The 57,428-nt window shown below is 64.6% G+C and carries 52 protein-coding genes, 2 tRNA genes and 1 other RNA gene (1 of these 55 running past the window's edge); 42 read left to right on the top strand and 13 right to left on the bottom strand.

Annotated features, from left to right (window positions below; all coding sequences use genetic code 11):
* Both CFR80_RS08405 and CFR80_RS08400 read left to right on the top strand, forming a co-directional pair.
* Positions 1-120, top strand: the end of a protein-coding gene (locus CFR80_RS08405) for an NUDIX hydrolase (protein WP_010513049.1). Its footprint begins 387 nt before the window's first position; 120 of the gene's 507 nt are visible here — the last part of the coding sequence; its start codon lies off the left edge, out of view; its stop codon occupies positions 118-120.
* Positions 117-464: a response regulator gene (locus CFR80_RS08400; protein ID WP_010513047.1), complete on the top strand. Its 348-nt coding sequence runs from the start codon at positions 117-119 to the stop codon at positions 462-464. The genes CFR80_RS08405 and CFR80_RS08400 overlap by 4 nt, the downstream gene beginning before the upstream one ends.
* Before the next feature lie 184 nt (positions 465-648).
* Here the strand turns inward: CFR80_RS08400 and CFR80_RS08395 are convergent, their stop codons facing one another.
* Both CFR80_RS08395 and CFR80_RS08390 read right to left on the bottom strand, forming a co-directional pair.
* Positions 649-2,103 carry a glycosyltransferase family 39 protein gene (locus CFR80_RS08395; RefSeq protein WP_010513046.1) on the bottom strand — a complete coding sequence of 485 codons (1,455 nt, stop codon included), beginning with the start codon at positions 2,101-2,103 and terminating at the stop codon, positions 649-651.
* Positions 2,100-2,570 (bottom strand): Lrp/AsnC family transcriptional regulator, encoded by a 471-nt coding sequence (locus CFR80_RS08390; RefSeq protein WP_010513045.1) that lies wholly within the window; start codon positions 2,568-2,570, stop codon positions 2,100-2,102. Before CFR80_RS08390 ends, CFR80_RS08395 begins: the two co-directional genes overlap by 4 nt.
* Positions 2,571-2,710: 140 nt before the next feature.
* On the opposite strand from CFR80_RS08390, the gene trxB reads away from it, so the two are divergent.
* Both trxB and CFR80_RS08380 read left to right on the top strand, forming a co-directional pair.
* The gene (trxB, locus tag CFR80_RS08385) at positions 2,711-3,667 is read left to right on the top strand and encodes a thioredoxin-disulfide reductase (protein WP_010513044.1); all 957 of its coding nucleotides are present in this window, start codon (positions 2,711-2,713) and stop codon (positions 3,665-3,667) included.
* A 106-nt stretch (positions 3,668-3,773) separates the two neighbouring features.
* Positions 3,774-4,658 (top strand): LysR family transcriptional regulator, encoded by an 885-nt coding sequence (locus CFR80_RS08380; protein ID WP_014104779.1) that lies wholly within the window; start codon positions 3,774-3,776, stop codon positions 4,656-4,658.
* A gap of 94 nt (positions 4,659-4,752) precedes the next feature.
* Here CFR80_RS08380 and CFR80_RS08375 read toward each other — a convergent pair whose 3' ends face one another.
* From CFR80_RS08375 to CFR80_RS08360, 4 genes are all read right to left on the bottom strand, one after another.
* Positions 4,753-5,049, bottom strand: a complete 297-nt coding sequence (locus CFR80_RS08375) for an integration host factor subunit beta (protein WP_010513042.1) — start codon at positions 5,047-5,049, stop codon at positions 4,753-4,755.
* 26 nt (positions 5,050-5,075) lie between these two features.
* A complete protein-coding gene (sppA, locus tag CFR80_RS08370; protein WP_010513041.1) occupies positions 5,076-5,999 on the bottom strand; it encodes a signal peptide peptidase SppA in 924 nt (307 codons plus the stop codon).
* A 61-nt stretch (positions 6,000-6,060) separates the two neighbouring features.
* Complete coding sequence (locus tag CFR80_RS08365) at positions 6,061-6,537, bottom strand: MucR family transcriptional regulator (RefSeq protein WP_010513040.1); 477 nt, start codon at positions 6,535-6,537, stop codon at positions 6,061-6,063.
* Between the two features lie 181 nt (positions 6,538-6,718).
* Positions 6,719-7,165 carry an ArsR/SmtB family transcription factor gene (locus CFR80_RS08360; protein ID WP_258367749.1) on the bottom strand — a complete coding sequence of 149 codons (447 nt, stop codon included), beginning with the start codon at positions 7,163-7,165 and terminating at the stop codon, positions 6,719-6,721.
* A gap of 199 nt (positions 7,166-7,364) precedes the next feature.
* Here CFR80_RS08360 and CFR80_RS08355 point away from each other — a divergent pair, with 199 nt between their 5' ends.
* The 4 genes from CFR80_RS08355 to guaD all read left to right on the top strand — a co-directional run bounded on the left by CFR80_RS08355 (position 7,365) and on the right by guaD (position 13,133).
* Positions 7,365-8,156 (top strand): sulfite exporter TauE/SafE family protein, encoded by a 792-nt coding sequence (locus CFR80_RS08355; RefSeq protein ID WP_010513037.1) that lies wholly within the window; start codon positions 7,365-7,367, stop codon positions 8,154-8,156.
* A 45-nt stretch (positions 8,157-8,201) separates the two neighbouring features.
* Complete coding sequence (locus tag CFR80_RS08350; RefSeq protein WP_029329227.1) at positions 8,202-9,425, top strand: UdgX family uracil-DNA binding protein; 1,224 nt, start codon at positions 8,202-8,204, stop codon at positions 9,423-9,425.
* A 106-nt stretch (positions 9,426-9,531) separates the two neighbouring features.
* Positions 9,532-11,739, top strand: coding sequence for an FUSC family protein (locus CFR80_RS08345; protein WP_010513034.1), 2,208 nt, complete (start codon positions 9,532-9,534; stop codon positions 11,737-11,739).
* Between the two features lie 44 nt (positions 11,740-11,783).
* Positions 11,784-13,133 carry a guanine deaminase gene (gene guaD / locus CFR80_RS08340; RefSeq protein WP_010513033.1) on the top strand — a complete coding sequence of 450 codons (1,350 nt, stop codon included), beginning with the start codon at positions 11,784-11,786 and terminating at the stop codon, positions 13,131-13,133.
* A 20-nt stretch (positions 13,134-13,153) separates the two neighbouring features.
* Here the strand turns inward: guaD and CFR80_RS08335 are convergent.
* Positions 13,154-13,243 (bottom strand) — tRNA-Ser (locus CFR80_RS08335).
* Between the two features lie 247 nt (positions 13,244-13,490).
* Between CFR80_RS08335 and rplU the strand changes: the two genes are divergently transcribed.
* From rplU to proB, 4 genes are all read left to right on the top strand, one after another.
* The gene (rplU, locus tag CFR80_RS08330; RefSeq protein ID WP_010513032.1) at positions 13,491-13,805 is read left to right on the top strand and encodes a 50S ribosomal protein L21; all 315 of its coding nucleotides are present in this window, start codon (positions 13,491-13,493) and stop codon (positions 13,803-13,805) included.
* A gap of 63 nt (positions 13,806-13,868) precedes the next feature.
* Entirely contained in the window at positions 13,869-14,138 is a 270-nt protein-coding gene (gene rpmA / locus CFR80_RS08325; protein WP_010513031.1) for a 50S ribosomal protein L27, read from the top strand.
* Between the two features lie 153 nt (positions 14,139-14,291).
* The gene (gene obgE, locus CFR80_RS08320) at positions 14,292-15,329 is read left to right on the top strand and encodes a GTPase ObgE (RefSeq protein WP_010513030.1); all 1,038 of its coding nucleotides are present in this window, start codon (positions 14,292-14,294) and stop codon (positions 15,327-15,329) included.
* Entirely contained in the window at positions 15,326-16,477 is a 1,152-nt protein-coding gene (gene proB / locus CFR80_RS08315; protein WP_010513029.1) for a glutamate 5-kinase, read from the top strand. The genes obgE and proB overlap by 4 nt, the downstream gene beginning before the upstream one ends.
* Positions 16,478-16,592: 115 nt before the next feature.
* Here proB and CFR80_RS08310 read toward each other — a convergent pair whose 3' ends face one another.
* Complete coding sequence (locus CFR80_RS08310) at positions 16,593-17,345, bottom strand: hypothetical protein (RefSeq protein ID WP_010513028.1); 753 nt, start codon at positions 17,343-17,345, stop codon at positions 16,593-16,595.
* 66 nt (positions 17,346-17,411) lie between these two features.
* Positions 17,412-17,687: a DUF2312 domain-containing protein gene (locus CFR80_RS08305; protein WP_010513026.1), complete on the bottom strand. Its 276-nt coding sequence runs from the start codon at positions 17,685-17,687 to the stop codon at positions 17,412-17,414.
* 255 nt (positions 17,688-17,942) lie between these two features.
* On the opposite strand from CFR80_RS08305, the gene zwf reads away from it, so the two are divergent.
* A complete protein-coding gene (gene zwf / locus CFR80_RS08300) occupies positions 17,943-19,424 on the top strand; it encodes a glucose-6-phosphate dehydrogenase (RefSeq protein ID WP_010513025.1) in 1,482 nt (493 codons plus the stop codon).
* Between the two features lie 7 nt (positions 19,425-19,431).
* Entirely contained in the window at positions 19,432-19,887 is a 456-nt protein-coding gene (locus CFR80_RS08295; RefSeq protein WP_010513024.1) for a hypothetical protein, read from the top strand.
* Here the strand turns inward: CFR80_RS08295 and CFR80_RS08290 are convergent.
* On the bottom strand, positions 19,805-20,842 hold the full coding sequence (locus tag CFR80_RS08290) for an alpha/beta hydrolase (RefSeq protein ID WP_110507234.1): 1,038 nt from the start codon (positions 20,840-20,842) through the stop codon (positions 19,805-19,807). The genes CFR80_RS08295 and CFR80_RS08290 overlap by 83 nt on opposite strands.
* Positions 20,843-20,945: 103 nt before the next feature.
* Here CFR80_RS08290 and rnpB point away from each other — a divergent pair.
* The 25 genes from rnpB to CFR80_RS08165 all read left to right on the top strand — a co-directional run bounded on the left by rnpB (position 20,946) and on the right by CFR80_RS08165 (position 51,797).
* An RNA gene (gene rnpB, locus CFR80_RS08285) (RNase P RNA component class A) lies at positions 20,946-21,355 on the top strand.
* 330 nt (positions 21,356-21,685) lie between these two features.
* Positions 21,686-22,162 carry a division/cell wall cluster transcriptional repressor MraZ gene (gene mraZ, locus CFR80_RS08280; RefSeq protein ID WP_010513022.1) on the top strand — a complete coding sequence of 159 codons (477 nt, stop codon included), beginning with the start codon at positions 21,686-21,688 and terminating at the stop codon, positions 22,160-22,162.
* A complete protein-coding gene (gene rsmH, locus CFR80_RS08275; protein WP_010513021.1) occupies positions 22,159-23,163 on the top strand; it encodes a 16S rRNA (cytosine(1402)-N(4))-methyltransferase RsmH in 1,005 nt (334 codons plus the stop codon). The genes mraZ and rsmH overlap by 4 nt, the downstream gene beginning before the upstream one ends.
* Positions 23,160-23,951 carry a cell division protein FtsL gene (ftsL, locus tag CFR80_RS08270; RefSeq protein WP_010513020.1) on the top strand — a complete coding sequence of 264 codons (792 nt, stop codon included), beginning with the start codon at positions 23,160-23,162 and terminating at the stop codon, positions 23,949-23,951. The genes rsmH and ftsL overlap by 4 nt, the downstream gene beginning before the upstream one ends.
* 47 nt (positions 23,952-23,998) lie before the next feature.
* Positions 23,999-26,008: a peptidoglycan D,D-transpeptidase FtsI family protein gene (locus CFR80_RS08265; protein WP_010513019.1), complete on the top strand. Its 2,010-nt coding sequence runs from the start codon at positions 23,999-24,001 to the stop codon at positions 26,006-26,008.
* Between the two features lie 5 nt (positions 26,009-26,013).
* The gene (locus tag CFR80_RS08260; protein ID WP_010513018.1) at positions 26,014-27,483 is read left to right on the top strand and encodes a UDP-N-acetylmuramoyl-L-alanyl-D-glutamate--2,6-diaminopimelate ligase; all 1,470 of its coding nucleotides are present in this window, start codon (positions 26,014-26,016) and stop codon (positions 27,481-27,483) included.
* Positions 27,480-28,871, top strand: coding sequence for a UDP-N-acetylmuramoyl-tripeptide--D-alanyl-D-alanine ligase (locus tag CFR80_RS08255; RefSeq protein ID WP_010513016.1), 1,392 nt, complete (start codon positions 27,480-27,482; stop codon positions 28,869-28,871). Before CFR80_RS08260 ends, CFR80_RS08255 begins: the two co-directional genes overlap by 4 nt.
* A complete protein-coding gene (gene mraY, locus CFR80_RS08250; protein WP_010513015.1) occupies positions 28,871-29,962 on the top strand; it encodes a phospho-N-acetylmuramoyl-pentapeptide-transferase in 1,092 nt (363 codons plus the stop codon). The genes CFR80_RS08255 and mraY overlap by 1 nt, the downstream gene beginning before the upstream one ends.
* A complete protein-coding gene (murD, locus tag CFR80_RS08245) occupies positions 29,959-31,359 on the top strand; it encodes a UDP-N-acetylmuramoyl-L-alanine--D-glutamate ligase (protein ID WP_029329226.1) in 1,401 nt (466 codons plus the stop codon). Before mraY ends, murD begins: the two co-directional genes overlap by 4 nt.
* Positions 31,356-32,522, top strand: a complete 1,167-nt coding sequence (locus CFR80_RS08240; protein WP_010513013.1) for an FtsW/RodA/SpoVE family cell cycle protein — start codon at positions 31,356-31,358, stop codon at positions 32,520-32,522. Before murD ends, CFR80_RS08240 begins: the two co-directional genes overlap by 4 nt.
* A complete protein-coding gene (locus CFR80_RS08235) occupies positions 32,519-33,634 on the top strand; it encodes a UDP-N-acetylglucosamine--N-acetylmuramyl-(pentapeptide) pyrophosphoryl-undecaprenol N-acetylglucosamine transferase (RefSeq protein WP_010513012.1) in 1,116 nt (371 codons plus the stop codon). Before CFR80_RS08240 ends, CFR80_RS08235 begins: the two co-directional genes overlap by 4 nt.
* 32 nt (positions 33,635-33,666) lie before the next feature.
* Positions 33,667-35,115: a UDP-N-acetylmuramate--L-alanine ligase gene (gene murC, locus CFR80_RS08230; RefSeq protein ID WP_110507233.1), complete on the top strand. Its 1,449-nt coding sequence runs from the start codon at positions 33,667-33,669 to the stop codon at positions 35,113-35,115.
* Positions 35,112-36,080 (top strand): UDP-N-acetylmuramate dehydrogenase, encoded by a 969-nt coding sequence (gene murB / locus CFR80_RS08225; RefSeq protein ID WP_010513010.1) that lies wholly within the window; start codon positions 35,112-35,114, stop codon positions 36,078-36,080. The genes murC and murB overlap by 4 nt, the downstream gene beginning before the upstream one ends.
* On the top strand, positions 36,077-37,018 hold the full coding sequence (locus CFR80_RS08220; protein ID WP_010513009.1) for a D-alanine--D-alanine ligase: 942 nt from the start codon (positions 36,077-36,079) through the stop codon (positions 37,016-37,018). The genes murB and CFR80_RS08220 overlap by 4 nt, the downstream gene beginning before the upstream one ends.
* Positions 37,015-37,950, top strand: a complete 936-nt coding sequence (locus tag CFR80_RS08215; protein ID WP_010513007.1) for a cell division protein FtsQ/DivIB — start codon at positions 37,015-37,017, stop codon at positions 37,948-37,950. Before CFR80_RS08220 ends, CFR80_RS08215 begins: the two co-directional genes overlap by 4 nt.
* The gene (gene ftsA, locus CFR80_RS08210) at positions 37,947-39,350 is read left to right on the top strand and encodes a cell division protein FtsA (protein ID WP_010513006.1); all 1,404 of its coding nucleotides are present in this window, start codon (positions 37,947-37,949) and stop codon (positions 39,348-39,350) included. The genes CFR80_RS08215 and ftsA overlap by 4 nt, the downstream gene beginning before the upstream one ends.
* A gap of 77 nt (positions 39,351-39,427) precedes the next feature.
* Positions 39,428-40,921 (top strand): cell division protein FtsZ, encoded by a 1,494-nt coding sequence (ftsZ, locus tag CFR80_RS08205; protein WP_110507232.1) that lies wholly within the window; start codon positions 39,428-39,430, stop codon positions 40,919-40,921.
* A gap of 164 nt (positions 40,922-41,085) precedes the next feature.
* Positions 41,086-42,051 (top strand): UDP-3-O-acyl-N-acetylglucosamine deacetylase, encoded by a 966-nt coding sequence (lpxC, locus tag CFR80_RS08200; protein WP_010513004.1) that lies wholly within the window; start codon positions 41,086-41,088, stop codon positions 42,049-42,051.
* Positions 42,052-42,134: 83 nt separating this feature from the next.
* Positions 42,135-43,019, top strand: a complete 885-nt coding sequence (locus tag CFR80_RS08195; protein WP_010513003.1) for an outer membrane protein assembly factor BamD — start codon at positions 42,135-42,137, stop codon at positions 43,017-43,019.
* 39 nt (positions 43,020-43,058) lie between these two features.
* Entirely contained in the window at positions 43,059-44,780 is a 1,722-nt protein-coding gene (gene recN / locus CFR80_RS08190) for a DNA repair protein RecN (RefSeq protein WP_010513002.1), read from the top strand.
* Position 44,781: 1 nt separating this feature from the next.
* A complete protein-coding gene (gene ligA, locus CFR80_RS08185) occupies positions 44,782-46,929 on the top strand; it encodes an NAD-dependent DNA ligase LigA (RefSeq protein WP_110507231.1) in 2,148 nt (715 codons plus the stop codon).
* A gap of 168 nt (positions 46,930-47,097) precedes the next feature.
* Positions 47,098-48,219, top strand: coding sequence for a BMP family ABC transporter substrate-binding protein (locus CFR80_RS08180; RefSeq protein ID WP_010512999.1), 1,122 nt, complete (start codon positions 47,098-47,100; stop codon positions 48,217-48,219).
* Positions 48,212-49,798 carry an ABC transporter ATP-binding protein gene (locus CFR80_RS08175; RefSeq protein WP_010512998.1) on the top strand — a complete coding sequence of 529 codons (1,587 nt, stop codon included), beginning with the start codon at positions 48,212-48,214 and terminating at the stop codon, positions 49,796-49,798. The genes CFR80_RS08180 and CFR80_RS08175 overlap by 8 nt, the downstream gene beginning before the upstream one ends.
* On the top strand, positions 49,798-50,862 hold the full coding sequence (locus CFR80_RS08170) for an ABC transporter permease (RefSeq protein ID WP_010512997.1): 1,065 nt from the start codon (positions 49,798-49,800) through the stop codon (positions 50,860-50,862). The genes CFR80_RS08175 and CFR80_RS08170 overlap by 1 nt, the downstream gene beginning before the upstream one ends.
* Positions 50,859-51,797 carry an ABC transporter permease gene (locus CFR80_RS08165; RefSeq protein ID WP_010512996.1) on the top strand — a complete coding sequence of 313 codons (939 nt, stop codon included), beginning with the start codon at positions 50,859-50,861 and terminating at the stop codon, positions 51,795-51,797. The genes CFR80_RS08170 and CFR80_RS08165 overlap by 4 nt, the downstream gene beginning before the upstream one ends.
* A 460-nt stretch (positions 51,798-52,257) precedes the next feature.
* Here the strand turns inward: CFR80_RS08165 and CFR80_RS08160 are convergent, their stop codons facing one another.
* On the bottom strand, positions 52,258-52,707 hold the full coding sequence (locus CFR80_RS08160) for a hypothetical protein (protein ID WP_146221619.1): 450 nt from the start codon (positions 52,705-52,707) through the stop codon (positions 52,258-52,260).
* 41 nt (positions 52,708-52,748) lie between these two features.
* On the opposite strand from CFR80_RS08160, the gene CFR80_RS08155 reads away from it, so the two are divergent.
* Together CFR80_RS08155 and CFR80_RS08150 are read left to right on the top strand one after the other, a co-directional pair.
* Positions 52,749-53,057, top strand: coding sequence for a hypothetical protein (locus tag CFR80_RS08155; RefSeq protein WP_010512993.1), 309 nt, complete (start codon positions 52,749-52,751; stop codon positions 53,055-53,057).
* 124 nt (positions 53,058-53,181) lie between these two features.
* Positions 53,182-55,383, top strand: a complete 2,202-nt coding sequence (locus CFR80_RS08150; RefSeq protein WP_010512991.1) for a TonB-dependent siderophore receptor — start codon at positions 53,182-53,184, stop codon at positions 55,381-55,383.
* 73 nt (positions 55,384-55,456) lie between these two features.
* Here the strand turns inward: CFR80_RS08150 and CFR80_RS08145 are convergent, their stop codons facing one another.
* On the bottom strand, positions 55,457-56,560 hold the full coding sequence (locus CFR80_RS08145) for an ABC transporter substrate-binding protein (protein ID WP_110507230.1): 1,104 nt from the start codon (positions 56,558-56,560) through the stop codon (positions 55,457-55,459).
* A 142-nt stretch (positions 56,561-56,702) separates the two neighbouring features.
* On the opposite strand from CFR80_RS08145, the gene CFR80_RS08140 reads away from it, so the two are divergent.
* Positions 56,703-56,778: transfer RNA gene (locus tag CFR80_RS08140), tRNA-Asn, on the top strand.
* A 290-nt stretch (positions 56,779-57,068) separates the two neighbouring features.
* On the opposite strand, the gene CFR80_RS19780 is transcribed toward CFR80_RS08140, so the two are convergent.
* Positions 57,069-57,164, bottom strand: a complete 96-nt coding sequence (locus CFR80_RS19780; protein ID WP_010512989.1) for a helix-turn-helix domain-containing protein — start codon at positions 57,162-57,164, stop codon at positions 57,069-57,071.
* Positions 57,165-57,428 lie beyond the last annotated feature (264 nt).

The raw sequence follows: 57,428 nt of genomic DNA, 5'->3' as shown, positions 1-57,428 counted from the left end.
GGCCTGCTGGAACTGGGCGCGCTGGCCCTGTCCCCGCGTGGCATCGCCCCATGGCCGGTGGCAGCACAGGTACGCACCCCCGCCCCCCATTCCTCCCGGACCGAAAGCATCCCGTCATGACCCAGATTTCTGCCCTGATTGTCGAAGATGAGGCGACGATAGCGGAACTGGTCGCCACCATGCTGGATACGCAGGGGATCCGCGCCACCATAAGCCACGACGTGGCGGGGGCGATGCAGCGGATCGAGGATGGCGACTTCTCCCTCGTGCTGGTTGACCTGACGCTGCCCGATGGCAACCCGGACGGCTTCATCGCAACCGCCCAGAAGCGGGGATGCCATGTGATCGTGATGAGTGGCGATCCCGACCGGCTGGCTGGCTACGCGCCGCTGCCGCTGCTGGAAAAACCCTTCCGCATGAAAACATTGCTGGAACAGGTCCGTCAGGTTGCCCCGGCAGCCTGATATCCTGCGCCGACAGAAGGCAGCAGGAACAGCGTGCGAGGTTTCTATCCCGGCCAGCCTGAAACGCGCGCGACGCTGACGGGATGTTTCCCGGTTGCGCTGTTTCAAAAAGCGTCACCTTTAAAAAAAGGCCACACCCAAAAAACTTTTATTATTTATCAATAGTTTACTTTGAAACAGCCGGTTATGGCGTGGAAAGACGCACAATACTGTCGCGCTGCGCGGGCGACAGGTCGGCACGCAGGGTGACGCGGTACAGGTCAACGCGTTCGGCCACCCGTCCGCGCCGTCCGCGCACCAGCGTACCGACCGGCTGGACGGATGTGAACACATCGCGATCAAAACCACGGCGTGGGTTACAGACCATGATGCCCGCCCCCGAGACATCATGCGGCAGGTTGAACAGCGCCCAGCGCGGCTCCATCCCCACCACGACCCGACCGGGCACGACGCGCGCCAGTTCCGCTGCCGTGCCGTAATCACATGCGGCAATGAAATCACCCTGCCCCGCATGGTCTTCAACTCGGACGGCCAGATCCCGCCAGCCTGCCATCTGCCGCAATGCGACATCCGTATGGGCGGACAGCGGCAGCAGGCCGAACAAGGCCTGCATGTAAACCAGCGCGCCAATCACGATGCCACCTCCAGCCGCCCACCGCCCCCAGCGCCACGCCACCGTGGCCGCGCCCACCGCCAGCATGGGGTAGATCACCACCGGCCAGTTCGCCTGCACACGGTCGCCTATGGCATGCTGCACAAACACGCAGGCAGGCAGCAGCGTCATGCACGACAGCAGCGCAGCACCCGCATCCCGCCGCGCACGGCGCAGCAGGACAACCTGTCCCCATATGAAAAAGGCAGCGATGCCCGGCGTCATCAGCCCGAGCTGCCCCATCACCAGTTCGGTCAGGAACTGCAGCGCCCGCCCCGGATGCCAGTCTGCCGTGCGCCCGCCCTGCCGGGCAAAGCTGGCCCAGCCATGCCGCGCGTTCCACCATATTACAGGGGCAACGCACAAGGCCGACAGGACCGTCGCCCCCATAAGCCCCGGCACCTGCCGCAACAGCCATGCACGCCGGTTGACCGCCTGCATCACGAGCCACAGGGCAATACCGGCAATGGGCAGGACGGCGGTATATTTGCTGTCGCACGCCAGCCCGGCGGAAAGTCCCGCAACCAGCCACCAGCGCGCCCCGCCCCCCGCCACGACACGCCCCATGGCCCAGAGCAGCACGGACAGGAAGAACATCACCGGCGTGTCTGGTGTTATCACAACAGACTGAATTGCCAGTGCCAGAGTCGCCTGCAACATGACACAGGCACGTATGCCCCCTGCCCGCCCCGCATCGGGCAGCAGGTCACGCACGGCACGGAACACGAAGGCGGACACCCCCGCCCCTGCAAGGACACCCACCAGCCGGACACCAAGCGCGTCATCCCCGCCCAGTTTCATGCCCAGCCATATCCACGCCGCCACCATGGGCGGATGGTCCAGATACCCCGCGGCGGGCGCGAACGCCCACAGCCGGTAATACGCTTCGTCAGGGGAAAGTGGCAGGATACCGGCCACAGCCAGCCGCATACCGGCCAGCAGCACAAGCAGATACAGCCACCACCACGGGCTGTATCGCGCCGTCACACAGGCACGCCCGGGCGGTTCAGGCTGGTGCGGATGGTCTGCAGCGTCTGCACCCGCACCACGTGCGGGGCCTCGGTCAACTGGCGGGTCAGCAGGTTTTCATGTGTCGCGTCCCGCGCTACCAGCCGCACAAGGAAATCCCCCCCGCCACGGATCATGTGGCATTCGCGCACTTCCGGCCAGCCCGAGACCTGGCTTTCAAATGCCGAAAGCACCGCTTCCTTCTGGCTGTCCAGACCGATCAGCGCAAACAGCGTGATCGACCACCCCAGCCGGGTGCCATCCGTATCGGCATGGTAGCCGCGAATGACATGATCTTCCTCCAGCCGCCGCATGCGGCGCAGGCACGGCGGGGCGGATATGCCCACGCGCCGCGCCAGTTCCACATTCGTCATGCGTCCGTCCAGCTGAAGCTCGGCCACAATCCGACGGTCAATCGCATCCAGATCAGCCATCCGTTCCGCCATGCCTGTTCCATCTTTCGCAAAGGGGCGGCTGTCACGCCCATACGCCGCAATAATGACGCCCTTCCTACTCCAACCCTTGCACGGACGCCAGTGGACGACCATACCAAAGGAAATTGTGACGATAGGGTTTTTCTGATCTCATGCCCCAGACGTGTTCTACCGACCTGCTTGTCATTGGCGCGGGTCCCGCCGGCTACACTGCCGCCATCTATGCCGCGCGCGCGAATCTCTCCCCCGTACTGGTCGCGGGCCTGCAGCCCGGCGGCCAGCTCATGATCACCACGGATGTCGAGAACTATCCCGGTTTCGCCAAGGGCGTGCAGGGACCGGACCTCATGATGCAGATGGCCGAGCAGGCCGGCAATGTCGGCACCCGTCTTATGGATGACATCATCGTCTCGTGCGATTTCAGCCGGACCGACGGGACAGGCCGCTTCTATGCCACCGGCGATTCCGGCACGGTGTACGAAGCCCGCAGCGTGATCATTGCAACCGGCGCGCAGGCCAAATGGCTGGGCGTGCCGGGGGAGAAGGAATTCCAGGGCTCCGGCGTGTCGGCCTGTGCCACATGCGACGGCTTTTTCTATCGTGGCAAGCGCGTGGCCGTCATCGGTGGTGGCAATACGGCGGTGGAAGAGGCCCTGTACCTGACCCATCACGCCAGCCACGTCACCCTGATCCACCGCCGCGACAGCCTGCGCGCGGAAAAGATCCTGCAGGACCGGCTGCATGCCAATCCCAAGATATCCGTCATATGGAACAGCGCGGTCGAACGCATAACCGGCAGCGGCACGCCACCCGTGGTCACGGGGGCGGACCTGCGCAACACCGTGACCGGCGCGATTCAGCATATCGATGTTGATGGGGTATTCGTTGCCATTGGCCATGCCCCCAACACCACAATTTTCCGTGATGTGGTGGAGATCGACACAGACGGTTACATCGTCACCACGCCGGGCAGCACGCGCACCTCGGTTTCCGGCGTTTTTGCCGCAGGTGACGTGCAGGACAAGATCTTTCGCCAGGCGGTGACCGCGGCTGGCACCGGGTGCATGGCGGCACTCGAGGCCGAACGCTTCCTTGCGTCAGCGCAGTAAGGAATCAGGAAGAGTCCTTGACCTGCCCTCGCATTTCCTTCACCACAACGACTTAGTGTCATAACACTTGGCGCGCCTTTTATAGATAGCAAAGCGGAGTCAACGCGTGGACTGGGATAAACTCCGGATATTTCATGCTGTAGCCGAGGCAGGGTCCTTCACCCATGCCGGCGACGTGCTTAACCTGAGCCAGTCTGCGGTGTCGCGGCAGATTTCAGCCCTGGAAGAGGCGCTGCAGGTCCCCCTTTTCCACCGGCATGCCCGGGGGCTGATCCTGACCGAACAGGGTGAGACACTGAACCAGACGGTTCGGGAAGTCTTTTCCAAGCTGGCCATGACGCAGTCCCTGCTGACGGAAAGCAAGGAAAAGGCGGCAGGTCGGCTGCGGGTCACGACCACGACCGGGTTTGGCACCTGCTGGCTGACGCCACGCCTGCACCGGTTCATGGAAACAAATCCGGACATTTCGATCACCCTGATCCTGGAAGATAACGACCTGGATCTGGGCATGCGCGAAGCGGATGTGGCGGTGCGCATGCACCCGCCCCGCCAGCCGGACCTGATCCAGCGGCACCTGGCGGACTTTCCGCTGCCGATCTATGCCTCGCAGTCCTATCTCAATGATTACGGCACACCCCGTACGCTTGAGGAACTGAACGCCCACAAGCTGATCCTGTTCGGGGGGTACCACCCGCCCGTGCCGCACATCAACTGGCTGGCTGAAACCGGTGTCCCGTCGGATGAACGCCGTCAGGCCCGGCTGGAGGTCAACAGCCTGGCGGCCATGGCGGGCGCGATTGCCGCAGGCATCGGAATCGGGTCGATCCCGCTTTATGCGGCGTCACAGTACCCCAACCTGGTCAAGATCCTGCCGGAAGTGCCGCTGCCCACGGTGGACGCCTATTTCGTGTATCCCGAGGAATTGCGCACATCCAAGCGCGTGGCGGTATTCCGCGATTTCCTGCTGGCGGAAATCAACGCCCGACACTGATACGCCAGCCACTGCGATGCCTGCATGAAAACACCGCGCCGGGTCAGCCCCGGCGCGGTGTTTTTTATGAGCCGATCATGAAAGCTGACCGGTATCAGTCGACCGTCTGGTGGGAGCGGTTGACGCGTTCGCGCAATTCCTTTCCCGCCTTGAAAAATGGCACGACCTTTTCCTCCACCGACACGGTTTCGCCCGTGCGGGGATTCCGTCCCGTGCGGGCGTCACGTTTCTTGACCGTAAACGCGCCAAAGCCACGCAGTTCCACCCGGTCCCCCCGCATCAGCGCATTGCTGACTTCCGCAAAGATGACCTGAACAATACGTTCCACTTCCCGTATCGGCAGATGTGGACGGGCAGCGGCAAGTTCGGCAATCAATTCCGATCTGGTCATCCTGTTCCCCTAGCTTAAACAAGAAATTAAAGTTTCCAGATCGCAACGGCCCCGTCAAGCGCGGTACTTTCGTTCAACAGAATTTCCGCACCCGGCACACCGGACAGAAGCCCCGAAATCCACCGCCGCCAGTTGATGCGCGTGGCGGCAGGACCAATATCCGTCACCCGCACGGTATCTGGCAGGTGCGTGGCCCCGACCAGCCATTTGCGCGCGTCATCCATGGATCCGATCTGGTCCACCAGCCCCAGCGAAACCGCCTGCTGCCCGGTATAGGGACGACCATCGGCCAGCTGCCGGACACGGTCAACCGGCATATGGCGGTCCTGCGCCACGACATTCACGAAAAAACCATACAGGTCGGAAATCACGCCCTGCAGCATCTCCCGCCCCTCGGGCGACAGCGGCTGCACGACAGAAGGCTGCCCCTTCATCGGCCCAGAGACAAGCTGGTCCACATGCACCCCCACCCGGTCCAGCAGGCCAGAGACATCCGGGGATTCCAGAATGACGCCGATAGATCCGGTCAGGGTGGAACGGTTGGCGAAAATACGGGCCGCAGGGACAGACACCATATACCCCGCTGATGCCGCGACCCCGCCCATGGACACCACCACAGGCTTGCGCCGGGCAAAGGCGGCGACGGCATCATGCAGTTCCTCGCCCCCGGTTACGGCGCCGCCGGGGCTGTTGACCTCCAGCACCAGCCCCCGGACCGAGGCATCATCGGCCGCCTTTTTCAGGGCCTCGACATTCTCATGCGGATCGGAGGGGATAACCCCCTCCAGCTTCAGGTGGACCAAATGCGGCGCGTGACCGCCCAGGCCGCCGGCACGGGCCATGGCCACGATGCAGGCAAGGACAAAAAAAGCCACGGCCCCGCCGCGCCAGAACATCAGGCGCCGACGCAGTGCGGTGGCATGCAGCAACATATCGGGATCAGTATCCATGATCGTGCAATATCATGGATACCGCCCATACCGAAGCAGGACTAGGAAACGCGCGTCATCCTTACGCCTTGCGGCGGCGGCGCGTGGGGCGGGCGGGTTCATCGCCAGTGGTGGAAGCTGCGGCGGCGGCCGATGCGGCGGTGATCTTGCGGCCAAGGCCGATTTCACGCGCAAGGCTGGAGCGGCGTTCGGCATAATTGGGCGCGACCATGGGGTATTCGGCGGGCAGGCCCCAGCGTTCGCGGTACTGCTCGGGCGTCATGCCATAGGCGCTCTGCAGGTGGCGCTTGAGCATCTTGAGCTTTTTGCCGTCTTCCAGGCAGACGATGTAGTCGGGAAAGACCGAACGCTTGATCGGCACGGCAGGCTGGAGTTTTTCAGGCTCTTCCGCCGGACGGCCGGCCATGGCCAGCGCCTGGTACACGTTGCGTATCAGGTCGGGAAGCACGTCTGCCGCAACGCTATTGTTTGAAACATGCGCCGACACGATCTGTGTCGTCAGTTCCAGACATGAAAAATCCTGCTCAGTATCAGACATAATTTATTCCGTGCCTCTATATTCAACCACACAGTCGCGACATCTTCACGAACCTTGATTTCAAGAACATATACTGCCTTTTCAATAAATACAATACGACTCACCAGTCAGGACCCCTATTGCCTGGCGGATATATTATATAGAATACTTCGTCATAAATAACGTCTTCAGAACATAATGTTCATTTTTGTACAAATTCGTTGCAACATGTATCAATCCCGCTCAGACATCGGTGCCGATACGTGCGAAACAGGCCGCCGTGCCGTCCTGTGTCATAACAGGGGGGGGCTTTCTTCCTGCGCAATACTCCGCTCAACTGTTCGGTATCAAACTCCGGACCGCAGGCCGCGCAGATCAGGCGAATACGCATTTCCTCCATACTATCCTTAATACTGTAAATGACCTGCCGGGCCTCCTTGCGCGTTATAACGATCTCCGCACGCCGAAGTTCCGCAAGCTGCTGGCTCAGGGTCGGCTGGCCGATGCCGGTTTCGGCTTCAATCTGACCGACGCTCTTTTCTCCCTCCAGCAGGCAGGCCAGCACCATCAGCCGCTGCGGTTGGGCCAGCAGGCGCAGCCGCTGCACCAGGTTTTCTGCAATTTCACGTGTTCTGGGCAGGTTATTCATGCCACGGACCCCCTTCGACAGTTCCAGATCCCATCGTACCATATCCCCCACAGGACGAACACAGGACAGGGCTTGATAAAATAGATACATAATATATTAAATAGATAAATCATTAGCGCACCCACCCCGTCCGGGAGCAACTGCATGACTGACCGCGCCGCGCACGCATATATGGCCACACTGCCCGCCGGGGGCACGCATGCCTGACGCCATCCATACCCTGCTGGGGCTGTGCAGCGGCGGCGTCATCGGGTTTACTCTGGGGCTGGTGGGCGGCGGCGGTTCGATCCTGGCCGTGCCGCTGCTACTGTATGTGGTCGGCATTCCCGACCCGCATCGGGCCATCGGCACCAGCGCGCTGGCCGTCACCATCAACGCATTGTGCAGCCTGGCCAGCCACGCACGTTCGGGCAACGTGCGGTGGACATGCGCGGCCCTGTTCGCATGCGCGGGCATATTCGGCGCGCTGGCCGGGGCTGCGTGCGGCAAGGTGATCAACGGGCAGCACCTGCTGTTCCTGTTTGCGATCGTCATGATGGTGGTGGGCGCGCTCATGGCGCGCGGCGGGCGCAAGCCGGGCCCGCAGGCGGGACAGGATACCCCACGCCCGGCAGTGCTGCCTGTCGTATCATACGGAATCCTGACCGGGTTCTGTTCGGGTTTCTTCGGTATTGGCGGCGGCTTCCTGATCGTGCCCGCCCTGCTTGCCGCGACCGGCATGCCCATGCTCAACGCCATCGCCACGTCACTGGTGGCGGTCTGCGCCTTCGGACTGACAACGTCGGTCAGTTACGCGGTCGCGGGCCTGGTTGACCTGCCCATGGTGGGCATCCTTGTCGCAGGCGGCGTAGTGGGCAGCGCCGGGGGCGCCACGCTGGCGCGCCATCTGGGCCAGCACCCGCAGCGCCTGCGCATGATTTTTGCCTGGCTGATTTTTATTGTGGCACTCTACATGATGTGGCGCAGCGCGCGGGCCATGGGCCTTGCCTGACACCCCGTGGCCGCCACGCGCCGCCATGACCCGGAAGCCACGCCCATGCCACAGACCACCATAGTCCTTGCCCACCCCATCGACTTCGCACGGTGGCGCGCGGCAACCCGCGACTTGGTGACCCGGCGCGTGCCGCCGGACGACATCGCCTGGCACATCACGCCGGGCGATGCACCTGCCGCGACGGCGCCATCCCCCACCGGCCAGCCCTTCCGCATCCCGCGCGAAACCATGCAGCTGGCGGCGGACGTGGTGCAGTCCATGCTGCCCGACCGCTTTACCCTGGCCTACGGCCTGATCTATGCCCATGTGACGGGCACCGACATTGCACCATCCGACCTTGCACGGATGGAGGACGCGGCCCAAACCGTGCGCGCGGAGACCGTGCACCTGCGTCACGACCTGTTCACCCTCATGCAGCGCAGCGGGGCGAACGACACCTGGCACGGCACGCTGGATGCCACGACCTACGCCCCCGAAAGCAATGCGCGGTTCATGACCTTCCAGCTTTCGCTTGCGCCGTGGCGGCTGTCACTGCCGGGACGGCGGATGGAGTGGACCGGCAGGGAACTGCTGCACGGGCAGGACGATGCCGTGGCCGCCCCCCTTGCCTTCAACAGCCTGCCGCCGCCCGCCATGCCGCTGGTCACCGACCTCGACATTCCCCGCATCACCGCCCTGCCCGCCGTGGCGCTGGCGGCAAAAACGTGCCGGATCTGCCCCATGGCCCGCCGCGCCACCCAGACGGTGTTTGGCGAAGGCCGAAGCGACGCGCGCATGATGTTCGTGGGTGAACAGCCGGGCGACAGGGAAGACATCGCCGGCCGCCCCTTTGTCGGCCCGGCGGGGCAACTGTTCGATCGCGCCCTGCTGGAGGCGGGGATCGAACGTGATGACACGTATGTGACCAATACCGTCAAGCACTTCAAATTTCGCCCACGGGGCACGCGCCGCATCCATGAAAAGGCGGGGCCGGAGGAAATCGCCGCCTGCGCCCCGTGGCTTGCGGCGGAACGGCGGATCATCCGCCCGCATGTGCTGGTCATGCTGGGGGCCACGGCGGCATCCGCCCTGCTGGGCCGCCATGTCACGATCGGACGCGAACGCTCGCGCGCGATCACGCTGGAGGATGGAACGACAGGGGTCGTAACGGTTCACCCCTCCTTCCTGCTGCGCGTGCCTGATGAGGATGCGCGCACGCGTGAATATGCCCGCTTTGTCGCGGACCTGCGCCTGGCTGCCGATCTGCGGAGCGCACCCCCGCCATAATCCCGCCACGAGGAAAGCCGATGCCAGATATGCACTAGCGACACCATTACGTGATGCAAAGATGCGTTATGGATAACGCGCCCCTTGTCGCCGGAAGCCGCATATCGTGCCTGCAGACCTCAATCTTCTGCCCTCTTTCATAACCCGTATTTTCAGCGGAAAACATTTCCCCACCCTGCGCGCGCCCGGCTACGCGCGGATGAGTGGCCTGAAATGGCTGTATGCCCCCACGCCAGAAGCCCTGGCCTTTGCGGTACGCACCACGTTCGCGGCACTTATGGCGCTGACCATCGCCATGTGGATGGAACTGGACGATCCGCCATGGGCGGCCATGACGGTATGGATCGTCGCACAGGGGTCGCGCGGGGAAAGCCTGTCAAAGGCACGGTGGCGACTGGTGGGCACCGCCATCGGGGCGACCAGCGCGGTCATCCTTGTCTGTTCGTTTCCACAGGCGCCATGGCTGTTCTTCCCCGCCATCAGCATATGGATCGGGCTGTGCTGCATGTGCGCGACGCTGGTGCGCAACTTCCGGTCCTACGCGCTGGTGCTGTCGGGCTATACCTGCGCCATCATCGCGCTGGCCGCGACGCGTGACCCCGACAACATCTTCATGATCACCATGTCGCGCACGTCCTACATCGTATTGGGAATCGCGTGCGAAACACTGGTGGCGGTCCTGTTCGCACACAACCTCGCCTCCTCCGCGCGGCGCAACATGCGCCAGAAGATCCAGATGGCGCTGGGCAGTTCGACAGACGCGGTGGCCAACCTCCTGGCGGGGGACGAGGCGGCCTTCATCCGCTCACGCGCGCTGTTCGGCACGATCCTGAGCATCAATGACCAGATCGAGTTCAGTGAAGTCGAGATGGGCCCCCACGGGCATGAAGGCGACCATGCACGCGCGGCCCTTGCCGCGGTATCGGTCCTTCTGTCGCGCGGACTGGGCATGATGGCGCGCATCAAGGCGCTGGGCACCACCAATGAACAGTTTACCGAAACGTCGCTGCTGACGCGCACCTTCCTGCTGGGCGTGCCCGCGCGGCTGGAGAACGATGCCGAGATCCCGCACATACAGCAGGACCTTCAGGACCTGCGTGGCGTGTGCCGCCAGCGCATCATCGACGCACTGACCCATGAAATCAGCATGGCCCCAACGTCCGAAACGCTGGAGGTGGACGACCTGCTGAACTGCCGCATCCTGCACAACGCGCTGGATGAACTGCTGGGGGAACTGGAACAGGCCATTACGGAATTTGATGCCAGCCAGCATGAAATCCGTGGCGACCATTTCCATTTCCGCATCGAGGCGCACCGCGATTACAAGGAAGCCGCCTATAACGGCATCCGTGCCGCCGTGGCCATCGGCGCGTCCGCCCTGATATGGGAAGTGACGGCATGGGCCAATGGCATCGGCTTCATCACCATGGTCGCCGTGACGTGCGGGCTGTTCGCCACGCGCGAAAACCCGGTGGTGGGCACCATGAACTTCCTGCGTGGGGCGTGCTGGGCGGTGTTTGTCTCGGGCTTCCTCGTGCTGCTGTTCCTGCCGCGGCCCGCGGAATTCGAAATGCTGGCCGCCGTCCTCGCCCTGCCCATGATCGCGGGCGGCCTTGCCGCGCGCAACCCGGCAACGGCGGGGGCCGCAGCATCGTACTGCCTGTTCCTGCCCAACCTTGTCGGCCCGGGCAACCAGACGCGACTGAACGAAATCGCATATTTCAATGCGTCCTTCGCGCTGCTGTGCAGCATCGGCTTCGCGGTGCTGATCTTCCGCGCGGTGCTGCCCTTCGACAATGATGAAGAACGCTGGCGCATGCGCAACCGCACGCTGCATGACCTGCGCCACCTGGCATCCGCCCAGCCCATGCCACGCACGCAGTCGTGGATCGGGCGCAATACGGACCGGTTCTCGCGCCTGATCCGCCATGCCGGCCCCACGCCTACCCCCACGATCGAGGCCTACCTGCAGGGCACGCTGTCGGCCATGACCATCGGGCTGAACATTATCCGCCTGCGCACGGTCATGGAACGTGGACAGCTCCCGCCCGCGGCAAACCGTGCCATTGAACTGTTCCTCAGCCGCATGTCGCAGTTCAGCGGCCGGTACGGGCGCTTTGGCCGCACGGCACGCGTGGCGCGCGGGGCGACCCGCAGCCTGCGCCGGCTGGAGGCGACGGAAACCAACATCACCTCGCGCATCGAGATCACGCGCGCCATTGCCTACCTGCTGGTCATTTCCTATGAATTGGGGGCAAACGCAGCTTTCCTTGATGCCTCCCAGCCCTATCGCATGACCGACGGATCATCATGACGCGCCCCTGACATGCGCCGGGCCAGTGGAGAACGGAGCCAACCATGACCACTGCCCCAGCGCCCTCCGCCCCCGCAGCCCTGCGCGGGCATATCGTGACCTTTCGCGGCAACCCGTTCCTCATGCCGCCGCAGGACGCGCTGGTGGACGAACCCGACGGGCTGGTGATCATTGCCGGCGGTCGCATTACCCATGCCGGGGCGTATGACGCCACCATCGCCCACCTGCCCCCCGGCACGACGGTCACGGATTACCGGGGCTGCCTGATTTCGGCAGGGTTTGTGGACACCCACGTCCATTACCCGCAGTTGCCCATGATCGCGGCGTACGGCGAACAGCTTCTGGAATGGCTGGAACGCTATACCTTCCCCACCGAAAGCCGCTTTGGCGATGAAGCCTACGCCACCACCATCGCACGGAAATTCCTTGGTGAACTGCTGCGCTGCGGCACCACCACGGCGGCGGTGTACTGCACGGTGCACCCGCAGTCGGTCGACGCGTTCTTTGGCGAATCCACCCGCCTTGGCACGCTGATGGTGGCAGGCAAGGTGCTGATGGACCGCAACGCGCCCGATTACCTGCGTGATACGGCCCAGAGCGGGTATGATGACTCCCGCCGCCTGATCGAACGCTGGCATGGCCGCAACCGCCAGCATTATGCCGTCACCCCCCGCTTCGCCCCCACCAGCACGCCCGAGCAGCTTGAACTGGCGGCCGCGCTGCTGAAAGGCGACGATACGCTGTTCATGCAGACCCACCTTGCGGAAAACCGGGCGGAGGTCGCATGGGTGGCCGAACTGTTCCCCGACAGCCGGTCCTACCTGGATGTATATGATCGCGCGGGACTGGTTCGCCCGCGCAGCGTGATGGGACATGGCATCCATATTGATGAACATGACATGTGCCGCTGCCACGAAAGCGGCTGCGCGCTGGCGCACTGCCCCACGTCCAACCTGTTCCTGGGCAGTGGTGCATTCAGGCTGTTCGACGCCATGGACGCCCGGCGCCCGGTGCGCACGGGACTGGGCACCGATGTGGGCGGCGGCACCAGCCTGTCGCACCTGCAGACCATGAACGAAGCCTACAAGATCGCGCAGATGACCGGAAAGCGGCTGCACCCGGTGCAGGCCTTCTGGCTGGCGACACAGGGCGGCGCGCAGGCGCTGCACCTTGATGACCGCATCGGCACGGTGGCTGCGGGCATGGATGCGGACCTGTGCATACTGGACCCCAATGCCACGCCGCTGCAGGCCCTGCGCGCGCAGATGTGCGACAGCACGGCCGACGTGCTGTTCACGCTCATGATGCTGGGCGATGACCGCAGCATCCGCGCGACCTGGGTGGGCGGGCGGCTGGCGCATGACCGCGACAGCGGCGGCACGACAGGAATGTAGGGAAAACACACGCGATGCAGTGGCGGAGAGGGTGGGATTCGAACCCACGGTACGCTTGCACGCACAACGGTTTTCGAGACCGCCCCGTTCGACCGCTCCGGCACCTCTCCAACTGCACGCGGTGATGCAGCGGCTTATAGGGGCGTGCGCGGGGCTGCGCAAGGGGTCTTTTTTCACCCCCTGCGGCGAAGATAAAAAATATTGACCTGTGGCGGCACACCCAGTAAAAGCCCGCATTCACCCCGCGCGGACGGGGAGCCGCTGCAATCGCGGCCAATATAAAAAAGCGACTGGGCCGTGCCGCCTGCATCCGGACGATGCCGCGCACGCCAAGAGATCGGAAAGATAGATAAAGACATGTTTGCAGTTATCCGTACCGGCGGTAAGCAGTACCGCGTTGCCAAGGACGCCGTCCTGAAGATCGAAAAGCTGGAAGCCGAAGCCGGTTCCACCATCACGTTCGATCAGGTTCTGGCCGTTGGCGGCGAAGGTGGCACGACCATCGGCGCGCCGACCGTCAAGGGTGCGACCGTCACGGGCACCGTGATCGCACAGGACCGTCTGGCCAAGATCATCATCTTCAAGAAGCGCCGTCGGCAGAACAGCCGCCGCAAGAACGGCCACCGCCAGCCGGTGACCGTTGTGCGCATCTCCGCGATCAACGCCGCCTGATCCCTCGCCCGGTCGCGACCGGGCAGGTCAGATCAGAGATTTCAGTTTTAAGGAGTTCAGGCAATGGCACAAAAAAAGGCAGGCGGTTCATCCCGTAACGGGCGCGATAGCGCCGGACGTCGTCTTGGCGTCAAGAAGTTTGGTGGCGAAAGCGTCATCGCAGGCAACATCATCGTCCGTCAGCGCGGCACGAAGATGAAGGCAGGCGTGAACGTTGGCGTCGGCCGCGACCACACCCTGTTTTCGCTGGTGGACGGACATGTGAAGTTCGAACGCCGCGCAGAAGGCCGGGTGCATGTTTCCGTGCAGTCGCTGCCGCTGGCAGCGGAATAAGGTTTACGCCTTAATCACTGCGGGAATACCCGAATTGAAGGGGGCGGTCATTCTGGCCGCCCCTTTTTCGTATGATGCCGGATTGCATTTTCTGGTATCATGCTCGCACACAGGGCGCGCGCATGACAGGCCGCCCCGACCGGATCGCAGGCAATGAAGTTTCTTGACCAGGCCAAAATCTATGTAAAATCCGGCGACGGCGGGGACGGTGTCGTCGCCTTCCGCCGGGAAAAATATATTGAATTTGGCGGTCCGGACGGGGGCAATGGCGGGCGCGGCGGCGATATCATATTCGAAGCGGTCGATAACCTGAACACCCTGATCGATTTCCGCTACACCCAGCATTTCCGCGCGCGCAAGGGCGGCAATGGCGCGGGGTCCGACCGTACGGGTGCGGCAGCGGAAACGGTTGTGATCAAGGTGCCGATCGGCACACAGATATTCGATGAAGACCGCGAAACCATGCTGGGCGATCTGGATGTCGCGGGCAAACGCCTGCTGCTGTGCCGTGGTGGCGATGGCGGGCGCGGCAACGCGCATTACAAGACCAGCACCAACCGCGCGCCCCGCCGCGCGGACAAGGGGTGGCCAGGCGAGGAACGCTGGGTCTGGCTACGCCTGAAGCTGATTGCCGATGTCGGGCTGGTGGGCCTGCCCAATGCGGGCAAGTCCACGTTCCTGTCCACCGTCTCGGCGGCGCGGCCCAAGATCGCGGATTACCCGTTCACCACGCTGCATCCGCAACTTGGCGTCGTGCGCCTGTCGGTGACGGAAGAATTCGTGATTGCCGACATTCCCGGCCTGATCGAGGGCGCGCATGAAGGCAGCGGGCTGGGCGACCGTTTCCTTGGCCATGTCGAACGCTGCGCGGTGCTGCTGCACCTGATTGATGGCACGGCGGAAGACGTGGTTGAGTCGTGGCGCACCATCCGCCATGAACTGTCGGAATATGGCGGTGGTCTGGCCGACAAGCCCGAAATCATCGTGCTGAACAAGATCGATGCCCTGATGCCCGAAGAAATCGAAGAACGCCGGACCGCGCTGGAACGGGCCTGCGGGCAGGATGTCATGTGCATGTCATCGGTCGCGCATCTCAATGTCGATACCGTGCTGCGCCGTCTGCAGGATTTCGTGACCCGCGACCGCGCGGAAAGGGCCGAACAGGAAAAGGGGGAGATCCCGGCCACATGACGGATACTGCCCTGCCCCAGCTGCGTACGGCGCGGCGCGTTGTCGTCAAGATCGGCAGCGCCCTGATTGTCGATCCGGCCCAGGCCGCCCCCCGCCAGCCATGGCTGGACAGCGTGGCCCAGGATATTGCGGCCCTGCGCGCGCAGGGCACGGAAGTGGTCGTCGTCTCCTCCGGGGCCATCGCGCTGGCCCGCCACCAGTTGGGGCTGACACGCCCCGTGCTGCGGCTGGAGGAAAAGCAGGCTGCGGCCTCGGTCGGGCAGATCCGGCTGGCGCAGGCATGGACCGATGCCCTGTCACGCTTCGACATTACGGCGGCCCAGCTTCTGCTGACGCCAGATGATACCGAAAACCGCAACCGTTACCTTAACGCACGTGCCTCGCTGAATACGTTGCTGGGGCTGGGCTGCGTGCCCATCATCAACGAAAACGACGCCATCGCCACGACCGAAATCCGCTTTGGCGACAATGACCGCCTTGCCGCGCGCGTGGCGGAAATGATCAATGCCGACCAGCTTGTCCTGCTGTCGGATATTGACGGGCTGTACACCGCCGACCCGCGCAACAACCCCGATGCACGGCACCTGCCGGTCGTGACCGAACTGACTGACAGTATCGAGGCCATGGGCGGCGCGCCACCGCCGGGCTACTCATCGGGCGGGATGCGGACCAAGCTCATGGCCGCGCGGATCGCGGCGCAGTCCGGCTGTGCCATGGCCATTACACAGGGCCAGCCCCTGCACCCGCTTGCCCGCCTGCGCGACGGTGGACGCTGCACATGGTTCCTGCCCGCGTCCGACGCCCGTTCGGCCCGCAAGAGCTGGATCGCGGGCAGCCTGACGCCCGCAGGACAGGCCGTGATTGATGATGGCGCAATCCGGGCGCTGACCATGGGATCATCCCTGCTGCCCGCGGGCGTGACCGACGTGACGGGGGATTTCGACCGGGGCGACCTGATCTCGGTCATTGACCGGCAGGGCAACCGGATTGCCTGCGGCCTTGCCGCCTATGCCGCCGATGACGCCCGGCGGATCGCGGGACACCAGTCGGACGAGATCGAAGGCCTGCTGGGCTGGCAGGGCGCGGATGAACTGATCCACCGCGACGACCTCGTGCTACTGGCGCGGGCGGAACCCGTGACACCCTGATCGCCCGCCCAGAAACCTTCGGGCGATCATGAGACAGTTTCCGGAAAAGCTTTTTTTTATAAAAAGGCGATACCCGGAAATGCCTTCCCATCAAATGGTTATCCCAGGCGGCCCCTTATTCAGGACGCGGCGGCCAGCGCAGGGTCGGCTCCGCGCGTGCGCCGCGTTCAGGCGGCCAGACCGATGCCCGCACCGGACGCGCGCCACGGCTGGCGGCATCATCGCGTGGCGGGTTCGTGCGGCTCCATTCAGACAGGGACGGCGTATCGCGGCTGTCGCGGCGGTCATCCTCCCCTGCCCCTTCGGGCGCACGGGGGACGTAGGGCCGCTGCGCCTTGCGCGCGGATGACAGTACATCCCACTCATCGGCAATGTCGTGCTGCCGTGGGGAAGCGCGCAGTGGTTCCGGCGCCCGAATGGGTTCTGCAGGCCGGATCGGTTCGGGACGTGGCGGCGGGCGCACCGGGGTCGCGGGACGGATGGGCTGCGCGGGCTGGGCGCGGGCCGCGCGGCGTTCATAGGCGGGAATATCGGTTTCATCCCCCATGCCGTCATAATCCGTGGCGGCGGGCCGCGTGGGCCCGGGTTCCCATACGGGGGCGGATGATGGCGCGGACGGGGGCACGATGTCAGGCAGCACGTCACCCGCGACGGATGCCGGGGTGGCAGACGCGTGCTGCCCCATCGCCAGGACCCGCAGTTCGGCCTGAAGGTCATCAAGCTGTATGGCCAGGTTATCCAGCCGTCCCTTCACGCCAAATACCGCGAAAGGCACCAGCAGCCACACCAGCGTGAACAGGATACCACCCACCAGCAGCACGGCCTGCGCCCACGCGGGCATCCATTCGGGAAAAAGGGACGACAGCATGTATCGCACCACCTGAACTGAAGTTACCCGGCAACGCGGGCGGAACCCGCCCGCGCCACCAGACCATTACATGCCCAGCGCACGGCGATAGATGTCGAGCAGGGTCTCCTGTTCTTCCACCTCCGCCGGTTCCTGCTTGCGCAGGCGGATGATCTGGCGAATGACCTTAACATCAAAACCGGCGGACTTCGCTTCGGTAAAAATATCCTTGATATCGCCGGCAAGGGCCTTGCGTTCTTCTTCAAGGCGCTCAACGCGTTCGATAATGCTGCGCAGGCGGTCGGCTGCGATACCGCCGACGGCGGCAGACTTGTCGTCCGCCTCGAAATTGTCAGCATTCATGGCAGGTGTCTCCAGATATCGTGATTGTGCCGTTCCGCGCCCGCCGGCACACATGAAGGGAATGTCACTAGGCGACGGGGTGGAACGGCGGGATTATCGCGCTGCCGCCCGATGGTCAATGCCAACTTGACAGCCCCGAGAGCCGGGCCGTAATCGAAGCGGCACGCCAGTATGCCGCATTTGCGTCATGCCCCATATACCGCGCATGCCCGGCGGGCATGCCTGGCACCATATACAGGCAGGAGGCCGACTTCCATGGCACATCTTTCCCCCGTTGACACCTTTGACTACATCGTTTTCGGCGGGACGGGTGACCTGACCATGCGCAAGCTGCTGCCTGCGCTGTATCACCGGTACCGTGACGGGCAGATCCCCGATGATTCGCGCATTATCGGTACCGCACGGTCCCCCCTGTCCCGCGCGGATTACCAGCAGCGCGCGCATGCGGCCCTGAACGAACATGTCCAGCCCGACGCGCTGGATGACGCAACGGTGCAGCGTTTCCTGAACATGGTGCATTATGTCAGCCTGAACGGCGCGGAAGCCGAAAGCGACTGGCCCGCGCTGAAGAACCTGCTGAACGCGGCGCCGCCCACCCGCATCCGGGTCTATTACCTGGCCACGTCGCCCGCGCTGTATGGGCAGATCTGTGAAAACCTGGATACGCAGGGGCTGATCACGGAACAGTCGCGCGTGGTGCTGGAAAAACCCATCGGCACCGACCTTGCCAGCGCGGAAGCGATCAATGACAGCGTGGGGCGGCACTTCCACGAAAACCAGATTTTCCGCATCGACCACTACCTTGGCAAGGAAACGGTCCAGAACCTGATCGCACTGCGCTTCGCCAACCCGGTGTTCGAACGCCTGTGGTCATGCGATGCGATCGAATACGTGCAGATCACCGCGGCCGAAACCGTAGGCGTGGAAGGGCGTGGTGCGTATTACGACCGTTCCGGCGCGCTGCGCGACATGATCCAGAACCATTTGCTGCAGGTGCTGTGCCTTGTGGCGATGGACCCGCCGGTTTCGCTGGAGGCCGACAGCGTGCGCAATGAGAAGCTGAAGGTGCTGCATGCGCTCCGGCCCATCCCGGCCGATGACGTGGCGATCTACACCTCGCGCGGGCAGTACATGCGCGGCACCATTGGCGACAGGACGGTCAGCAGCTACCTGGAGGATCTGGGCGAAGGGGTGACGAGCGAGACGGAAACCTTTGTCGCGCTGAAGGCCGAAATCCTGACATGGCGGTGGGGCAACGTTCCGTTCTACCTGCGTTCGGGCAAGCGCATGGCGGAAAAGTCCAGCGAAATCGTGATCCAGTTCAAGTCCGCGCCGTGGTCGATCTTCGCCAACCGGCCCGAACCCAACCGGCTGATCATCCGCATCCAGCCCGATGAGGGGGTGATGCTGTCGGTTTCCACCAAGGATCCCACGCCTACCGACAGCCTTGCGCTGCGCCAGGCCGACATCAACATCGAATTCGAAAAAGCCTTCAACATCCGCTATCCCGACGCCTATGAACGCCTGCTGCTGGATGTGGTGCGCGGGGATCCGATCCTGTTCATCCGCCGTGACGAAGTGGCCGCGGCGTGGCGCTGGATCGACCCGATCCTGCAGGGATGGAAGGAAAACAAGGCCCCGCTTGAACCCTACGCCGCAGGAACATGGGGCCCGGAAGGTGCGCGCAACCTGCTGTCGCAGTCAGGGCACCTGTGGCACGAGGACATGAAGAAATAATCCCCGCATGACCAGAGCCCCCACACCAACACCGCCGCGCCTGACCCGCAGGCGCGGCCCCGTCACCCTGAAACAGCGGATCGTGCGCCGGGTGCTCATGATCGTGCCCATGGCGGCCCTTGTCTTTCTGGTCGGTCGCATGGGCTGGCTGGATCAGGCGGCGGACAAGCTGACCTTTTCGCGCACAAGCTGGTTTGACAACACCGCGCTGGTCGAACATTTCCGCACCATCGTCACCCATAACGGCATGACGTCGGATTCCAAGGACTGCCTGCTGTTCGTGGTCAACGGCAATGACCCGCCGGACGCCACGCGCATCGACGTCATGGAAAAACATTCCGGCAAATGCCCCGGCGACCGTAACACCCTGCCACGCCTGTTTACGCTGCAGATCGATCGGATTGACCAGAAGGTCCAGACGGACTGGCAGTCACCGGGGGTCTTCCACCCGCTGCCGCGCTGACCACGCGCCCGCCACGCAGGGCCCGCTTCAGGGCGTGGGCGCCATAGCGTATGGCCTCGCGCCCGGCGGGCAGGAAGGAATAGAAGTTCAGGAACCCGTGAACCGTCCCCCGCCATGTGCGGGTCTGCGCCACGCATCCGGCCTGCTGCATGGCGGCGGCATAGCCGGTACCCTCGTCATGCAGGGGATCGCATTGCGCCAGCCCGATCACCGCAGGCGCCAGTCCCGCCAGCGACCGGGCGTATATGGGTGCAAGACGCGGATCGCGCAGGTCGGCGGGCGTGCGGATATACTGTTCGGCATACCATTCCATAAGCTTGGTCGACAGCATGTAGCCGCTGGCATAGGTCTGGCGCGATGGCACATCGCGTTCGCCATACAGTGACGGATAATACAGCAGTTGCATGGCCAGTTCCGGGCCGCCACGGTCACGCGCCATCTGCGCCAGCACCGCGGCCAGCGTACCGCCCGCGCTGTCGCCCGCCACCGCGATCGGCCCGCCCCAGCGATGCGCCTCCCCCGCCAGCCACTGCAACGCGGCCCAGCAGTCATCCACCGCAACGGGGAAACGGTTTTCAGGCGCAAGGCTGTAGGCAATGGACAGCACCGCCGCCCCCGACTGCCGCGCCAGCCTGCAACAGATGCCATGGTGCGAATTCAGCCCGCAATGCACATACCCGCCCCCATGCATGAACAGCACCACGCCATGCACCCGGCCATAGGGCACATACAGCCGCGCCGACAGCAGGCCATGGCTGCCGGGCACGCGGCATTCAATCATGCGCCGCACCTGCAGCGATGACAGCGCCATGGGAAAACATGGGCGGTCCAGCTTGCGGCGTATGTCCTCCAGCGTGTGGGGAACTTCGGTACGGCGGCCAGCGCGCAGCTTCATGCTCCCCAGCAGCAGGCGGGTCAGCAGACCGGGACGGGACACGGCGGTGGAATCTGGCATGGGCGCATCTCCGGCAGGGAAACGGAATTCAAAAGGGCATGGCCACCCCTTCCGTATCATTTATCGCTTGACGCAGGGGGCATGCACCGCCAGTTTCCGCATGCCAGACGGTCGGACGGTCGCTGTCGCGTGGTCATGCCGCGTGATGGAGGAAAGTCCGGGCTCCACGGAAAAACGGTGCCGGCTAACGGCCGGCGGGGGCGACCCCAGGGACAGTGCCACAGAAAACAGACCGCCCCCACGGCGGTGCCCGCAGCAATGCGGGCAGTGTTGGGGGCAAGGGTGAAACGGTGCGGCAAGAGCGCACCGCATCCATGGTAACATGGATGGCAGGGCAAACCCCACCGGGAGCAAGACCGAATAGGAACGACGGATGGGCCGCAAGGCGCCATCAGGGGTTTCCGCCCCGTCGTTCGGGTTGGTCGCGCAAGGTGTGCCGCAAGGTTCATCGCAGAGGAATGACCGTCCCGCCCCATGGGCGGACAGAACCCGGCTTACAGACCGTCTGGCATTTTTTCCTGTTTCTGCTGTGAATCGGCGCGCGCGGGGCGCTTTACCCAGAGTTGTTTACAAGTATTAATACTAAAGAACAAAACATAAACATATCACATTGCTGCCACATTGCGCGCCCTTTGCCCGCTTTACCTGCATCCCGACCCGCCAGTGCTGGAATAACTGCAGTTTTCAGCCATCTTTCCTACATCTTTAATTGACCACCCATAAAATCCCATGTTATCCCATGATCACACCGGACAGAGGGCGATCAGCCAGATCCTGGCGGCGTCGCCCGCGGGCGTTCCATCCGGTTCCTGAAATTCATGCCAAGGGAGGGCATCGCGCAGCGTGAGTGTATTCCTGGGCACACACCAGAACCGGCTGGATGCAAAAGGACGGGTTTCCATTCCCTCCGCATTCCGCACGGCGCTGCGTGCCAGGGCCAAATCGGGCGAGCCACTGGCCATACTGCGCCCGTCCCATCTGCACCCCTGCCTTGAGGCATGGCCCGCCGATGCATTTGCCGCACTGACCCGCCCGCTGGATGAAATGGATATTTTTTCCGAAGACCATGACGACCTCGCCACCGCGCTGTATGCCGATGCCTATCCATTCGAAGCGGACAAGGAAGGCCGCATCCTGCTGCCCGAAACGCTGCGCACATACGCGGGCCTGACGGATCAGGTCACCTTCATGGGGCTGGGCCGCACTTTCCAGATCTGGGATCCGCAGGCGGCCCTTGCACGCCGCACCACCGCGCGCGAACGCGCCCGCCGCCTGACTTCGGGCCGGGGCGTGGCCAGCGGTACGGGCACGCCGTCATGAACGGCCCCTTTCCCCCGCACGACCCCGGGCATGTGCCCGTCATGCTGGCCGAGGTCATGGAATACCTCGCCCCGCATGATGGCGGACGTTACGTGGACGGTACATTCGGCGGTGGCGGTTATGCCCGCGCCATCCTTGCCGCGTGTGACTGCCAGCTGTGGGGCATAGACCGCGACCCCGCTGCCATCGCACGTGGCGCGGCCCTTGCCCCCGCCTTCCCCGATGCGCGGGGCGGCGGTTCGCGGCTGCACCTGCTTCATGGCGGGTTTGCCGACATGGCGGACCTGCTGGCGGGCGACGGCGTCACGACGGTGGACGGCATCGTGCTGGACCTTGGCGTATCGTCCTACCAGATCGATGAGGCCGAGCGCGGTTTCTCATTCCGCATGGATGGTCCGCTGGACATGCGCATGAATGACACGGGGCCGACGGCCGCCGACGTGGTCAACACCCTGCCTGAAAGCGAACTGGCCGACATCATCTATCATTATGGCGAGGAACGGCTGTCGCGCCGCGTGGCCCGCGCCATCGTGGCCGCCCGGGCCGAGGCCCCGCTGCTGCGCACGTCGCAACTGGCCGATGTGGTGCGTTCGGTCGTGCGTCCAGACCGCTCGGGCATCGACCCCGCCACCCGTACGTTCCAGGGCCTGCGCATTCACGTCAATGACGAACTGGGCCAGATCACCCGCGTGCTGGAACAGGCCCCGCGCCTGCTTGCCCCCGGCGGCCGGCTGGTGGTCGTGTCGTTCCATTCGCTGGAGGACAGGCTGGTCAAGCAGGCCATGTCGCGGGCTGCGGGGCGCATGCCCGCCCCCTCGCGCCATGACCCGCGCGCCATGACCGCGCGCGCCGCGCCTGCAGATTTCAGGCTGCTGACCGGACGCCCCATCCGGCCGGGAGACGAAGAAACCCGCCGTAATCCACGTGCACGCAGCGCAAGACTGCGCGCGATGGAATGCATTGCCCCCTCATCCATTCCAGCATCGGAACCTGCCGAATGAGTCGGTTTGTCACGTTTTTCTGCGCCGTGGTGGCGGCGATATCGGGCCTGTTCCTGTATAACAAGAAACAGCAGACCACCGCGCTTGATCACCAGATCGCCCAGATCGTGGAACAGACCGAACACGTGCGTTCACAGACGGCCATGCTGCGTGCCGAATGGGCCATGCTGAACCAGCCCGACCGGCTGGGCACGCTGGCCAGCCGGTATGACAGGGGGCTGCAACCCGTCACCCCCACGCAGTTCGTGCAGATGTCGGCGCTGGCGTCCCACATGCCCGCCCCCGGCAGCCCGATGCATCGCCCCGCCCCGGCCCCACGCGCCACCATGGTCGCAACACTTGCAGCAGATCATGTCGCGGTCCCGACGCCGCATGACATGACGCAGCACGTCGCCCCGCCGCTACCCGCCCCCCCGGCTGCGCCGCATGTCGATCACGTGGCGGCAGCCCCCCGTCACAGCGAACCCGCAGCACAGCATGACGCACTGGCCCGCGCCCTGGCGCAGAACGAGGTCAGGACGCCCGTGACCCATCCCCCGGTGGTGGAACACGTCCATGCCCCCGAACGCCCGGTGGCCGTGGCGGCAGCAGAACCCACGCATGCGGCGGCCGTGCATGACAGCATCGTCTCCCCCACCCGCATGGGGGTCGGCAGCTATCATGCACACAGCCAGAACATAGCCGAGGCAGCCTGGCACCCCGTGGCAGCCCCCGTGCATATGGGTGGCAGTTCCCTTGGCACCCCGCATGTCAGCGCCCTGCCGCCACCGGTGCCTGTCAGCAACTGACTGACCCCTGTCCCACCACCCCGCCGGCCCACCGGCCCGGAACGCGCATGACCGACCCGAACCATGACCAGCCAGCCAGACGCGCGCAGGACACCATCCCTGTTGGTGGCAGCCTGCGTACGCTTATGGCGCAGGACCGGATGCATGCGCGCCTTGTGGTCGTGGCGGGGGTGTTCTGCATCCTGTTTTCGGCCATTGGACTGAAGCTTACGCTGGCGACGATCATCCGCCCCATGCCGCCCCAGCAGCAGCAGATTGCGCCACAGGTTCCCCCCATCCCCAAAAGCGACCCCAAGGGCATGATCGCGGGGGATATCGCGCTGCCGCAGGTGCACCGCGCATCGATCATCGACCGTAGCGGGCAGGTGCTTGCCATGTCGCTGCCGGTGGCGCAGGTCTATGCCAACCCGCAGGAAATGATCGACGCCACCGATGCGGCCCACAAGCTGAAAAGCGCCCTGCCCACCCTGAACGAAGAAGAAACGAAACGCCGCCTGTCGCTGAACAAGCAGTTCGTCTATCTGGCGCGTGACATTTCCCCGGCACAGGAACTGGCGATCAACAACCTGGGTATTCCGGGCATCTATTTCGAACCGGGCGAGCGCCGCCGCTACCCCATGGGCCGCGTGGCCGCCCAGATCCTCGGTGGCGTGGACATTGACGATCATGGCGTGGCGGGCGTCGAACGGTTTTTCGACAAACGGCTGGACAGCGACCGCGCACCGCTGCGCCTGTCTGTTGATGTGCGCGTGCAGAACGTGGTGCATGACGAACTTCAGTCCGCCATGGACACGTTCCAGGCCATCGGGGCGTGTGCCATCGTCATGGACGTGCACACCGGCGAGATCATAACCATGGTCAGCCTGCCCGATTACGATGCCAATGACTTTGGCCGCGCATCGCCTGATTCCCGCTTCAACCGCGCCGTGACCGGCATGTACGAACCCGGATCGACCTTCAAGCTGCAGACCGTGGCCATGGCCCTGCAGGAAGGGGTCGCGCACATATGGGACAGCTTTTCCAGCACGCCCATCAAGATCGGGCGCTTCACCATATCGGACATGAAGGCCGACCATTTCGCCCCGTGGCTGTCCCTGCCGGAGGTCATGGCCTATTCCTCCAACCCGGCGGCGGCGCACATCGCGCTGGATGCAGGGGCTGCGCGCCAGCAGGACTGGCTGCGCAACATGGGCTTCTTTTCCCGCGTGCCGGTCGAACTGCCCGAAGCGGGGCGGCCCATCATTCCCTCCGTCCATAACTGGGGCGTATCAACCACCATGACGGTCGCGTTCGGCCATGGCGTGGCCGAGCCCCCGCTTTCCATCGTCCGGGGCACGGCGGCGACCGCCAATGGGGGCTTCCTGCTCAGGCCCACGCTGGTCGCGGCGGAGGCCAGCCACGACGGGACGACACCCGACGCGCCGGATGCGGCACCCGGCATGCCCGCTGATGCCGAACGCCTGATTTCGGCCGCCAATTCCGACATCCTGCGCAAGATCCTGCGTCTGGACGTGGCGAAGGGCACGGGCCAGAAGGCGGAATCCCCCGGTTATTATGTAGGCGGCAAGACGGGGACCGCGGAAAAGATCGGCCCGCATGGCGGCTACCTCAAGCACGTCAACGTCTCCGCCTTTACCGGCATTTTCCCCATGAACGCGCCGCGTTACGCGATCTATGTCATGCTGGACAGCCCCAAGCCCACGGCCCAGACCCATGGCTGGACCACGGCAGGCTGGAACGCGGCCCCCACGGCGTCGCACATGATTACGCGCATTGCCCCCATGCTGGGCCTGTTCCCCGACACGCAGCATACCGCGGCGATCGAGGCCTCGCTGGCCATTCCCATGAAGCCCGCCGTGCCGCGTGGCTATCGCGCGCTGGGCCCGGGCTATGACCCGGGCACGGCCCACCTGCATGAGCATGAACGCGAGGCGACGGGCCGCCATGCGCATACGTCCCGCGGCACTGCCGATACGGCACAGGTTCCCGCCCGTAACCTGCATGCCCGCAACGATGTGGACAGCCTGCCCGCCCCACACCCGCGCAACAGGGGATGAGAGCAATGCGCCTGCCTGAAGTCCTGCGCCGTTCCGGCGTGGAGACACCCGTGCCCGCCGGGGCGGACCACCTGTCCATTACCGGCATCACCGCCGACAGCCGCGCCATCCGTCCCGGCATGATCTTCGCCGCGCTGCATGGCACGCACATGGATGGCCGGTCCTATATCCCGCAGGCCGTGGCCAGCGGGGCCGTGGCCGTGCTGCTGGACATGTCGCCCTGTCACGTGCCTGCAGGCATTGTGGCGATACGGGTGCCGGACGCACGGCGCATGCTGGCGCTGGTCGCACGCGTGCTGACGCCGCATGTCCCCGAATGCATCGCAGCGGTCACCGGTACGAACGGCAAGACCAGTACCGTGGAGTTCCTGCGCCAGATCTGGGCGCTGCGGGGATATGCTGCGGGCACCATTGGCACGTTGGGGGCCGTCGCCCCCTGCGCGCTGCCCGATTGCGGGCCGGTGCTGACCACGCCGGACAGCGTTGGACTGATGCGCCTGCTGGGCGCCATGGCGGAAAATGGCGTGGGCCATGTGGCGATCGAGGCATCATCCCACGGGCTGGAACAACGCAGGCTGGACGGACTGGCGCCCTATGCCGCAGGCTTCAGCAACCTGACCCGCGACCATCTGGATTACCACGGCACGACCGAACATTACCGCGCGGCGAAACTGCGGCTGTTTGACACCGTCCTGCCCGAAGGCGGCATTGCCGCCATCAACGCGGACATGGACGTGGCCACCTGTACTGCGATTACCGACATCGCCCGACGCCGCGACCTTGTCCTGCGCAGTACTGGCGAACAGGGCGCTACCCTGCGCCTGCTGGGTGCATGCCCCACCCCCACGGGTCAGATCCTGCGCATCGCCACCGCCGCCATGGTGCACGAGGTCACGGTGCCGCTGGTGGGCCGTTTCCAGGTGGATAACATGCTGCTGGCCGCAGCCATGGCGGACAGGGACGTGGACGGGCCGGACAGGGCCGTGCCCCTGCTGGCCCAACTGCGTGGGGTACGGGGGCGGATGGAACAGGTTGCGGTCCTGTCCAGCGGGGCTGCGGCATATGTCGATTACGCCCATACGCCCGATGCGCTGGAACGCCTGCTGCTGTCCCTGCGCCCGCATACCCACGGCCGCCTGGTGGTGGTCATGGGGGCGGGCGGCGACCGCGACCGGGGCAAGCGGCCCGTCATGGGGGAAACCGCCACCCGCCTGGCCGACCGGGTGATCGTGACCGACGACAACCCCCGCACGGAACAGCCTGCCGCCATTCGCGCCGCGATCATGGCGGCCGCACCCGGCGCGACCGAAATCGGGGACCGGCGTCAGGCGATCGCCGCCGGGCTGGACATGCTGGATGCAGGCGACGTGCTGGTGGTCGCGGGCAAGGGACATGAACAGGGACAGGTCGTGGGCCACGATGTCCTGCCATTTGATGATGCCACGGTCATCCGTGGCCTGACGGGGAATGAATGACACTGCTATGGAACCGCGCGGACCTGCTGGCCGCGACATCGGGGCATTTCCCCTCAGCATCGCACGCGGACATTGCCGGAACCGGCGTCTCGATCGATACGCGCACACTGCAGCCCGGTGACGTGTTCATTGCGCTGAAGGGCGAAAACAGCAACGGGCATGCCCATGTCGCGGCAGCACTGGATGCGGGGGCGGCGGCGGTCGTGGCGCATGAACCGTGTGGCGATGATCCGCGCATCCTGCATGTGGACGACACGCTGGTGGCCATGCAGGACATGGCGCGTTTCGCCCGCATGCGCTTTGCAGGACGCATGGTGGCGGTGACCGGCAGCGTGGGCAAGACATCGGTCAAGGACATGCTGCGCCATGCCCTGCAGGCCTGCGGCCCCACGCATTATGCCGTGGCGTCGTACAACAACCACTGGGGCGTGCCGCTGACGCTGGCGCGCCTGCCCGCCACGGCTGCGTACTGTGTATGTGAAATCGGGATGAACCACCCCGGCGAGATCGCGCCACTGGCCGCCATGGTGCGGCCTGATGTCGCGGTCGTGACGACGGTTGCCTCCTCACACCTGGGGCTTATGGGCAGTATCGACGCCATTGCGCGTGAAAAGGCGGAAATCCTGCTGGCCCTGCCCCGTGGCGGGACCGGCATCGTGCCCCATGACGTGACCGGCGCCGCATATTTCCGCGACAATGCCGCCACCGCGGGCGCCACGCTGTGGTGGGCGGGGACGACGGCGGACTGCACCGTGCAGGCAACGGACGTGAAATCCGATGCACATGGCAGCGGGTTCGACCTGCGCCTGCCCGGCTGGCAGGGACATGCACGGGTGAACGCGCCGGGGCGGCACATGGCCGGGAACGCGATGCTGGCGCTGGCTGCGGCACATGCGCTGGGCGCGGACATGGGCCATGCGGTCGCGGGACTGGCCACCTTCCACCCCGGCGCGGGGCGCGGGGCGATGGCAAGGGTGATGCATGACAAGGTTACCCTGCTGGATGAAAGCTACAATGCATCACCCGCATCCGTGCAGGCGGCCCTGGACCTGCTGGGGCTGGTTGCCACGGGGCGGCGTATCGCTGTCCTGGGTGACATGCTTGAACTGGGCGCGTTTGCACGGCATGAGCATGTCTCCCTTCTCCCTGCCGTCCGCGCGAACGCGGATATTGTCTTCTGTTGCGGCCCGAATATGAAAACACTCTTTGACACCCTGCCTTCTTCCCTACAGGGGGGGTGGACGCCTGATTCCCGCCAGCTTGCGCCGCTGGTTCATGCCGCCCTGCGCGCGGGCGATACCGTTATGGTCAAAGGCAGCCTTGGCAGCCGGATGCGCCATGTCGTTGCCGCCATCGCGGCAGATGATGCGTGGGTGGGACAGGCCTGATGCTGTATGATCTGTTCCAGCAGCATGCGGGGGCGCATACCTCCATGCTCAACCTGTTCCGCTACATTACCTTCCGTTCCGGGGCCGCGTGCCTGACCGCGCTGGTGATCAGCCTGTGCCTTGGCAACCCGCTGATCGCGCAGCTGCGCCGCATCCAGCGCGGGGGCCAGCCCATCCGTAAGCTTGGCCCCGAACGCCACCTGATTGAAAAGGTGGGCACCCCCACCATGGGCGGGGTGCTGATCCTGATCTCGCTGTTCGGGTCCACACTGCTGTGGGCGGACCTGACCAACGGCTTTGTCTGGGCCGTCATGCTGATCACGCTGGCATTCGGCGCGGTAGGCTTTGCCGATGATTACCTGAAGCTGTCGCGCCGCAATACCGACGGCGTGTCCAAGCGCATGCGGCTGGGGTGTGAGTTCGGTGCCTCCCTGATTGGCGGGATCTGGCTGGAACACATGATGCCGCCGGACCTTGCCAACCACCTTGCCTTCCCGTTCGTCAAGGACCTGCTGCTGCCGCTGGGCTATGCCTTCCCGATCTTCGCCATGATCACCATCACGGGCTTTGGCAACGCCGTGAACTTTACCGACGGGCTGGACGGGCTGGCCATCGTGCCGGTCATTATCGCGGCCCTTGTGTTCGCGCTGATTTCCTACCTTGTGGGCAACCACGTCTTTGCCGACTACCTGCAGCTGCATGCCGTGCCGGGAACGGGGGAACTGGGGGTCTTCTGTTCTGCGCTTGTTGGCGCGGGGCTTGGGTTCCTGTGGTTCAACGCGCCGCCTGCGGCCGTATTCATGGGGGACACAGGGTCGCTGGCGCTGGGTGGCGCGCTGGGGGCGGTGGCCGTCGCGGTCAAGCATGAGCTGGTGCTGTGCATCGTGGGTGGCCTGTTTGTGGTGGAGACGTTTTCCGTCATCATCCAGGTGTTCTGGTACAAGCGCACCGGGCGGCGCGTGTTCCTGATGGCGCCGCTGCACCATCATTTTGAAAAGAAGGGCTGGGCGGAATCCAAGATCGTCATCCGCTTCTGGATCGTGTCCATCGTGCTGGGGCTGTGTGGTCTGGCCACGCTGAAACTGCGGTGAGCATGGCGTTCCCCCCCACCCTGCTGGCGGCCCATCATTATGGCGTGGCCGGTCTGGGCCGCAATGGCGCCGCTGCCGTCACCGCCCTGCTGGCAATGGGGGCCAGCGTGCAGGCATGGGACGACCGGGCGGATGCGCGCGCCGCCCTTGCGCCGCACGACCGGCTGACGGTCGCACCGTTCGGGAACATGCTGGGGCTGGCGGGGCTGGTCCTGTCGCCGGGCATTCCGCACAACCTGCCCAGCCCCCACCCGCTGGCGCGCATGGCGGTGGAAGCGGGGGTGCCGATCCTGTCGGATGCGGAACTGCTGTTCCGCGCCGTCCGCGCCGCGGGCAGCCGCGCGCGGTTTGCGGGCATTACCGGCACCAATGGCAAATCGACCACCACGGTGCTGCTGGCCCACATGCTGGCCGGGTGCGGCATGCCGGTTGCGGCCGGCGGCAACCTTGGGCCTGCGGCACTTTCCCTGCCGCTGCTGCCCGATGACGGGGTGTACGTGCTGGAAATGTCGTCCTACATGCTGGAACGGCTGGACCAGATGCACTTCAATGTCGCCTGCCTGCTCAACCTGACACCGGACCATCTGGACCGTCATGGCGACATGGCGGGGTATATCGCCGCCAAGCTGCATGTATTCGACCACCAGCACGCGGGCGACCTGGCGGTGCTGGGCGATACGCTGCCCGATTACGATACGATCCGCCGGCGGCTTGCGGCGACGCGCACCACCATCGCCCGCGTCAGTGGCGCGGACATGCCGCAATGCGACCTGTACTGCACGCCGGGCGCGCTGTGTGACCATGCGGGCGTCATTGCCGACCTGCGTGCGGTCCATGACCTGCCCGGCGCCCATAACCGCGAGAACGCGGCCGCCGCGACCGCCATGGCGCTGCATCTGGGCATGCCGCGCGCGGCGGTGGAACCGGCCCTTGTATCCTTCAGCGCGCTGGACCACCGGCAGAAGACCGTGGGCAGCGTTGATGGCATCCGCTTCATCAATGACAGCAAGGCCACCAATGCGGACGCGACCGCGCGCGCGCTGGCGTGCCATGACCGGATGGTGTGGATCGCAGGCGGCATGGCCAAGGCGGGCGGGATCGAGGAACTGGCCCCCCTGTTCAGCCGCGTGGCCCTGGCACTGCTGATCGGGCGCGATGCGCCGGTGCTGGCGGCGACACTGGCCCGCCACGACGTTCCCCACCGCATTGTCGATACCCTTGACCGTGCCGTGCCCCAGGCACTGGACAGCGCGCGTGAACTGGGCGCCGATACCGTGATGCTGTCGCCCGCCTGCGCCAGTTTCGACCAGTTCAGCGGGTTCGAGGCGCGTGGCGAGCATTTCGCGCAACTGGTGCGCGGGCTGGCCACCGGCAGGGATGGAACCACACCTGCATGAGCGGCATGTCGCGCATAAACACGTCGCAGCCGGCACGGTGGTGGCGCAGCATCGACCGGGTCACGCTGATCTGCGTGGGGATCCTGATCGGGTTCGGCTACATCCTGATGCTGGCCGCCAGCCCCGCCGTGGCCGTGCGTATCGGTGCATCGCGCGACATGTTCATTTTCAAGCAGGTGTGCTTCCTGCTGCTGGCGGCGATCATTGTCATCGCCACGTCCATGATGTCGCTGCGCGCGGTCAGGCTGACGGGATGGATCGGGTTCGCGCTGGCGCTGGCGGCGACATTCATGACGCTGGTGCACGGGATCGAGATCAAGGGCGCGCGGCGGTGGATCGCGCTGCCCATGATGTCGGTGCAGCCGTCGGAATTCCTCAAGCCATTCTTTGCCGTGGTCACGGCATGGCTGCTGACCGAACGCCGGACGCGACGGTATTTTCCCGGCATGCTGGTGGCGATCGGGCTGTTCGCGCTGGTGCTGCTTTTGCTGAAATCACAGCCCGATATCGGGATGCTCAGCGTCATCACCACGGTTTTCCTGACCCAGCTGTTCATTGACGGGCTGAGCCTGTTCCTGGTCGGGGCGGGGGTGGCGGCCATGGTCGCGGCGTTTGTGGGCGCGTACATGGTGTTCCCGCACGTGCGCTCGCGCGTGGAGCGGTTCCTGCACCCCGCCGTGGGGGACCATTACCAGATCGATACCGCGCTGCGGGCCTTTGGCAATGGCGGGCTGCTGGGCCGTGGCCCCGGCGAGGGCCGGGTTAAGGACCTGCTGCCCGATGCGCATGCCGACTTCGTCTTCGCCGTGGCGGGGGAGGAATTCGGCATGCTGGTGTGCCTGTTCATCATCGGGGTATTCGCCACCATCGTCATCCGCACGCTGCTCAAGCTGCTGCATGAAAACGACCCGTTCATCACAGTGGCGACGGCGGGGCTTGTGACCGGCTTTGGCCTGCAGGCCTTTGTCAACATGGGGTCCACGCTGCACCTGATCCCGACCAAGGGCATGACGCTGCCCTTCATTTCCTATGGTGGTTCCTCCGCCATGTCGGTTGCGCTTACAATCGGCCTGGTGCTGGCGCTGACCCGCAACCGGGTGGGCGAAGGCCGGTTCGGGCAGTTTGGTCCGCCCCCCTCTCCATCGCAGAAAGCATCGTCATGACCCGTCACTGCATTGCTGTCGCGGCCGGAGGCACCGGCGGCCATTTTTTCCCAGCCGAGGCACTGGCCTGTGAACTGGTGCGCCGGGGGCATGACATCATCCTCATGACCGACCGGCGCGCCGGCATGCGTGAGACCGGGGTCTTTGCCGGGCGGCAGCAGTTTGTCCTGTCCGGCGCGGGGATCGCGGGGCGCGGCATCATCCGCGCGGCACGCGCGGCCGTGGCGCTGGGGCGCGGGGTGATGCAGGCGCGCGGCATCCTGTCGCGCATCCGGCCTTCGGCCATCATCGGGTTCGGGGGGTATCCGTCCGTGCCGCCGCTGCTGGGCGGCAGCCTGCTGCCCAAGGGACGGCGGCCGCTGCTGTTCATTCACGAAGGCAATGCCGTGCTGGGCAAGGCCAATGCCTTCCTTGCCCCGCGCATGAATGGCATCGCGACATCGTTTCCCGTCGTGGCGGGCGTGCCTGAGGGGATTCCCGCCACCCTGACGGGCATGCCGGTACGGCCCGATATCGCGGCCCTGGCGGGGGAAGGCTATGCCCCCTCCAACGGGGTGATCAACCTGCTGGTGTGGGGAGGGTCGCTGGGCGCGCGCGTGTTCAGCGACGTCGTGCCCCCTGCCCTTGCCGCCCTTTCCCCGGCCCTGCGCGCGCGCGTGCAGGTAACACAGCAGGCGCGCGCGGAAGATGTGGAGCGCGTGCGCGACGCCTATCGCGCGGCGGGCATTCCAGCGATGATCGCCCCGTTCCTTGACAACGTGCCCGACCGCCTGCGCGCGGCCCATCTGGTCATTGGCCGGGCAGGCGGGTCATCGGTTGCGGAACTGGCTGTTGCGGGCCGCCCGTCGCTGCTGGTGCCGCTGCCCATTGCCGCGCGTGATGAACAGGGGGCAAATGCGCAGGCACTGTGCGACGCGCATGCGGCATGGATGATCCGCCAGCCCGATTTCACCGCCCCTGCCCTGACGCAGCGCCTGACGGAACTGCTGGCCGACCGTGACCTGCTGGCCCGCACGGCGCAGGCGGCGGCTGCCCTTGGCCGCCCCGACGCCGCCGCCCGTCTGGCGGACATGATAGAAGCCCGCTTGCCTGACCTGCCCCGCACCGCTTAATTCCGCCTGCGCGAACACGGAGACCTGATTACATGAGAGCCCTGCCCCTTTCCATTGGCACCATCCACTTCGTCGGCATTGGCGGAATTGGCATGTCCGGCATTGCCGAAGTGCTGCACATGCTTGGCTATGCGGTGCAGGGTTCCGACATTGCCGAAAGTGCGAATGTCGCGCGCCTGCGCGCCGCCGGCATTCCCGTGACCATCGGCCATGACGCCGCCAACCTGGGCAATGCGCAGGTCGTGGTGACCTCCACCGCCGTCAAGCGCGACAACCCTGAAGTGGTGGCCGCGCGCGCGCGGCTGATCCCGGTGGTGCGGCGGGCGGAAATGCTGGCGGAACTCATGCGCCTGCGGTGGTCGGTGGCGGTGGGTGGCACGCATGGCAAGACCACCACCACCAGCCTTGTCGCCGCCGTGCTGGAAGCGGCGAAGCTGGACCCCACGGTCATCAATGGCGGCATTATCGAAGCCTACGGCACCAACACCCGCATGGGGTCGGGCGACTGGATGGTGGTCGAGGCCGATGAGAGCGACGGCTCCTTCCTGCGCCTGCCCTCCGTCATTACGGTCGTGACCAACATGGACCCCGAACACCTGGACCACTGGGGCACTGAAGAAGCCATGCAGGCGGCGTATGACCAGTTCGTCTCCAACATCCCGTTCTACGGCTTTGCCGTCCTGTGCATCGACCATCCCGCCGTGCAGCAGATGATCCCGCGCCTGTCGGACCACCGGATCATCACCTACGGCTTTTCCCCTCAGGCGGACGTACGCGCGGAAAAGGTGATTACCGACAAGCTGGGGGCGACGTTCGAGGTCGTGATCACCAACCGCAACCGCAACCGTTCGCGCCGGGCCGGGCCGTTCCGCCTGCCCATGCTGGGCCACCACAACGTGCAGAACGCGCTGGCGGCCATTGCGGTGGGCACCGAGATGGAAATAGACGACGCCACGATCCGCTCCGCCTTTGCCGCGTTCCGTGGGGTGAAGCGCCGCTTCACCCGCACGGGGGAAACCGGCGGCATCACCATCATCGACGATTACGGCCACCACCCCGTGGAAATCGCCGCCGTGCTGAAGGCCGCACGGCAGGCGGGAGCCGGCAACGTGATCGCGGTCATGCAGCCACACCGGTATTCGCGGCTGAAAACCCTGTTCAACGAATTCTGCGCCTGCATGAACGACGCGGGCACCGTCATCATCGCTGATGTCTATGCCGCGGGCGAACAGCCGATCGAGGGCATTGACCGTGATGCGCTGGTCGAGGGCCTGCGCGAACGCGGGCACCGCTCCGTCGTACCGCTACCGGGGCCGGAACACCTTGCGGAAATGATCAATGCCATCGCCCGGCCGGGTGATTTCGTGGTCTGCCTGGGTGCGGGCAGCATCACCAACTGGGCGCAGGCGCTGCCCGCGCAGCTGGCGGAACTGCAGGGCATCGCCCACGCCCCGGCCCAGAAGGCGGACGCCCATTCATGACCACCGCCCCCGCCATACTGCCGCAATGGGCACAGGTTCTGGACACGGATGATTTCCGCCCGCGTGGCCGCCTGACGCCACAGGCCCCCCTTGGCCCGCGCACGTGGTTCCGTGTGGGAGGGGCTGCGGAACTGCTGTTCCAGCCCGCCAGCGCCGAGGACCTGGCGCAGGTCATGAAGCGCCTGCCGCTGGAGGTTCCCGTCCTGCCGCTGGGCGCGTGCTCCAACGTGATCGTGCGCGATGGCGGGATCGACGGAATGGTCATCCGCCTTGCGCGCGGGTTTTCCACCATCACGCGTGATGGTGACGGGCTGGTCGTCGGCGCAGCCTGTCTGGATATGACGGTTGCCGAACACGCAGCGGAAGCGGGCCTGTCGGGTCTGGAATTCCTTGCGGGCATTCCGGGTTCGATCGGCGGGGCCGTGGCCATGAACGCGGGTGCATACGGGTCGGACATGTCGGCGGTACTGGACTGGGTGGAAGTGGTGACGCGTGATGGCAGGCTTCTGCGCCTGCCTGCAGCCTCGCTGGATTTCGGCTACCGCCACGCCACCCTGCCCCCGCAGTCGGTCGTGGTGCGGGTGCGGCTGAACGCGATGGTGGCGCCGCCTGCCATCATCCGCCAGCGAATCGATGAAATCCGCACGGCGCGGGAGGCGGCGCAGCCTGTGCGCGCCCGGACCGGCGGCTCCACCTTCCGCAATCCCGCCCCTGACGAATCGCAACGCAAGGCATGGGAACTGATTGATGCGGCCGGCTGTCGCGGCCTGACGGTGGGCGGTGCGCAGATCAGTGAAAAACACTGCAATTTCATGCTGAATACCGGCAACGCAACCGCAGCCGATCTTGAGCAGCTGGGCGATACCGTGCGCCAGCGCGTGCATGACCACACGGCGGTCACATTGCGCTGGGAAATCAAACGCATCGGTCGCCCCGCCACGCACAGCATGGGAGAAAGCGCATGACGGCCCGCCGGGTTTCCGTACTGATGGGCGGGATGTCCGCCGAACGCGAGGTCAGCCTTGCCAGCGGGCGCAACGTGGCCGATGCCCTGCGCGGGCTTGGACATGACGTCCGCTGCATTGACGCGGGCCCGGACCTGCTGGCCATTGTAAGCGACCTGCAGGCCCACCGCCCGGACGTGGTGTTCAACGCCATGCATGGCAGGTTTGGCGAGGACGGGTCGATCCAGGGCGTGCTGGACTGGATGGGCATCGCCTACACCCATTCCGGCGTGCGGGCGTCGGCCACCGCCATGGACAAGGACGCGGCCCGCACCGTGTTCATGGCCGCGGGGCTGCCTGTCGCCGCCGGACTGGTCCTGACACCCTCGCAGCTTGAACCGGCGGACCCGATCCCCGCCCCGTACGTGGTCAAGCCGCTGAACGAAGGATCATCGGTCGGCGTTGACATCATCCACCCCGGCAGCAACCGCCGCGCAACGCTGGCACGGGGATGGACGTTCGGCACGCACATGCTGGTGGAAGAATACATTCCGGGACGGGAACTGACCGTGGGCGTGCTGGAAGACCGTGCCCTGACGGTGACCGACATCACCCCGACCGGCAGCGGCCCCAGCTTTTATGACTATCAGGCCAAATACGCCGCTGGCGGGTCATGCCATGAACTGCCTGCGCGCATCCATCCCGAAGCCTTTGAACAGGCGCGCGAACTGGCGCTGGCCGCCCACCGCGCGCTGGGTTGCCGGGGGGCCAGCCGCACGGATTTCCGTTATGACGACACGGCGGGGGCCGACCGGCCCGGCCGGCTTGTCATTCTGGAAACCAATACCCAGCCGGGCATGACGCCAACCTCCCTGCTGCCGGAACAGGCGGCGGCCTGCGGCATGGACTATGCCGCGCTGTGCCAGTGGATGATCGACCACGCGACCTGCCGTACATGAGGCGACCGACCGACAGCAGCGACCGCCCTTCCCGGCTTTCGATCTTCCTGCGCCGCCAGAAACGCCTGCTGCGTCCGTTACTGCTGCTGCTGGTGCTGCTCGGGCTTGGGGTGGGCTGCGTTACGGCGTTCCGGCATTTCGGGTCTGACCCGCGTTTCGCGCCGCTGCGCGGGCGGATCATCAACATGCTGCCGCTGCGCATTACCGAAATTGACGTGACGGGCTGCGTGCTGACCAGCGAACCCTCGCTGCAGCAGGCTCTGGGCGTGCGCACGGGGGACTTCATCCTCGGCTTTTCCGTGGCTGCCGCGCGCGAGCGCATCGACGCGCTGCCGTTTGTCGATCATTCGGTGGTGGAACGTCACCTGCCCGGCACCATCATCATCCACCTGTTTGAACGCCGCCCATTTGCCGTATGGCAGAACCACGGGCATTTCATGCTGATCGACCGCGAGGGCAATCAGGTGCGCGACCAGGGCATGACCGGCAAGGACGCCGAAGCCTTCATGCAGCTGCCGCTGGTTGTCGGCCCCGATGCCAACACCGCCGCCGCCGCCCTGATTGATGAACTGTCGGCCCAGCCGGAGGTACGCAGCCATGTCGTGGCCGCATCCCGCGTGGGCCAGCGACGGTGGAACCTGACGCTGCGCAACGGCACGACCGTGCTGCTGCCCGAAGGGCAGGAGGTTGCGGCACTGAAGCGTCTTGCACAATTGCAGGAAAACATAAAAATACTGGACCGGCCGGTGATCGCCATCGACATGCGCCTGCCTGACCGCCTGATCGTGCGTGAAGCGCCCCCTGCCCCGAACGACAATACCGACCGGGACAAGGGCGACACGCCGCCGCAGGCCGACCCCACCGGGGATCAGGATACTTCCGCGCCATGGCTTTCTTCCCCCCAGACCGGTCCAAGACGGAGGCGGGCATGACTTATCCAGTGCCGGGACCGGTCAGGACGACCCTTCCCGCGACAAAGACCACCACGGCAGCCGCCCCGGTTCCCGCCATCCGGGAGGCCGGAACGCCCGCGCGCGCCCCCCGGCCGCGGCCTGCGCTGTCCCTTGTCCCCGAGGGCGAACGCCTGCCGACACGCAAGCTACGCACGGGACCGTTCAGCGTGCTGGATATCGGATCCACCAAGATCGTCTGCCTGATCGGGCGGGGGGAGCCTGACAACACCATCCGCATCCTCGGCCATGGGTGGCGGCGGTCGCATGGCGTGCGTTCGGGCGGAATCGTTGACCTGCGCGAGGCGGAAAGCGCCATCCGCGCCGCCGTGGCGCAGGCGGAGGACATGGCGACGGAACGCCGGGACTCGATTTTCGTCAATCTGTCCTGCGGCCACCCCGAAAGCCGGCACATCAATGCGCGCTGGTCCGTGGGGGGACGCGAGATCACGGGCAACGATGTCAGCCGGATCATAACCGAGGGCCGCATGCGCGCGGTGTCGGAAGGGCGTTCGGCCATCCATACCCTGCCGCTGGATTACGCGGTGGACGATACGCAGGAAGTGCTGGACCCGCGCGGGCACCTGTGTGACCTGCTGTCGGCGCGGCTGCATGTGATCGACGCCAACACCACCGCACTGCGCAACCTGGAGGCCGTACTGTCGCGTGTGGAGCTGAAGATCGAGGGCATGGTGTCGTCTCCCCTCGCATCCGGGCTTGCGGTGATGAACGAGGACGAACGCAACCTTGGCGCAACCGTGGTGGACATGGGCGGTGGCACCACCTCCATCGGGGTGTTCGGTGAAGGCCGACTGCTGCATACCGCCACGATTCCCGTGGGGGGGCTGCACATCACGCGCGACATCGCGCACGGGCTGTCCACTTCCATCGACAATGCCGAGCGGCTGAAAACCATGCACGGATCCGCCGAACTTCTGGCGGGCGACGATCACAATCCCATTCTTGTGCAGTTGATTGGTGACAACGACCATCATTATGTCAGAATTCCCCGCGCAAAGATTGTCTCGATCATACATCCGCGCGTGGAGGAAACCCTGGAGATGGTACGTGACAGGCTGGAAATGGCCGCCGTCGGCCCCGCGTCGGACGGGCGGGTGATCCTGACGGGCGGCGGGTCGCTGCTGGAGGGAATCGGGCCGATGGCGGCGCGTATCCTGAACCGGCAGGTGCGCCTTGGCCGTCCGCGGCGCATTGTCGGCCTGCCCGAAAATGCGGCGACGTGGCCGATGTTCTCCACATCCGCGGGACTTCTGGCCTGGGCCGCGGGGGCAGCGGATGAAATGGGCGAACCCGACGTCCGTGATACCCGCCCCGGCAGCCTTGTCAGACGTTTCGTGGATTTCATACGCGACAGGGTATGATCTTGCGTAAAAACCCTTTATTGTACTTTTGCCGTTAGTATGCCAGCACGCCTACCCCAATCCATCGGGAGCCAAGCATGACCCTCAACCTGACCATCCCGCAACAGAATCATTCCGATTTCACGCCCCGCATCACAGTGATCGGGGTTGGCGGCGGTGGTACGAATGCGGTGGACAACATGATCCATTCGCAGTTGCAGGGCGTGGAATTCGTTGTCGCCAACACCGATGCCCAGCAGCTGTCCCACAGCAGCGCCGACCGCCGCATCCAGCTTGGCCCGCACCTGACGCAGGGCCTTGGCGCGGGGGCAAAGCCCGAAATCGGCCGCGCCGCAGCGGAAGAAGCCTGTGATGAACTGTCCCGCCACCTTGATGGCGCGCACATGGTCTTCATCACCGCAGGCATGGGCGGCGGCACCGGCACGGGGGCTGCCCCCGTCATTGCGCGCATGGCGCGCGAACGCGGCATCCTGACCGTAGGCGTGGTGACCAAGCCGTTCACGTTCGAAGGCCACCGCCGCGCGAAATCGGCGGAAGCGGGCATTGCCGAACTGCAGCAGTTCGTTGACACGCTGATCATCATCCCCAACCAGAACCTGTTCCGCCTGGCCAATGAGCGCACAAGCTGGAAAGACGCGTTCAAGATGGCGGACAACGTCCTGTACATGGGCGTGCGCGGCGTGACCGACCTGATGATGGCGCCGGGGCTGGTCAACCTCGACTTTGCCGATATCCGCACCATCATGGCGGAAATGGGCAAGGCGATGATGGGCACGGGTGAAGCCGAGGGCGAAAACCGCGCCGTCGCCGCTGCCGAGGACGCCATTTCCAACCCGCTGCTGGAAGACACCTCCCTGTCTGGCGCGCAGGGCCTGCTGATCAACATCACCGGCGGCGAGGATCTGACCCTGTTCGAAGTGGACCAGGCGGCAAACCGTATCCGCGAGGAAGTGGCGGAAGACGCGAACATCATTTTCGGTTCGGCCATAGATACCTCGCTGAACGGCCGCATCCGCGTTTCCGTCGTGGCGACGGGCATCGACAACCCGCCCGGCGGCCACCCCAAGACGCACCAGGTTCCGCCACAGGCCGAGGCCCCTGCCCCGCAGGCCGCTGCACCGGATGCACAGGCTGCCCCGGCAGCCGCTGGCGTTGCAGCACAGGCGGCAACCCAGCCGCCGCAGCCCGCCGCACCGGTGGGCCAGCCCGCGACGGCGGCACCGCAGCCGCGTCCCGCCGCACCGCAGGCGCCGTCCCCCAACGCCGTGCCACCGCATGTCGCACAGGCAAAGCGCGCAGGCTCCCCGCGTTCGCCGCTATTTACCGAAAGCGCCAAGCCCGCCGCACCGGAACCCCAGCCCGCGCCGCGCAGCCTGTTCGGGATCGTGACCGGCGCGCTACGCCGCCATTCCACCCCGGCGGCACCCGAACCCACGCCCCGCACGGAACCCGCCGTACAGCCCCAGCCGTCGCAGCCGTCCCAGCCATCGGCGCAGAACACGGGCGGCAACCCGGCACCTGACGATGGCGGACTGGACATTCCCGCCTTCCTGCGCCGCCGTTCACCCTGATCCGACCGGTGCATGGCCTGCCCTGTACCGGCAGGCCATGCTTTCCTTCCAGATAGGTAACAATAGGCAAGAATCCTTGACTGTCCTGCGGGGGGACAAGGCAGTAACATGATAACATGCCAGTTACTGTGAGTTCTCCCACTCTTCCGTCAAGGATACAGGCAATGGACGGCATGCTGCCGCAGACACACGCCCCCTTCATCTCGGAACCCCGGCATGAAGGGCGGATGCAGCACACCATACGCCAGCCGATCAACAGCGTCGGCACCGGGCTGCATACGGGCGCGCGCATAAGCCTGCGGCTGTCCCCCGCCCCGGAAAATACCGGCATCGTCTTCCGGCGCACCGACATTGACATGCCGCCGGTCGTTGCACGGTATGACATGGTGGTTGATACATGCCTGAGCACCGTGCTTGGCTGCGGTACCGCCAGTGGCCATGCAGAGCGCATCGCCACGATCGAACACCTCATGGCCGGGCTGGCGGGGTGTGGCGTCGACAACATCTTCATTGACGTGGATGGTCCCGAAATTCCGGTATTCGATGGTTCGGCGGCGGAATTCGTGTTCCTGCTGGAATGTGCAGGCATCGTGCCGCAGGGCGCCCCGCGCCAGTACGTCCACATAAACAGGACCGTGCGGGTGGAAGACGGTGATGCCTATGCCGAACTGTCCCCCACGGCGCAGCCCGGCCTGACGATCGATATTTCCATCGACTTCCCGGCTGCCGCCATTGGCCAGCAGCGGTACATGACGTGCGTGGAACCGGGGCAGTTCCGCGAGCATCTCAGCCGGGCGCGGACATTCGTCCTGCAGCCGGAAATAGATTACCTGCATTCCGTCGGGCTGGCCCGTGGCGGATCGCTGGATAACGCCGTGGTCGTCAATGGCGACAGCGTGGTGAACCCGTCGGGACTGCGCCACCCCGATGAATTCGTGCGCCACAAGGTGCTTGATGCGATAGGCGACCTGTATCTGGCCGGGGGCATGGTCAACGGCCATTTCCGGGGGCATAAGTCCGGACATACGCTGAACAACCGCCTGTTGCGCAAGGTATTTGCCGAACAGGCGAACTGGCGGCGCGCCCCGCTTGACGCATCCCTTACCACCCCGCGCGACCGGGCTGCCTGATGGGACGGGTCGAAAACCGCACGCGGAGACTTCACCCGCCCCCGGCACATGATATAAAGCTTCCGTAACTGGAAGAGCCGGGTATGTTCGCACGCACATCACACTACGTTTCGCAACCATCGCGCGCCCCGCGCCAGACAGCGCCCTGGCTGGCCCTTCTGCCGCTTGCCGGCCTTCTGGCCGCGTGCGGACAGAGCGCCAGCACCATCAACGAACGCGCACCGCGCGTCGGCTCGGCCGAAACGTTGTACAACAACGGCGTGGACGCCCTGCGTTCGGACCGGTACCTGCTGTCGGTCAACCAGTTCGATACCCTGCAGCGCAACTACCCCTATTCCCAGTACACCGCCAACGCACAGTTGATGGAAGGGTATGCGAACTACCTTCTGAACAAATACCCCGGAGCGGTGCAGCAGCTTGACCGCTTCCTGGAACTGCACCCCACCAGCGCGGACGCGGCCTATGCCTTCTACCTGCGCGCGCTGTGTTATTATGAGCAGGTGGCCGACGTGCAGCGTGACCAGCAGGGCACGATCGAGGCCATGGATGCGCTGGAAGAAGTCATCACCCGCTTTCCCCAGAGCCCTTACGCCCGTGACGCGCAGCTGAAGATCGATCTGTGCCGCGATCATCTGGCGGGCAAGGAAATGCTGGTGGGCCGGTGGTACCAGCAGCAGAACGACTACCTCGCCGCCGCTGGCCGCTACCAGCGCGTGGTGCAGGATTTCCAGACCACCAACCACGTGCCCGAGGCACTGGAACGGCTGGTGGAAGTGTATCTGGACATGGGGCTGCTGGAACAGGCGCGCAAGACCGGCGCGGTGCTGGCCTACAACTATCCCAGCAGCAAATGGTATGAAGACGCCTACGACCACCTGCGCGCGCATAACCTGATCAAGGGCGCGACCGGCAAGGACCACAAGCAGGGACGGAACGTATTTTCCCGGGCGTGGCATTCGGTTTTCTGATTTCCGCCAACGATTATCTGTGCTGAACGGGAAGCCTGCATGCTGACACAGCTCTCGATACGGGATGTGGTCCTGATCGAAAAACTGGATCTGGCCTTTCCCCCCGGCCTGACCGTGCTGACGGGGGAAACCGGGGCTGGCAAGTCCATCCTGCTGGACAGCCTGGGGCTGGCGCTGGGGGAACGGGCCAGTGCCTCCCTTGTCCGTGCCGGGTGTGAGCAGGCCAGCGTCAGCGCCAGTTTTGAAATCGCACCGGATCACCCCCTGCACCAGCTGTTCAGTGAACAGGGCATCGTACTGGATGACGTGCGTGAACCCGTGCTGCTGCGCCGGGTCGTGACCACGGATGGACGATCGCGCGCCTATATCAATGACCAGCCCGTGGCCGTCAGCCTGCTGCGCAGGGCGGCGACCCTGCTGGTGGAAATACAGGGCCAGCATGAGCAGATGGGACTGGCCGACCAGTCCACGCATCTGGACCTGCTGGATGCCTTTGGCGTGCCGGGCCCCCTGCGTACCCGCACCGCCGGGGCCTATCGCAAATGGATCGAAGCCACGGCTGCACTGGCCGCCGCGCGGGCGGAAATGGAAAATGCCGCGCGTGAGGAAGACTGGCTGCGGCAGGCGGTAGACGACCTGTCCACCCTCGCCCCGCAGGAAGATGAGGAAACCCAGCTTGCCGGCCTGCGCCAGGCATTGCAGCAGGGGGAACGCCGGGCGGAAGCGATCGCGGCGGCCCTGGCCGATCTCGCCCCGCGGGACCGTCGTTCCCCTGGTCCCGCATCGGCGCTGCGCAACGCCAGCCGTGCCCTGCAACGCCTGCTGCCCGCCCCCACCGACCTGAACCCCGAAGCCGTCGGGGCGGCCGAACAGGAAGCCGCGCAGGAAGCGCTGAACGCGCTGGAACGCGCGGAAGAAGCGCTGGCGGAAGCGGAAAGCATGCTCTCGCGCCTTGCATCGGACGCGCAGGCCGACCCGCGCCTGCTGGAACAGACGGAAGAACGCCTGTTCGCCCTACGTGCCGAAGCGCGCAAGCATGGCGTGTCGGTGCCGGAACTGCCGGGGCTGCTCGCGGCCTTCAACGACCGTCTGGCCGCCCTTGATTCGGGCAATGCCCGCATCGAGGTGCTGGAAAAAACCGTGACCGAAACCCGCGCCCGGTTTGAAGAGGTCGCCCTGGAACTGACCGCCGCGCGTGAAAAGGCGGCACGCAGGCTGGAACAGGCGGTGATGGGGGAACTGAAACCGCTGAAGCTGGAACGCGCGCGCTTTATCGTCTCGCTCCTGCCGCTGGAGGCGGAAGCATGGAACGCGCGGGGCAAGGAACAGGCGTCGTTCCTGATCGCGGCGAACCCCGGACAGCCGCCGGGACCACTGGCCAAGGTTGCGTCGGGGGGCGAACTTTCCCGCCTCATGCTGGCGCTGAAGGTGGTGCTGGCCGGTCGGTCGGCCATTCCCACGCTGGTGTTTGACGAAGTGGATTCCGGCGTGGGCGGGGCCACGGCGTCGGCCATCGGGGAACGGCTTTATACCGTGGGCCGCAGTGTGCAGGTGCTGGTCGTTACCCACAGCCCGCAGGTCGCGGCCCGGGGCGATGCCCATTTGCGCATAAGCAAAAGCGTGAACAGGGGCCGCACCGAAACCCACGCCGCACCGCTGGATGCGCAGGCACGGCGCGAGGAAATCGCCCGCATGCTGTCTGGCGACACCATTACCCCCGCCGCCCGCGCCGCGGCCGACAGCCTGCTGAAAGGGGTCTGACATGCCCCATGACCCGTCATCCGGTTCCCTGTCCGAACAGGCGCGCCGCCTGCTGGCCGATGCGACCGCAATGGAACAGGACGAACCCCATGCGAAAGCGGTGCTGGCGCGGCTTGCCACCGTGCTGCCCGCGCTGGATGCGGCCTATCACCAGAATGACGCGCCGCTGGTTGATGATGCGACATATGACAGGCTGCGCCGGCTGAATACCGAACTGGAGACGCGCTTTCCCGGCCTGCGCCGCACTGACAGCCCGGCGGAAAAAGTCGGCGCGCCCGTCAGCGGTCCCTTCCACCGCCACCGGCACATGGTGCCCATGCTGTCGCTGGACAATGTGTTCTCGCGGGAGGAATTCGAAGGTTTCATCAGCCGCATCGCCCGTTTCCTCGGGCTGGGGGAGGATCAGGCCCGCGCCCTGTCCTTTGTCGCGGAACCCAAGATTGACGGCCTGTCCATAAGCCTGACCTATGAACATGGCCGTTTCGTGCGTGGCACCACGCGCGGCGACGGCACCGAAGGCGAGGACGTGACCGCCAACCTGCGTACGCTAAAGGACATTCCCGAACAGTTGCCCGCCCCCTTCCCCGACCTGATCGAAATCCGGGGCGAGGTGTTCCTGTCCAAGCAGGCATTCCTGGAACTGAACGCGGCACAGGAACGCGCGGGGGAAAAACCCTTCGCCAATCCCCGCAACGCCGCGGCCGGGTCGCTGCGCCAGCTTGATCCGGCGGTGACGGCCCGGCGTCCGCTCTCCCTGTTCGCCTATGCCGCGGGCTTCTGTGACGCGCCACTGGCCGCGACCCATCACGGCTACCTTGAACAGCTTGCGGCATGGGGATTTGTGGTCAATCCACTCAGCACGCAGGTGAAGGATGCAGCAGGGGCCGAAGCCTTCATGGACCGGCTGACGCTGGAACGCTCGGCGCTGGATTATGATATCGATGGCGTTGTGTACAAGCTCGATGACCGCGCGCTGCAGGACCGGCTTGGTTTCGCGGGGCGTGCGCCACGCTGGGCGGTGGCGTGGAAATTCGCAGCAGAGCAGGCCGTCACCCGCCTTGAAAAAATCGACATACAGGTTGGCCGCACCGGGGCGCTGACGCCGGTAGCATTTCTGGAGGCCGTCAATGTGGGTGGCGTGATCGTCACCCGCGCCAGCCTGCACAATGAAGACGAGATCGCGCGCAAGGACATCCGCGAGGGCGATCTTGTGCATGTGCAGCGCGCGGGCGACGTGATCCCGCAGGTGACCGGTGTGGTGCTGCCGCGCGACCATGACCGCCCGCCCTTCCACTTCCCCCATACCTGTCCGATCTGTGGCGCACATGCCGAACGGCCGGAAGGCGAGGTCGTGTGGCGGTGTTCGGGCGGCCTGACCTGCCCCGCGCAGGTGGTGGAGCGGCTGATCCATTTCGTATCGCGCGATGCATTCGACATTGACGGGCTGGGCGACCGCACGATCGTGGAATTCCACGAACTGGGATGGCTGCGCACGCCCGCCGATATTTTCCGCCTGCCCGCGCGCGAGACGGACATCGCGGCGCGTGACGGATGGGGCAAGGTATCGGCCCGCAATCTGGTGCGTGCGATCGAGGCGCGGCGCACAATCGAACTGTCGCGCCTGATCTACGCGCTGGGCATCCGCCGCATCGGCATCAACAATGCCCGCCTGCTGGCGCGGCATTACGGGTCCATGGCCAACTGGCGGCAGCAGATGGAAAAGGCCGCCGTCATCGGATCGGACGAGCGGCTGGAACTGGGCTCGATCACCGGCATCGGGTCGGCGATTGCGGATGAACTGGTGTCGTTCTTTGCCGAATCCCATAACCGCGCGACGCTGGATGACCTGACATCGGTGCTGGCGCAGGTCACGGATGAGGAAATGGTGGCCGCAGGCGCGCTGTCGGGCAAGACCATCGTCTTTACCGGCACGCTGACCACCATGACCCGCCCCGAGGCCCGTGCCGTGGCCGAACGGCTGGGTGCGCGCGTATCAGACAGCGTTTCCAGAAAAACCGACCTTGTGGTGCTGGGGGAAAAGGCCGGGTCCAAGGCGCGCAAGGCGACCGAACTGGGTGTTGCCACCATGGATGAGGCCAGCTGGCGCACGCTGGCGGGCATGCCGCCAGCCGGGACCGATCCCGCCTGATGCGCCGGGCCGGACCACAGGCTGCGCGATGGTCTTGCATGTACCTGCCTCGTAACGTTTACTAGGTACGGCACACTGGACAACGCAGCGACAGGAGCATCCGAACAGGTCAGCACGCCATCTTGCCGCAGGGGGATACGGCATGGATTATCAAGGGGATAACATCTTATGACAGCTTCAGGACCGCGGGGGCGGTTACTGACAACGCGCCGGGCACTGCTGGGCATGGCGGGGGCGGCCGGTTCCGGCCTGCTGCGACCGGCCCGCGCGGCGGCCATGCCCGCATGGCGCAGGCCACTGGCGGAAGCCGACGCCATTATCGGCTTCGGCCATACCGGGCCGATTACCGATGGCGGCTGGTCCATGGTGCATGACCGTGGGGTGCAGGCCGTGCGCCGCGCATTCCCGAAAATCCGCACCATATATGTCGAAAGCGTCCCCTATTCCGCCGACGCCACACGCATTTTCCGGCAGTTCGTAGCCGAAGGCGCGCAGATGGTGTTCGCGACCTCCGAATACGGTGATTTCATCAAGGACGTGTCGGACCGCGCGCCCGATGTGGCCTTCATGGAATGCGACGGCACGAATGTGACCGGCAACCTGGGCTGGTATTACGTGGCGCACTGGTATGCCAGCTACGTGATCGGGATTGCCGCGGGCCTTATGACGCGCACGGGCAAGATCGGTTTTCTGGGCGCGTTTCCCATCCCCTCGGTTTATGCCTCGGCCAATGCCACCCTGCTGGGCGCGCAGTCGGTCAATCCGTCGGTGACATTGCAGAGCATCACCATCAACGCGTGGTTCGACCCGCAGGCCGCAACCCAGGCAGCCACGGCGCTGGCGGATAACGGGTGCGACTTCCTGTGCGGAATCATGGATGAACCGGCCTATCTGCGCGTGGCCCTGCAGCGCGGCCTGAAAGCGGCGATGTGGAACACCGGCATGCTGGATTACGGGCCGGAAGCCTATGTCAGTTCCGTGGCCCTTGATTTCAATGATTTCTATATCTCACAGGTAAGCAACCTGCTGGCGGGCACATGGCAGCCACAGGGGCGCTTCCTGACGCTGGGCCATGGCGTGGACCGTGATGCGTGGGGCCCGACCGTTCCGGTCGAGGTCGCGCGCCAGGCCGACGCCATGCGCACGCGCATGCTGGCGGGCTACAACCCGTTCCGCGGGCCGATCCATGACAACCATGGCCGCCTGCGCGTGCCCGATGGCATGACGCTGAGCGACCTTGAAATCTACCATAGCGACTGGGCTGTCGCGGGAGTATCCGGCCTTGAGTAAGCAGCCTGCCCCCGCCGGGGTCGCCCCCGGCACGCCGCCGGTCCTGCAGTTGCGCGGCATTGGCAAATTCTTCCCTGGCGTGATCGCCAACAAGGACGTGGACCTGGATGTCTGGCCGGGTGAGATCCATGCCCTGCTGGGGGAAAACGGGGCTGGCAAGTCCACGCTGATGAACGTCGTCACCGGCATTTACCAGCCGGAGGAAGGCGAGATCATCCTTGATGGTTACGGCCAGACCTTTACCTCCCCGCAGGAAGCGATCCGCGCGGGGATCGGCATGGTGCACCAGCACTTCAAGCTGGTGCAGGCCTTTACTGTGGCGGAAAACATCCACCTGGGGTGGGATGAAGCGCCACGCATCGCTTCCCCCGCCGTGATGGAAGCCCGCACGCGCGAGATCTCGGAACGCTTCGGCTTTCCCGTCCGGCCCGATGCCCGCGTATGCGACCTGTCGGCTGGCGAACAGCAGCGTGTCGAAATCCTGCGCGTGCTGGCGCGCAAGGCCCGCCTGCTGATCATGGATGAACCCACCGCCGTGCTGACACCGGAGGAGACGGGCGAGCTGTTCCGCGCGCTGAGGGCCTTCCGCGCGCAGGGCAACGCCGTCATCATCATCAGTCACAAGCTGGACGAGGTGATGGAGATTTCGGACCGCGTCAGCATCCTGCGCGGGGGGCGCAAGGTCGGCACGTTCAATACGGCGGACTGCAACCCGTCCATGCTGGCTGCGACCATGGTGGGACGTGACATTGTCCGGCGCAACATGCGCGCGCGCCCCGAAGGCGCCGCCCCCATCGCGACCGACCCGGTCATGCAACTGCGCAATGTCAGCGTGCGCGATGACCGCGGGGTGGATACGCTGCGTGATGTCAGCCTTGACCTGTATGGTGGGGAGATCCTGGGCATTGCCGGGGTCGCGGGCAACGGGCAGCGGGAACTGACGCATGTGCTGACGGGGCTAATGGCCCGCACGTCGGGCGAAATCCTGCTGGACGGCAACCTTGTGGATCGCGCGGACCCCGCCCTGTTCGTACAGGCGGGTGTAGGCCATATCCCCGAGGACCGGCTGCGCAGCGCGCTGGCGCCATCGCTGTCGGTGACCGCCAACATGGCGCTGCGTGAATATCCGTACCCGCCCATCGGGACACACGGGCTGTACGATGCGCAGGCGGCGGGCGGGCTGGCGCGCGACATCGCGGAACTGGCGCAGGTCACCATTCCCGATTTCGCCATGCCCGTACGCAACCTGTCGGGCGGCAATCAGCAGCGTCTGGTGGCGCGACGTGAAATCCGTATCGCCAGCCGGGTGCTGGTGGCCGCCTACCCCGCGCGCGGGCTGGATATCGGGGCGATCGCCACCATGCTGGGATACCTGACCGACCTGCGTGACCAGGGGGTTGCGGTCGTGTTCATATCCGAAGACCTGGAAGACCTGCTGAATGTATCGGACCGGATCGGGGTCATGTTCCATGGGCGGCTCATGTCCGTAATTGATGCCGAGGCAGCCGACATGGCCACCATCGGCCTGCTGATGGGTGGCCGGGACGCCACCAACACCCAATCGGGAGCGGCACAGTAATGGCGACACGTGCTTTCCAGCGCCTGCCCAGTGCACCGGCAGGACGCATTCTTGTGCTGCGGCTGGCGGCCATCGTGCTGTCGCTGTGCATCATCGCGGGCGTGCTGGCGCTGTCGGGACACAGCCCGGTGGTGCTGGCGGAACTGATCCTGCGCTCCACCCTTGGTTCACGCTTCGGGCTGGAGGATCTGGCCCTGTTCATGTGTCCGCTGCTGCTGACGGGGGCGGCGGTAACCGTATGCGGCACGATCGGGTTATGGAACATCGGCGCGGAAGGCCAGTTCTATGCTGGCGCCATTGCCGCGACCGGCGTTGCCCTGGGGCTGCATGGCCCGGCCATCATGGTACTGCCGGTCATGACCATTGCGGGCATCCTTGGCGGCATGGCATGGATTGCCGTGCCCACGCTGGCGCGGGCCTATGCGGGGGTGAATGAAATCATCACCACGCTGCTGCTCAACTTCATTGCCTCGCTGCTGACCTATTACCTGACCACCGGGCCATGGCGGGACCGGATCAGCGGGGCGCAGGTATCGACGCAGCGCCTGTCGGTTTCCATTCCCGAAATGTGGGGCATCGTGCACTGGGGCTTTCCGGTGGCCATCGTGATCGTGATCGGACTGGCGCTGGTGCTGTCGCGCACGCGGTGGGGATATGAAATCCGCATTGGTGGCGCCAACCCCGAAGCCGCGCGCTATGCCGGGATTCCGGTGCGGCTGCGCATCATTTCGGTCATGCTGCTGTCGGGCGGGCTGGCCGGTCTTGCGGGCATGTTTGAGGTCGCGGGCACGGTCCACCGGCTGCAGGGCGGCATGGCCAACAATTTTGGCTATCTGGGGATCGTGGTGGCGGTTCTGGCGCGCGGGTCGTGCCTGAACGTCATTCCCGCAGCACTGCTTATGGCGCTGATCCTTGATTCGGGCATTGTCATGCAGACACAGCAGCTTTCGGCGTCGGTTGTCCTCGCCATTACGGGGCTGATCCTGTTCATGATCGCCATTGGCGACGAACTGGCCCATTACCGTCCGGTGGCGGGCGCCACGCCAAAGGGAAAAGCATCATGATCACGCTACTGACGGGTATGCTGGCCACCGCCGTGCTGGCGGGTGGCGTGCTGGCGCTGGCCGCCCTTGGCGAAGTGCTGGCCGAACGGGTTGGCGTGACCAACCTGGGCGTGGAAGGGCTTATGGCGCTGGGGGCAGTCACGGCTGTCATGACCGTGGCGTCCATTCCCTCGCCATGGGTCGGGCTGCTGGTCGCCGGTCTGGTCGGCGCGGCGGGCGGCATGGTGTTTGCGTTCGGGGCCGTGGTGATGCGGGCGAACCAGGTGCTGTGTGGCCTGGCGACGACCTTCATGGGGCTGGGGCTGTCCACAGCACTTGGCCACAACTATGCCGGGCAGCCGGTTGCGACAACGTTTGGCCATGTCACCGTGCCGCTGCTGTCGTCCATTCCGGTCATTGGTCCGGCATTGTTCGGGCAGAATATCCTGATCGTGCCGATTTACGTCATCCTGCCCGCGCTGGTGCATTTTGTCATGTTCCGCACCCGCCACGGGCTGAACATGCGCGCGGTGGGGGAAAACCCGGCGGCGGCGGATGCGGCGGGTATTCCGGTCATGGCCATGCGGTTCTGGTACGTCACGCTTGGCGGCGCGATGGCGGGCATGGCGGGGGGATACCTGACGCTGACCTATGTGCCCGTGTGGTCGGAAGGCATGGTGGCTGGGCGCGGGTGGATCGCGCTGGCGCTGGTGATCTTTGCGGGGTACCGCCCGGTTATCGTGACCCTGTCCGCGCTGCTGTTCGGGCTGGTGACGGCTCTGTCCTTTGTCGGGCAGGCCCATAACTGGCCGATTGATCCGGCATTCCTGAACATGCTGCCGTATGTGGGCACCATGGCCTTCATTATCGTGCCGGTTGTGGTGTGGCACCGCATGCGGCGGGTCATGGCCGCCCCTGCGGCGCTGGCCCAGCCCTATTACCGCGACGTGCGCTAGGGCCGGCTGTTTTTGGCGAACGGGCACTCAGGGCGGAACGTCCTGATGCCCATGGGTGAGACATATCCCGTTTCGCTTCAGTTCCGGGATATGTCAGTTGAAGGGGAGCACCCGCTGAGGCGCGGGACAGATGCCGACAGAGGACACGCCGGTCATTGCACCAGTGCGGTCATTGCACCAGTGCATCTGCCCGGTTCCAAAAAACCGGGCATCGGCAAAGCCTGCCCGCAGCGACGTCATCGCGTGCTGTCATATCCGTCTGGCCCTGCGTGACAGGTGCACCTGTCACGCGGGGTGCGTAACCGGAACCCGATCATTCTGAAAGACGAATATGGGCTGGACCGCAGAACCCTTGTTGTCCATGATCTGACCTACGCCCTTCTCCAATCCCGGCACGACGACTGGACGAAAAGAAGGCGCACCGGACGACCTCGGCCCGGCCTGTCAGCAATATGACAGGTCATTCCTGATCGCATCCCCACACATTCTGCCAGAGTAATACCTGGCAGCCGTTCAGTGCCCGGATGCCCTGTATGAAATTCCGTCCGTTGCGCATGGTTGTCGTGATTATTGCCGCGCCATTACAGACACATGATTTTGTTGCATAGTGACAATGGACAAGGAACGTGCCGGCGTTTTCCTGTGCAATATCCACCTGGTGGATGGGGTCTGCCAGCCGCCCATAAAACCCGGTCAGGCCTGCGGGAGAAAATGCCGGTCTGGAGCGTTTATCCGGGATGACCATGGCTGAGGCATCGTCCCCCTGCCCGTCGCCCAGCGCTGTATAAAACGCGCGTACCGTCGTTGCGGTGGTTCCATATTCATCCGTACGCTCCATGGGCTGTGCCTGTGCGCGCGCGACGGACATGACTGTGGCAACCAATGGTTCATGGTCAGTTTCCGCGGTCATGCCCCCGTCAACCATACGGTTACGTTCCGGCGCAGGACATCATGAAGCTGCCTGTTCATGCCATCATCCGCATTCGGCTGAACATCCCCAAACGGTTTGTTCTGATTGGCATACGCATTGCTGAATACGGTCGTGCATGCTGCGCGCCATGCCCCTACGCCCCTCCCCAAGGGGAAGTCAGGAAGATGCATTATCCAAAACCGGAACACCTGTCCGCCCGTCGCAATGACCATAATCGTCTGGTCTGGACACATCCCGTCATCCTGCCGGACGGTCTGCACGGCGCATTCACTCCCTGCGTGCCTGTTGACCGGTCGGTGCGGCTGACTGTGGCCCTGCTGCCAAACTGAGAGAAAACGCTCCACCGGATCTTGCCATTCGTGCTGACACGTTTTGATATATGTTGCAAATGATTCTCATTAACCTTAAGAACCCACCTCCTAACGGCAGAAAACGCCAAGAACGAGGTCAGGCATGCAGCGCAGCAGGGTTTTTTATGTGTTTCCGCTTTCCCTTCTGGTGACAGGAAATGCCCTTGCGGCGAATCCGGTCGATACGTCCGATTCTACCCATCCGGCCCGGACCCAGACCACGAAACAGGCGACCGACCAGCCGGGCACGACCACCGCACGGGCTGAAAAGCTGGAAGTGCATGCACGCAGGCCGTCAACGGTCGCGTCCTCGGCAACGAAATCCGATACCCCGCTGATTGAAACCGCCCAGTCGGTGACGGTCGTGACCCGCAACGAAATGGACGTGCGCGGGGTACTGAACCTGAACCAGGCCGTGCGGTACACGGCAGGTATTACCCCGGACCTGCGTGGCGGGGGCGAAGGCACACGCTATGACCAGTTTGCCCTGCGCGGCTTTACGGTCCCGACCTTCCTTGACGGCCTCAAGCTGCAGGACAGCCCCACGGGCTATGCCACGGCGCAGACCGATACATCCCGGCTGGAACGGGTCGAGATCCTGAAGGGACCGGCATCTGCACTGTATGGCCAGTCCAGCCCCGGTGGCCTTGTCGCACTGTCCAGCAAGCTGCCAACCGACCAGAAGTTCTATGGTGGCGTCACCACGACGGGCGGCATGTTCGACCTCTATCGCGTGGATGCCGATGTTGGTGGGTATGCGACGGATAATGGCCTTGTGCGCTATCGCCTGTACGGCACGGTCAATGGCCAGCACAGCCAGATGAGCCGGACGGGAAGCCGGCGCTTTTCCATCAGCCCCTCCTTTACCTTCGGCGGGGATGGACCGACGACGCTGACCATTCTGGGCAATTACCAGTATGATCCGGAAAATGGCACCTATGGCGGTGAGCCGCTGGTCGGATCGCTCAAACCCGCGTCATATGGCTACCTGCCCCGGGATTTTTATGACGGCGATGTATCGTTCGAGAAATTCAACCGCCGGCAGGGCAGCATTACCTATATCTTCAACCACCGTTTCAATGACAACTGGAGCTTCACCAGCCGCGGTCGGTATGACGACATCAAGACCATCTATCGCAGCGTGTATAACAACGGGTATTACACAAGCGAGGATATGCTCAGCCGCTCCGCCTTCGGGACGAATGAACATACGCATAACCTGACATTCGACAGCCAGTTCAAGGGCCATGTCCGCACCGGCCCCGTACGGCATACGATGATGTTCGGCTTCGACTACATGCAGCAGAGTGCCTCCGAACAGGGATTTTATGGCAGCGCGCCCGACCTGAACGTCCTGCACCCGGACTATCACATGGTCATTCCCGCCATGAGCCCATATGTGAATTACCAGACCAATTCGCACCAGATCGGCATGTACGCGCAGGATGAAATGCACTGGCGTGGACTGGTCCTGACCGGTAGCCTGCGTAATGACTGGTACCGGTCACAGCAGAACGAATACATCTCTCACTCATCCTCGGCGGAAAGTCCGCGGCAGATTACATGGCGCGCCTCGGGCCTGTATCATTTCCGCTTTGGGCTGGCCCCATATGTCAGCTACTCGACATCATTCCAGCCGCAGTCGGGCACTGTTTCCAATGATGGCGGCAAGACGTTCCGCCAGGCCGATCCCTCCCTTGGCAAGCAGCTTGAGGGTGGACTGAAATACCAGCTTCCGGGTACGTCGCTGCTGCTGACGGCCGCGGGTTTCCATATTGAACAGAGCAACGTTCTGGTTGCCGTGGGCAACCTGGGCTACAGCACGCAAAGCGGGAAGGTACATTCGGACGGCTTCGAATTCGAAGCCCATGCCGAACCGTTCAGGAACCTCATGATCACCGCAGCGGTCAGCGTGCAGAAGGTCCATGATGATTCGACCGGCAAGCCGCTGATCCAGTCCGGCAAGGGCAATGCCTCGCTGTTCGCGTTCTACACCATGCCGTCCGGTCCGGTAAAAGGCCTCGGCTTTGGTGGGGGCATGCGTTATTCCAACAAATCCTATGGTGGCGAGGCCAGTTACGGCAGCGTCTGGGTGCCACAATATGCCGTGTTTGATGCATCGGCCCGCTATGACCTGTCCAACCTTTCGCCATCGCTGCATGGCTGGACCGTCGCGGCCAGTGTCCGCAACCTGTTTGACAAGAATTATGTCGCGAACTGCCTGAGCTATGCCTCCTATAATCAGGAATGGTGCTATTACGGCGAACGTCGCAACGCGCAGGCGAGCATTGGCTATACGTGGTAAAACCGTCCCATCCCGGCAGCCCATGCATGGGGCTGCCGGACGGATGTAACGGGCGGCGCGCCGTATCCGCGGTTCAGCCCGCCTGCACCGCACCGCCTTTTCCACCATGCCCGTGATGCAGGATATCGGCTGAAATCCGACGGGCGTAACCTGCGGAATCAAGGCTGTCGGGGAATTGGCCCAGCAGCTTGAGTTCATCGACATAACGCGCGATCTGGATCTTCAGGTCGTTGCCCACCGGGCTTATGCCCAGCACTTCATGGCGCATCATCTGCAGGACCGTGTCCTGATCCATGCCATCCACCCGGCCATCAAGCAGGGTGGCCGCTTCCGCCATGTGCTCGGGCAGCCAGCGCGCGGCATGTGACAGCGCCAGCACAAGCGCCACCGCAGCACCGGGCGTCCGGTCCAGCAGGTCCGTCGAGACGCCCAGCGCCAGATTCGTGCGTTCCGCGTACAGGCCCTTCACGCTGTTGACCAGTTCAACCATATCCAGCGCCCGGTTGTTCAGCAGTTGCCACGCCAGCGGGTCATGCAGCGCCACCGCATCCACCGTGCCTGCCGCAAGGGCATCGTCAATCTGGTCGGGGGGCAGGATCACCCAGTCGGGCGCCGTATCCGGGTTCAGACCCTTGCGGCGCAGGATAACGGAAAAGAACAGCCGGTCTGCCATGTCCGCATTCAGCACGGCGATCCTGCGGCCCACCAGGTCCTCGATCTTGGCAATCCTGAGCCGCCTGCGCACCAGCAGGCGGAATGTCCCCGCCTGCAGCCCCATGACCAGCCGGGCGGGCAGGTCCGCATTCGCCTGATAGGCCTGAAGCCATGACAGCACCGGGGCCACCGCGGCCATGCTGCGGCCCGCCTGCAGGTCGGCAATGGCGTCCCGCCCCGTCAGCGCGCCGGGCTGCAGGTGCACATCCAGATGATACTGGGAAAAGAAGTCCTGCCTGAGGGCGACATTGTACAGGGTCGAAGCCTGTGCGGAAGGCCAGGACAGCGTCAGGTCATGGGGTTCGCCATCCAGCAGTTCATCATCATGACGCACGATGCGGGCCTGCTGCCGGCTTTGCAGCCACTGCCCGCCCACGACGGCGCACCCTGCCCCGACCAGAAGCGGCACAACGGCCCGACGCAGCAGGCGCATTGGCTGCCCTGCCCTGTTATCTTCTTCCATTGCCTACAGTTTCTCCTGCTCCGCGAAGGCTCTACCGTGCTTTTAGCCGGTCCGGGTTCCCTTTTTTCCCCTTTTTGAAAAAAAGTTCAAAAGGGGGGTTTACGCCCCCCCGCCTGTGTGGCTATAAGCTGCTCAACGCTGATCCCGAATAGCTCAGTTGGTAGAGCAAGCGACTGTTAATCGCTGGGTCGTAGGTTCGAGTCCTACTTCGGGAGCCATCTTTCCTTAAAATTTAATATTAAATCAGTAGGTTACGGATTTCTTCAAATCTGAACCCACGATTAAACCCATGATGAGCGATGCGCTTTCCGGGGACATTCTGACACGTCCAGACCGGTTTGAACGCGGTTTGGCCCTGTTCCAAACCCTCATAATCACTCCCCTCATTTCACGTCCCAAGCGGTCCTGCCTGCGGTCACCAGCCTACAGGCGGCAACTCCTTTGCTCCGGTTGAAAATTGTAAGGAAGCCTTGCTGTGGATGACTGCACCCTGGTGCATGGGGCCTAATCAGGCAGCCACTTTCCCCAGGCACCGATAGACAGCCGTGCGACCAATTCCCAGCCGCCGGGCAATCTTGGTCGGGCTGATCCCCTCCGCATTCATGGCATGGATCTGGTCGCGGTCGAAGGACGGCCTTCGCGCCTTATAGACGCTACACTCCCTGGCGCCGTGATGCCTTCCATATGGCGTTCTTTGCGGAGATTGGTCTCGAACTCGACGAATACTCCGCATGATCCAGAAAAGACTTATACCAAAGGACGTAGCCACTGACTCGTGTGTGAAGTGACAAACGGCGCTGGCTCTGATTCTCTTGATGCGGGAGGATCTGGCTGATGACGAGGGCGGTGAAGCTACGGGATGACTATT

It is taken from the genome of Komagataeibacter oboediens, from assembly GCF_003207815.1.
Lineage (GTDB): Bacteria > Pseudomonadota > Alphaproteobacteria > Acetobacterales > Acetobacteraceae > Komagataeibacter > Komagataeibacter oboediens.
Note: the sequence above shows the minus strand (reverse complement) of the source record. Positions and strands in the feature narration are given on the sequence as shown.

Bases quoted from the DNA above. Each gene is read 5' to 3' on its own strand.
- CFR80_RS08400 (WP_010513047.1), top strand. From the start codon at position 117: ATGACCCAGATTTCTGCCCTGATTGTCGAAGATGAGGCGACGATAGCG.
- CFR80_RS08390 (WP_010513045.1), bottom strand. From the start codon at position 2,570: ATGGCGGAACGGATGGCTGATCTGGATGCGATTGACCGTCGGATTGTG.
- trxB (WP_010513044.1), top strand. From the start codon at position 2,711: ATGCCCCAGACGTGTTCTACCGACCTGCTTGTCATTGGCGCGGGTCCC.
- CFR80_RS08375 (WP_010513042.1), bottom strand. From the start codon at position 5,049: ATGACCAGATCGGAATTGATTGCCGAACTTGCCGCTGCCCGTCCACAT.
- sppA (WP_010513041.1), bottom strand. From the start codon at position 5,999: ATGGATACTGATCCCGATATGTTGCTGCATGCCACCGCACTGCGTCGG.
- CFR80_RS08365 (WP_010513040.1), bottom strand. From the start codon at position 6,537: ATGTCTGATACTGAGCAGGATTTTTCATGTCTGGAACTGACGACACAG.
- CFR80_RS08360 (WP_258367749.1), bottom strand. From the start codon at position 7,165: ATGAATAACCTGCCCAGAACACGTGAAATTGCAGAAAACCTGGTGCAG.
- CFR80_RS08355 (WP_010513037.1), top strand. From the start codon at position 7,365: ATGCCTGACGCCATCCATACCCTGCTGGGGCTGTGCAGCGGCGGCGTC.
- CFR80_RS08350 (WP_029329227.1), top strand. From the start codon at position 8,202: ATGCCACAGACCACCATAGTCCTTGCCCACCCCATCGACTTCGCACGG.
- guaD (WP_010513033.1), top strand. From the start codon at position 11,784: ATGACCACTGCCCCAGCGCCCTCCGCCCCCGCAGCCCTGCGCGGGCAT.
- rplU (WP_010513032.1), top strand. From the start codon at position 13,491: ATGTTTGCAGTTATCCGTACCGGCGGTAAGCAGTACCGCGTTGCCAAG.
- rpmA (WP_010513031.1), top strand. From the start codon at position 13,869: ATGGCACAAAAAAAGGCAGGCGGTTCATCCCGTAACGGGCGCGATAGC.
- obgE (WP_010513030.1), top strand. From the start codon at position 14,292: ATGAAGTTTCTTGACCAGGCCAAAATCTATGTAAAATCCGGCGACGGC.
- proB (WP_010513029.1), top strand. From the start codon at position 15,326: ATGACGGATACTGCCCTGCCCCAGCTGCGTACGGCGCGGCGCGTTGTC.
- CFR80_RS08310 (WP_010513028.1), bottom strand. From the start codon at position 17,345: ATGCTGTCGTCCCTTTTTCCCGAATGGATGCCCGCGTGGGCGCAGGCC.
- CFR80_RS08305 (WP_010513026.1), bottom strand. From the start codon at position 17,687: ATGAATGCTGACAATTTCGAGGCGGACGACAAGTCTGCCGCCGTCGGC.
- zwf (WP_010513025.1), top strand. From the start codon at position 17,943: ATGGCACATCTTTCCCCCGTTGACACCTTTGACTACATCGTTTTCGGC.
- CFR80_RS08295 (WP_010513024.1), top strand. From the start codon at position 19,432: ATGACCAGAGCCCCCACACCAACACCGCCGCGCCTGACCCGCAGGCGC.
- CFR80_RS08290 (WP_110507234.1), bottom strand. From the start codon at position 20,842: ATGCCAGATTCCACCGCCGTGTCCCGTCCCGGTCTGCTGACCCGCCTG.
- rsmH (WP_010513021.1), top strand. From the start codon at position 22,159: ATGAACGGCCCCTTTCCCCCGCACGACCCCGGGCATGTGCCCGTCATG.
- ftsL (WP_010513020.1), top strand. From the start codon at position 23,160: ATGAGTCGGTTTGTCACGTTTTTCTGCGCCGTGGTGGCGGCGATATCG.
- CFR80_RS08265 (WP_010513019.1), top strand. From the start codon at position 23,999: ATGACCGACCCGAACCATGACCAGCCAGCCAGACGCGCGCAGGACACC.
- CFR80_RS08260 (WP_010513018.1), top strand. From the start codon at position 26,014: ATGCGCCTGCCTGAAGTCCTGCGCCGTTCCGGCGTGGAGACACCCGTG.
- CFR80_RS08255 (WP_010513016.1), top strand. From the start codon at position 27,480: ATGACACTGCTATGGAACCGCGCGGACCTGCTGGCCGCGACATCGGGG.
- mraY (WP_010513015.1), top strand. From the start codon at position 28,871: ATGCTGTATGATCTGTTCCAGCAGCATGCGGGGGCGCATACCTCCATG.
- CFR80_RS08240 (WP_010513013.1), top strand. From the start codon at position 31,356: ATGAGCGGCATGTCGCGCATAAACACGTCGCAGCCGGCACGGTGGTGG.
- CFR80_RS08235 (WP_010513012.1), top strand. From the start codon at position 32,519: ATGACCCGTCACTGCATTGCTGTCGCGGCCGGAGGCACCGGCGGCCAT.
- murC (WP_110507233.1), top strand. From the start codon at position 33,667: ATGAGAGCCCTGCCCCTTTCCATTGGCACCATCCACTTCGTCGGCATT.
- murB (WP_010513010.1), top strand. From the start codon at position 35,112: ATGACCACCGCCCCCGCCATACTGCCGCAATGGGCACAGGTTCTGGAC.
- CFR80_RS08220 (WP_010513009.1), top strand. From the start codon at position 36,077: ATGACGGCCCGCCGGGTTTCCGTACTGATGGGCGGGATGTCCGCCGAA.
- CFR80_RS08215 (WP_010513007.1), top strand. From the start codon at position 37,015: ATGAGGCGACCGACCGACAGCAGCGACCGCCCTTCCCGGCTTTCGATC.
- ftsA (WP_010513006.1), top strand. From the start codon at position 37,947: ATGACTTATCCAGTGCCGGGACCGGTCAGGACGACCCTTCCCGCGACA.
- ftsZ (WP_110507232.1), top strand. From the start codon at position 39,428: ATGACCCTCAACCTGACCATCCCGCAACAGAATCATTCCGATTTCACG.
- lpxC (WP_010513004.1), top strand. From the start codon at position 41,086: ATGGACGGCATGCTGCCGCAGACACACGCCCCCTTCATCTCGGAACCC.
- CFR80_RS08195 (WP_010513003.1), top strand. From the start codon at position 42,135: ATGTTCGCACGCACATCACACTACGTTTCGCAACCATCGCGCGCCCCG.
- recN (WP_010513002.1), top strand. From the start codon at position 43,059: ATGCTGACACAGCTCTCGATACGGGATGTGGTCCTGATCGAAAAACTG.
- ligA (WP_110507231.1), top strand. From the start codon at position 44,782: ATGCCCCATGACCCGTCATCCGGTTCCCTGTCCGAACAGGCGCGCCGC.
- CFR80_RS08180 (WP_010512999.1), top strand. From the start codon at position 47,098: ATGACAGCTTCAGGACCGCGGGGGCGGTTACTGACAACGCGCCGGGCA.
- CFR80_RS08170 (WP_010512997.1), top strand. From the start codon at position 49,798: ATGGCGACACGTGCTTTCCAGCGCCTGCCCAGTGCACCGGCAGGACGC.
- CFR80_RS08165 (WP_010512996.1), top strand. From the start codon at position 50,859: ATGATCACGCTACTGACGGGTATGCTGGCCACCGCCGTGCTGGCGGGT.
- CFR80_RS08160 (WP_146221619.1), bottom strand. From the start codon at position 52,707: ATGACCGCGGAAACTGACCATGAACCATTGGTTGCCACAGTCATGTCC.
- CFR80_RS08155 (WP_010512993.1), top strand. From the start codon at position 52,749: ATGAAGCTGCCTGTTCATGCCATCATCCGCATTCGGCTGAACATCCCC.
- CFR80_RS08150 (WP_010512991.1), top strand. From the start codon at position 53,182: ATGCAGCGCAGCAGGGTTTTTTATGTGTTTCCGCTTTCCCTTCTGGTG.
- CFR80_RS08145 (WP_110507230.1), bottom strand. From the start codon at position 56,560: ATGGAAGAAGATAACAGGGCAGGGCAGCCAATGCGCCTGCTGCGTCGG.
- CFR80_RS19780 (WP_010512989.1), bottom strand. From the start codon at position 57,164: ATGAATGCGGAGGGGATCAGCCCGACCAAGATTGCCCGGCGGCTGGGA.